The sequence below is a fragment of the Dickeya dadantii NCPPB 898 genome (assembly GCF_000406145.1).
Lineage (GTDB): Bacteria > Pseudomonadota > Gammaproteobacteria > Enterobacterales > Enterobacteriaceae > Dickeya > Dickeya dadantii.
In genome coordinates this window covers 70,857-128,527 of record NZ_CM001976.1, presented here as the reverse complement: position 1 = coordinate 128,527, position 57,671 = coordinate 70,857, and the positions used below count along the sequence as shown (strand labels likewise).

49 protein-coding genes (1 of these 49 only partly in view) are annotated in these 57,671 nt (G+C 58.0%); 16 read left to right on the top strand and 33 right to left on the bottom strand.

The genetic code is table 11. From position 1 onward, the window contains the following. The first annotated feature begins 1 nt into the window (after position 1). Complete coding sequence (kdgK, locus tag DDA898_RS00980) at positions 2-934, top strand: 2-dehydro-3-deoxygluconokinase (RefSeq protein ID WP_038899973.1); 933 nt, start codon at positions 2-4, stop codon at positions 932-934. Between the two features lie 126 nt (positions 935-1,060). Here kdgK and DDA898_RS00975 read toward each other — a convergent pair whose 3' ends face one another. The 10 genes from DDA898_RS00975 to DDA898_RS00930 form a co-directional block, all read right to left on the bottom strand. Further along, positions 1,061-2,554 carry a M16 family metallopeptidase gene (locus tag DDA898_RS00975; protein ID WP_038899972.1) on the bottom strand — a complete coding sequence of 498 codons (1,494 nt, stop codon included), beginning with the start codon at positions 2,552-2,554 and terminating at the stop codon, positions 1,061-1,063. A 276-nt stretch (positions 2,555-2,830) separates the two neighbouring features. After that, complete coding sequence (locus DDA898_RS00970) at positions 2,831-4,117, bottom strand: dicarboxylate/amino acid:cation symporter (protein WP_038909912.1); 1,287 nt, start codon at positions 4,115-4,117, stop codon at positions 2,831-2,833. 400 nt (positions 4,118-4,517) lie between these two features. Continuing rightward, positions 4,518-5,516, bottom strand: coding sequence for a glycosyl hydrolase family 8 (locus DDA898_RS00965; RefSeq protein ID WP_038899971.1), 999 nt, complete (start codon positions 5,514-5,516; stop codon positions 4,518-4,520). Positions 5,517-5,528: 12 nt separating this feature from the next. Continuing rightward, positions 5,529-5,996 (bottom strand): cellulose biosynthesis protein BcsD, encoded by a 468-nt coding sequence (gene bcsD / locus DDA898_RS00960; RefSeq protein ID WP_013315819.1) that lies wholly within the window; start codon positions 5,994-5,996, stop codon positions 5,529-5,531. Between the two features lie 2 nt (positions 5,997-5,998). Then, on the bottom strand, positions 5,999-9,817 hold the full coding sequence (locus tag DDA898_RS00955; RefSeq protein WP_038909910.1) for a cellulose biosynthesis protein BcsC: 3,819 nt from the start codon (positions 9,815-9,817) through the stop codon (positions 5,999-6,001). A gap of 11 nt (positions 9,818-9,828) precedes the next feature. After that, positions 9,829-12,342: a cellulose biosynthesis cyclic di-GMP-binding regulatory protein BcsB gene (gene bcsB, locus DDA898_RS00950; protein ID WP_038909909.1), complete on the bottom strand. Its 2,514-nt coding sequence runs from the start codon at positions 12,340-12,342 to the stop codon at positions 9,829-9,831. Continuing rightward, on the bottom strand, positions 12,339-14,429 hold the full coding sequence (gene bcsA / locus DDA898_RS00945; RefSeq protein ID WP_013315816.1) for a UDP-forming cellulose synthase catalytic subunit: 2,091 nt from the start codon (positions 14,427-14,429) through the stop codon (positions 12,339-12,341). The genes bcsB and bcsA overlap by 4 nt, the downstream gene beginning before the upstream one ends. A gap of 108 nt (positions 14,430-14,537) precedes the next feature. Next, positions 14,538-15,353 carry a cellulose biosynthesis protein BcsQ gene (gene bcsQ, locus DDA898_RS00940; RefSeq protein WP_013315815.1) on the bottom strand — a complete coding sequence of 272 codons (816 nt, stop codon included), beginning with the start codon at positions 15,351-15,353 and terminating at the stop codon, positions 14,538-14,540. Beyond that, positions 15,344-15,952, bottom strand: a complete 609-nt coding sequence (bcsO, locus tag DDA898_RS00935) for a cellulose biosynthesis protein BcsO (protein ID WP_038909908.1) — start codon at positions 15,950-15,952, stop codon at positions 15,344-15,346. The genes bcsQ and bcsO overlap by 10 nt, the downstream gene beginning before the upstream one ends. 463 nt (positions 15,953-16,415) lie before the next feature. Then, positions 16,416-17,324: an EamA family transporter gene (locus DDA898_RS00930; RefSeq protein WP_038909907.1), complete on the bottom strand. Its 909-nt coding sequence runs from the start codon at positions 17,322-17,324 to the stop codon at positions 16,416-16,418. A 162-nt stretch (positions 17,325-17,486) separates the two neighbouring features. Between DDA898_RS00930 and DDA898_RS00925 the strand changes: the two genes are divergently transcribed. The 6 genes from DDA898_RS00925 (at position 17,487) to DDA898_RS00900 (ending at position 21,540) form a co-directional block, all read left to right on the top strand. Beyond that, a complete protein-coding gene (locus tag DDA898_RS00925; protein WP_013315811.1) occupies positions 17,487-18,188 on the top strand; it encodes a helix-turn-helix transcriptional regulator in 702 nt (233 codons plus the stop codon). A gap of 121 nt (positions 18,189-18,309) precedes the next feature. Next, a complete protein-coding gene (locus DDA898_RS00920) occupies positions 18,310-18,681 on the top strand; it encodes a VOC family protein (protein ID WP_033111500.1) in 372 nt (123 codons plus the stop codon). Positions 18,682-18,800: 119 nt separating this feature from the next. Further along, positions 18,801-20,234, top strand: coding sequence for an aminotransferase-like domain-containing protein (locus DDA898_RS00915; protein ID WP_038909906.1), 1,434 nt, complete (start codon positions 18,801-18,803; stop codon positions 20,232-20,234). 97 nt (positions 20,235-20,331) lie between these two features. Beyond that, entirely contained in the window at positions 20,332-20,604 is a 273-nt protein-coding gene (locus DDA898_RS00910) for a helix-turn-helix domain-containing protein (protein WP_022635379.1), read from the top strand. Positions 20,605-20,720: 116 nt separating this feature from the next. Further along, entirely contained in the window at positions 20,721-20,948 is a 228-nt protein-coding gene (locus DDA898_RS00905; RefSeq protein WP_038909904.1) for a hypothetical protein, read from the top strand. Positions 20,949-21,006: 58 nt separating this feature from the next. Next, positions 21,007-21,540: a DUF3828 domain-containing protein gene (locus DDA898_RS00900; protein ID WP_050570149.1), complete on the top strand. Its 534-nt coding sequence runs from the start codon at positions 21,007-21,009 to the stop codon at positions 21,538-21,540. Positions 21,541-21,645: 105 nt separating this feature from the next. On the opposite strand, the gene dppF is transcribed toward DDA898_RS00900, so the two are convergent. The 6 genes from dppF to DDA898_RS23325 form a co-directional block, all read right to left on the bottom strand. After that, the gene (dppF, locus tag DDA898_RS00895) at positions 21,646-22,641 is read right to left on the bottom strand and encodes a dipeptide ABC transporter ATP-binding subunit DppF (RefSeq protein ID WP_371206762.1); all 996 of its coding nucleotides are present in this window, start codon (positions 22,639-22,641) and stop codon (positions 21,646-21,648) included. 8 nt (positions 22,642-22,649) lie between these two features. After that, positions 22,650-23,630, bottom strand: a complete 981-nt coding sequence (gene dppD, locus DDA898_RS00890; protein ID WP_038909902.1) for a dipeptide ABC transporter ATP-binding protein — start codon at positions 23,628-23,630, stop codon at positions 22,650-22,652. A 28-nt stretch (positions 23,631-23,658) separates the two neighbouring features. Then, positions 23,659-24,561, bottom strand: a complete 903-nt coding sequence (gene dppC, locus DDA898_RS00885; RefSeq protein WP_013315803.1) for a dipeptide ABC transporter permease DppC — start codon at positions 24,559-24,561, stop codon at positions 23,659-23,661. Between the two features lie 12 nt (positions 24,562-24,573). Next, positions 24,574-25,593 carry a dipeptide ABC transporter permease DppB gene (dppB, locus tag DDA898_RS00880; protein ID WP_013315802.1) on the bottom strand — a complete coding sequence of 340 codons (1,020 nt, stop codon included), beginning with the start codon at positions 25,591-25,593 and terminating at the stop codon, positions 24,574-24,576. 196 nt (positions 25,594-25,789) lie between these two features. After that, positions 25,790-27,397 (bottom strand): dipeptide ABC transporter periplasmic-binding protein DppA, encoded by a 1,608-nt coding sequence (gene dppA / locus DDA898_RS00875; RefSeq protein WP_013315801.1) that lies wholly within the window; start codon positions 27,395-27,397, stop codon positions 25,790-25,792. 982 nt (positions 27,398-28,379) lie between these two features. Further along, a complete protein-coding gene (locus DDA898_RS23325; protein WP_158305112.1) occupies positions 28,380-28,553 on the bottom strand; it encodes a hypothetical protein in 174 nt (57 codons plus the stop codon). A gap of 91 nt (positions 28,554-28,644) precedes the next feature. On the opposite strand from DDA898_RS23325, the gene DDA898_RS00870 reads away from it, so the two are divergent. Beyond that, positions 28,645-29,988 carry a 2-hydroxycarboxylate transporter family protein gene (locus tag DDA898_RS00870; RefSeq protein WP_038909901.1) on the top strand — a complete coding sequence of 448 codons (1,344 nt, stop codon included), beginning with the start codon at positions 28,645-28,647 and terminating at the stop codon, positions 29,986-29,988. A 550-nt stretch (positions 29,989-30,538) separates the two neighbouring features. Here DDA898_RS00870 and dcuR read toward each other — a convergent pair. The 5 genes from dcuR to ibpA all read right to left on the bottom strand — a co-directional run bounded on the left by dcuR (position 30,539) and on the right by ibpA (position 36,168). Beyond that, the gene (gene dcuR, locus DDA898_RS00865; protein WP_013315799.1) at positions 30,539-31,261 is read right to left on the bottom strand and encodes a two-component system response regulator DcuR; all 723 of its coding nucleotides are present in this window, start codon (positions 31,259-31,261) and stop codon (positions 30,539-30,541) included. A 12-nt stretch (positions 31,262-31,273) separates the two neighbouring features. Further along, the gene (locus tag DDA898_RS00860; protein ID WP_013315798.1) at positions 31,274-32,887 is read right to left on the bottom strand and encodes a sensor histidine kinase; all 1,614 of its coding nucleotides are present in this window, start codon (positions 32,885-32,887) and stop codon (positions 31,274-31,276) included. A 180-nt stretch (positions 32,888-33,067) separates the two neighbouring features. Next, on the bottom strand, positions 33,068-34,480 hold the full coding sequence (locus DDA898_RS00855) for an anion permease (protein WP_033111496.1): 1,413 nt from the start codon (positions 34,478-34,480) through the stop codon (positions 33,068-33,070). 674 nt (positions 34,481-35,154) lie between these two features. Next, positions 35,155-35,604 carry a small heat shock chaperone IbpB gene (gene ibpB, locus DDA898_RS00850; RefSeq protein WP_038909900.1) on the bottom strand — a complete coding sequence of 150 codons (450 nt, stop codon included), beginning with the start codon at positions 35,602-35,604 and terminating at the stop codon, positions 35,155-35,157. Positions 35,605-35,754: 150 nt separating this feature from the next. Further along, positions 35,755-36,168 (bottom strand): small heat shock chaperone IbpA, encoded by a 414-nt coding sequence (gene ibpA / locus DDA898_RS00845; RefSeq protein ID WP_013315795.1) that lies wholly within the window; start codon positions 36,166-36,168, stop codon positions 35,755-35,757. A 299-nt stretch (positions 36,169-36,467) separates the two neighbouring features. On the opposite strand from ibpA, the gene DDA898_RS00840 reads away from it, so the two are divergent. Next, entirely contained in the window at positions 36,468-36,839 is a 372-nt protein-coding gene (locus tag DDA898_RS00840; RefSeq protein WP_013315794.1) for a YceK/YidQ family lipoprotein, read from the top strand. On the opposite strand, the gene DDA898_RS00835 is transcribed toward DDA898_RS00840, so the two are convergent. The 7 genes from DDA898_RS00835 to DDA898_RS00805 form a co-directional block, all read right to left on the bottom strand. Then, positions 36,833-37,837: a LacI family DNA-binding transcriptional regulator gene (locus tag DDA898_RS00835; protein ID WP_038909899.1), complete on the bottom strand. Its 1,005-nt coding sequence runs from the start codon at positions 37,835-37,837 to the stop codon at positions 36,833-36,835. The genes DDA898_RS00840 and DDA898_RS00835 overlap by 7 nt on opposite strands. A gap of 100 nt (positions 37,838-37,937) precedes the next feature. Continuing rightward, the gene (locus DDA898_RS00830; RefSeq protein ID WP_038909898.1) at positions 37,938-39,290 is read right to left on the bottom strand and encodes an MFS transporter; all 1,353 of its coding nucleotides are present in this window, start codon (positions 39,288-39,290) and stop codon (positions 37,938-37,940) included. Positions 39,291-39,403: 113 nt separating this feature from the next. Continuing rightward, positions 39,404-40,450 carry a sialidase family protein gene (locus tag DDA898_RS00825; RefSeq protein WP_038909897.1) on the bottom strand — a complete coding sequence of 349 codons (1,047 nt, stop codon included), beginning with the start codon at positions 40,448-40,450 and terminating at the stop codon, positions 39,404-39,406. A 16-nt stretch (positions 40,451-40,466) separates the two neighbouring features. Then, the gene (locus DDA898_RS00820; RefSeq protein WP_038909896.1) at positions 40,467-41,426 is read right to left on the bottom strand and encodes a dihydrodipicolinate synthase family protein; all 960 of its coding nucleotides are present in this window, start codon (positions 41,424-41,426) and stop codon (positions 40,467-40,469) included. A 3-nt stretch (positions 41,427-41,429) separates the two neighbouring features. Further along, positions 41,430-43,100 (bottom strand): signal transduction protein, encoded by a 1,671-nt coding sequence (locus DDA898_RS00815; RefSeq protein WP_038909895.1) that lies wholly within the window; start codon positions 43,098-43,100, stop codon positions 41,430-41,432. Positions 43,101-43,150: 50 nt separating this feature from the next. Beyond that, positions 43,151-44,737, bottom strand: coding sequence for an FGGY-family carbohydrate kinase (locus tag DDA898_RS00810; RefSeq protein ID WP_038909894.1), 1,587 nt, complete (start codon positions 44,735-44,737; stop codon positions 43,151-43,153). A 282-nt stretch (positions 44,738-45,019) separates the two neighbouring features. Beyond that, on the bottom strand, positions 45,020-46,306 hold the full coding sequence (locus DDA898_RS00805) for a YidR family protein (protein WP_038912370.1): 1,287 nt from the start codon (positions 46,304-46,306) through the stop codon (positions 45,020-45,022). Positions 46,307-46,663: 357 nt separating this feature from the next. Between DDA898_RS00805 and bhsA the strand changes: the two genes are divergently transcribed. Continuing rightward, complete coding sequence (gene bhsA, locus DDA898_RS00800; protein WP_013315786.1) at positions 46,664-46,921, top strand: multiple stress resistance protein BhsA; 258 nt, start codon at positions 46,664-46,666, stop codon at positions 46,919-46,921. Between the two features lie 77 nt (positions 46,922-46,998). Here bhsA and DDA898_RS00795 read toward each other — a convergent pair whose 3' ends face one another. Beyond that, positions 46,999-47,694, bottom strand: a complete 696-nt coding sequence (locus DDA898_RS00795; protein WP_033111493.1) for a FadR/GntR family transcriptional regulator — start codon at positions 47,692-47,694, stop codon at positions 46,999-47,001. Between the two features lie 529 nt (positions 47,695-48,223). On the opposite strand from DDA898_RS00795, the gene uxuA reads away from it, so the two are divergent. Then, positions 48,224-49,408, top strand: a complete 1,185-nt coding sequence (uxuA, locus tag DDA898_RS00790; RefSeq protein ID WP_013315783.1) for a mannonate dehydratase — start codon at positions 48,224-48,226, stop codon at positions 49,406-49,408. Between the two features lie 305 nt (positions 49,409-49,713). On the opposite strand, the gene yidA is transcribed toward uxuA, so the two are convergent. Both yidA and uspA read right to left on the bottom strand, forming a co-directional pair. Further along, on the bottom strand, positions 49,714-50,529 hold the full coding sequence (gene yidA, locus DDA898_RS00785; RefSeq protein WP_038909893.1) for a sugar-phosphatase: 816 nt from the start codon (positions 50,527-50,529) through the stop codon (positions 49,714-49,716). Between the two features lie 303 nt (positions 50,530-50,832). Then, positions 50,833-51,267 carry a universal stress protein UspA gene (uspA, locus tag DDA898_RS00780; protein WP_013315780.1) on the bottom strand — a complete coding sequence of 145 codons (435 nt, stop codon included), beginning with the start codon at positions 51,265-51,267 and terminating at the stop codon, positions 50,833-50,835. A 597-nt stretch (positions 51,268-51,864) separates the two neighbouring features. Between uspA and uspB the strand changes: the two genes are divergently transcribed. Continuing rightward, positions 51,865-52,200 carry a universal stress protein UspB gene (gene uspB / locus DDA898_RS00775; RefSeq protein ID WP_024104057.1) on the top strand — a complete coding sequence of 112 codons (336 nt, stop codon included), beginning with the start codon at positions 51,865-51,867 and terminating at the stop codon, positions 52,198-52,200. A 131-nt stretch (positions 52,201-52,331) separates the two neighbouring features. On the opposite strand, the gene pitA is transcribed toward uspB, so the two are convergent. Next, a complete protein-coding gene (gene pitA, locus DDA898_RS00770) occupies positions 52,332-53,840 on the bottom strand; it encodes an inorganic phosphate transporter PitA (RefSeq protein WP_013315777.1) in 1,509 nt (502 codons plus the stop codon). A 303-nt stretch (positions 53,841-54,143) separates the two neighbouring features. Between pitA and DDA898_RS00765 the strand changes: the two genes are divergently transcribed. From DDA898_RS00765 to DDA898_RS00750, 4 genes are all read left to right on the top strand, one after another. After that, entirely contained in the window at positions 54,144-55,328 is a 1,185-nt protein-coding gene (locus DDA898_RS00765) for a BaiN/RdsA family NAD(P)/FAD-dependent oxidoreductase (protein WP_038912369.1), read from the top strand. 97 nt (positions 55,329-55,425) lie between these two features. Next, positions 55,426-56,040, top strand: a complete 615-nt coding sequence (locus tag DDA898_RS23485) for an AAA family ATPase (protein WP_038909892.1) — start codon at positions 55,426-55,428, stop codon at positions 56,038-56,040. Then, entirely contained in the window at positions 55,949-56,857 is a 909-nt protein-coding gene (locus tag DDA898_RS23480; protein WP_201765876.1) for an AAA family ATPase, read from the top strand. Before DDA898_RS23485 ends, DDA898_RS23480 begins: the two co-directional genes overlap by 92 nt. Then, positions 56,841-57,473 carry an HNH endonuclease family protein gene (locus DDA898_RS00750; RefSeq protein WP_038909891.1) on the top strand — a complete coding sequence of 211 codons (633 nt, stop codon included), beginning with the start codon at positions 56,841-56,843 and terminating at the stop codon, positions 57,471-57,473. The genes DDA898_RS23480 and DDA898_RS00750 overlap by 17 nt, the downstream gene beginning before the upstream one ends. Positions 57,474-57,597: 124 nt before the next feature. Here the strand turns inward: DDA898_RS00750 and DDA898_RS00745 are convergent, their stop codons facing one another. Next, positions 57,598-57,671, bottom strand: the final stretch of a protein-coding gene (locus tag DDA898_RS00745; protein ID WP_038909890.1) for a YdgH/BhsA/McbA family protein. 193 nt of this gene lie beyond the right edge of the window; only the last 74 of its 267 coding nucleotides appear in the window; its start codon lies beyond the right edge, outside the window — the gene reads right to left on this strand; it ends in the stop codon at positions 57,598-57,600.

Below are 57,671 nucleotides of genomic sequence, written 5' to 3'. Positions count from 1 at the left end.
CATGACGACGAAGAATATTGCGATTATTGGCGAGTGCATGATTGAACTGTCACAGAAAGGCGCGGATCTCAACCGCGGTTTTGGTGGCGATACCCTCAACACCGCCGTCTACATTTCCCGTCAGGTAAAACCGGACGCGCTCGACGTACATTACGTCACCGCGCTGGGTACCGATTCCTTCAGTAGCGAAATGATGGCTTCCTGGCAAAAGGAAGGGGTCAAAACCGACCTGATCCAGCGTCTGGACAACAAACTACCGGGCCTGTATTTCATCGAAACCGACGCCACCGGCGAGCGCACCTTTTACTACTGGCGTAACGATGCCGCGGCCCGTTACTGGCTGGAAAGCCCGGATGCCGACACCATCAGCCAGCAACTGGCGCAGTTCGATTACATCTACCTGAGCGGCATCAGCCTGGCGATCCTGAATCAAGCCAGTCGCGCACGTCTGCTGACGGTGCTGCGCGCCTGCCGCGCCAACGGCGGCAAGGTGATTTTCGACAATAACTACCGCCCGCGACTGTGGCAAAGCAAGGAAGAAACCCGTCAATCGTACAGCGATATGCTGGCTTGCACCGATATCGCGTTCCTGACGCTGGACGACGAAGATATGCTGTGGGGCGAGCTGCCGGTGGACGAGGTGTTGAAACGCACTCATGGCGCCGGGGTGACGGAAGTGGTGATCAAACGCGGCGCGGACGCTTGTCTGGTTTCTATCCAGGGCGAAGCGCTACTGGAAGTTCCGGCGATCAAGCTGCCCAAAGAGAAAGTCGTCGACACTACGGCGGCGGGCGACTCGTTCAGCGCCGGTTACCTGTCCGTGCGCCTGAACGGCGGCAGCGCGCAGGATGCCGCCAAACGCGGTCATCTCACCGCCAGCACCGTGATCCAGTATCGCGGCGCGATTATTCCGCTGGAAGCGATGCCTGCCTGAGCGGGGTTAAACCGCTGACGCAATAAAAAACGCCGGTTCAGTCTGTCATGCTGAACCGGTCGTTTTTTTTTCGATATGACCAGCGTCGCTGTCTCAACGCGCCTCCACAGGCACGGCGCTCGGGCGTTAACGCACCGCCGAGGTTTCGTCCTGCGATGCTTTGGCGGTATCCGGCGCGGCGGCAGCGGCGCCATTATCGGGCTGCATGATACTCATGTAGGTTTCCCGCAGCGCCTTCATATTGGCTTCCGGCTCGCCCTGCGGCTGTAACATCACCAGCGTCGCTTCCTGAGACAACTGCTGATGCAGTTCCTGATTCAGCATCTCCAGCGTGACGGACGACAGGTAGTTCTGGCGCAGTTTCTGATACTGCTCCGGCGCAATGTCCACTACCCCGTTTTTCTGCGACCGCAGGCGCTGATCCATCAGAATGTCGGTGCTGGCGCGGGCATAGGTGGCGAACAGTTTGCTCAGTTCTTCCGTCTTGCGCGCCATCAGCGCGTCAAACTCCGCCTGAGACAGCCCCTTGTCCCGCAACGCCAGCAGTTCTTTGCTCAGGAAGGTTACGCCGGCCTGCGCCGATTCGCTGGTGACGTTGTCCAGATGGATGGCGCACTGGGCTCGGCCATACACCACATTGCAGTCAAAGCGCACATTGGTGTCTTTCAGCGGGCTTTTGGTCAGCACCTGCTGCATATGCCAGAACAGCGCTTCGCGCGCCAAATCGCTATGCCAGTAACGGGCCAGCGCCTGAGAATCGCGGATGGGCTGCCACGGCATGTCCCACACCAACGACAGAATGTCCTGCTTCACGCTGCTGTCCATCAGGCTGATCGGCGTCGACGGCATCGCGGACAGCGTCGGCAGCGGAGAAGGCGTCACCCGTTTGCCCTGCAACGGCGAGAACACTCTGTCGATCTGTTCGGCGATGGCGCGACTGTCGACGTTGCCCACCACATACAGCGTCATGGCATCCGGGGTGTACCAGGTTTTGTAGTATTTGCTTAGTTGCTCGGCATTCACCGACGCCTTGAGCGGTTGCCCCGGCGCGTACGACAACAGCGACGACCCTTTCAGACGGTAACGCCAGCTCGGGTCTTGCGGATTGGTGGGCGCGGTCGCCACCGGGTCAATCATCTTCATCGCCGACGCGATGCGTTTATCATTAATCTGCAACTGGCCCGCGGTGTCCGCCAGCCAGCTCAGCGCATCTTTCAGCAGGTCAGGCCGGTTATTAGGCAGACTCAGATTGTAAGAGGTAAAGTCATACGAGGTGGTCGCCGGAGGCAACGGCCGGGTTTCGCTCTCAGACTGCTGCCACAGCGACGGCAACTGCCCGGCGGAAAAGGTGTCGCGCGGCAATAACGCCAGGCGTGGAATAAAATGGGAAAACCCCGTCTGTTGCGCATTTTCCGTCAGTGAACCGGTATTAATCATCAGCCGTAGTTCAATTCGGTCGCTGGGACGCTGGGGTGTTGCAAGAAGCTGCCAGCTAAAGCCGTTATCCAGCTTGCCCTGTTGCCAGGCGGGATCGGGTTGTAGTGCTTCAGCCTGCACGTTGCCGACGGCGGTCGCCAGCAACACTCCACCAACAAAAAGGCCAAATTTGGTGCCCTGCATGTGAACCCCTACTTTAATCACTAACCAATACAGTATGTTTTTGTGAATTCGGGCGACATCATCTTGCCACCTCACGTGTTATTCGCCTCACAAAAAAAGAGAAACGAAGTGTACCATCACGTTAGACAGCGTGCTTTCGTCTATGTCACTCAACAACGTGAAATAAAGAGTAAAAAAGTTAAAGGCGTCTAAATCTAGCACAGAATGGATAAGAATTACCCACAGTCCGCGAAGCGAACTGTGGGTAACCGGCAGGAGATAATCAGTGTTGAGCTATCAGGACGGGCGGGATTCCGCCGCCGGGCCGTCATTACGGCCGGACAACACGTCGTTCATCTGTTTGGAATCAAGCTGCTTACACCACTTGGCTACGACTACGGTCGCCACGCCGTTACCCACCAGGTTAGTCAGCGCGCGGGCTTCGGACATGAAGCGGTCGATACCCAGAATCAGCGCCAGACCGGCAAGCGGCAAGTGCCCTACGGCGGAAATGGTGGCCGCCAGCACGATAAAGCCGCTACCGGTCACGCCCGCCGCCCCTTTGGACGACAGCAGCAGCACCACCAGCAGGGTGATCTGATGCCAGATGTCCATGTGGCTGTTGGTCGCCTGAGCGATAAACACCGCCGCCATGGTCAGGTAAATCGAGGTGCCGTCCAGGTTGAAAGAGTAGCCGGTCGGAATCACCAGACCCACCACCGATTTTTTGCAACCCAGTTTTTCCATCTTCTCCAGCATACGCGGCAGCGCGGACTCGGAAGAGGAGGTCCCCAGTACGATCAACAGTTCTTCACGAATGTAACGAATGAACTTGAAGATGCTGAAACCGGTGGCTCTGGCGATAGAACCCAGCACCAGCACCACAAACAGGATACAGGTGATGTAGAAGCAGATAATCAACTGCCCCAGTTGCACCAGCGTGCCCACGCCATACTTGCCGATGGTGAAGGCCATGGCGCCGAATGCCCCCAGCGGCGCCAGACGCATGATCATGTTGATGATGCCGAAAATCACTTTGGAGAAGCTTTCGATCACGTCGAAAATCAGCACGCCCTTGTCGCCCAGACGGTGCAGCGCGAAACCGAACATCACCGCAAACAGCAGCACCTGCAGGATGTTGCCGCTGGCGAAAGCGCCAATCACACTAGACGGGATCACATCCATCAGGAACGGCACCACGCCTTGCTTACCGGCTTCAGTCGCGTAGTTCGCCACCGCAGCCACGTTCAGCGCCGCCGGATCCACGTTCATGCCCGCGCCAGGCTGCAGCACGTTCACCACCACCAGACCGATGATCAGCGCCAGCGTACTGACGACCTCAAAATAGAGCAGCGCGACGGCACCGGTACGCCCGACGGCTTTCATACTCTCCATCCCGGCGATCCCGGTGACGACGGTACAAAAGATCACAGGCGCGATCACCATTTTGATTAATTTCACGAATCCATCGCCCAGAGGCTGCATCTGCTGCCCCAGCGCCGGGTAGAAGTGCCCCAGCAATATCCCTATGGTAATAGCTGCAAGTACCTGAAAGTAGAGACTTTTGAATATTAATTTTTTCATAGTGTGACGTCCTTTGATGGGAAAACACACGGGGGACAAAGAACGAAAAGTTGCCGCCTGTGCTTGCGCCGGAAAATAACACCCTGATAACAGGCTGAATACTTTTATAACTTTAGTTTGTGAACATCCGGTTAAAAACAAGAGCTGAATCGCTTCAACAGATTCTTCCCAAAAACATTGCATTAATTTATCGGTAACATCACGCATGACTAGCGCGGCGTCAACCTCGCGGCAAACCGCGCCATTACTCTATTCTGCGCTGATTCATAAGAATTTTTTGTGAATGGGATCACGAGTAACAAGCAGGTTAACAAAGCGTGAAAAACACGCCATTCAGAGGGATAAAAGTGGGGAAAATGGCAAGGACATCGTCCTCGCCATGTGTACCGCAAGAATAAGGTTATTTACCGCGCGCCAACATCACCAGCAGGCGCAGGCTCGACGAGTAGTAATCTTCCGATGCGCCGGGCAGATCGCTGAGCCCGTCGAGGTTGCCCATCGTCAGGTCGCGCACCGCCAGCAAACCGCCCTGCATATTGTAAGTCGCGGTGTTAGCGCTCAGCACATCAACCCAGGCCGGCGTCGTCAGGCGGGGATAATTACGCCAGTACAGCTGGAACGGCACCAGCGCCGTGGTTTTGGCGTCATACCAGTACAGATACAGCGGGATACGAATGGCGTCGTAACTGAAACGCGACGGCCAGGCCGTCGCCGGCGCCATCGTTCCATCCGCGTTCAGCGCCGCCCAGTCCGTCGGTAATCCAACCTGACCGAAACGCATTTCTCCGACCAATGACAGGCTGTCGTCAATCAGTTGTCGCCACACCTGAAGATGGCTGCGGTTAGCAAAGTCGCGCCAGGCCGGGAACAGGAAATATGACGGGTTAAGGATCACATAGCTGTTCTTGTTGAAGCCATAGGCGCCGGGCAACATCACGGTGCGGCCCGCAAACTGAATGATATTGCTGGCGATGATCGCTTTCTGGATGCTGTCCGACGCCTGCAGGTAACGGTTGTCCTGCCACTTATTTCCCGCTTTTAACAACGCCCAGGCAATCAGCACATCGCCATCCGAGGCGTTGTTCTTATCCACCACCGGATTGGCCGCCGACGGATCGTAACGCCAGTAGAACAAGCCGCTGGTGGTGTTCTGTAGGTGGCTTTGCGTCCAGTTCCACAGGCTATCGAACGCGATGCGGTCACCGTAATGCACCGCCATCAGCATGGCGAATCCCTGACCTTCGGTGTGGCTGACATTCTTATTGCCGGTATCCTGAATGCGCCCGTCCGTGGTCATGAAACGGCTTTTATAGATTTCCCAGCCGTTCGCCGCCGTAGCCGACGCACTGAACCACACCATCAGCATCAACGCCCAACAACGCCACATTGGCTTTCCCATTATGCCTCCGGCTCAGTGTTGGTAACGGAACAGCAGGGTCGATTCGCTGTCGGTTTCTTCGCAGGACAGCGGTACAGACTCGACGCCGCCCTGCTCACGCAGCCAGCGGCTGTAGAGCCCCTGCAACACCGCCGCCATCGCCATGCGCCATCTGACGCTGCCCGACGAGTTCACCGAGGCGGGCAACGCCAGATGATAAATCTCCAGCCGATTTTCATACGGGCGCAGGTCCACGCATCCCCAATGGAACAGCGACAGCACCCGATTAATCTCCCGTTCCAGATCCACCACCGTCACCGCCGCCGGCAGCGGGTAGCGTTCGGCCAGTTGCCCGCCTATGTGACGCAAAAACGCCAGCCCTTCCCGCTCACCGGCGTTATCCATCATCCCGTTGACGATCACGCCGAACAGATCCGCCCAGCCGGACGGCAATTGCTGCTGCCGATAATAATTCAGTGCATGCTGTTGCAGGTCACTCATGCTTATTTACCTCCAAGCCCGTAGCGGAAATAGAGCCGGGCCGTGGTTTCGTTATAGTTGCCAAAGGTGTCATAGCCCATCTGTCCGCCAACGGTCACGTCTTTGGTAACGCGATAATCCGCGCCGACATGCACGTTATAGCCAATGCCGCTCTTACTGTCGCCTGCGTAACGGGACTCCGTTGATTCACCCCGTGCCACGGCGTTTTCCAACAACGTTTGCAGGTTCGGATCATTGGGGAAATAGACACTGCCGTCGCGCGAATAGGATTGGTACCCCACCGTCACGCCGGCCTTGACATTCAGGTCGTCGTATTTCTGGCTCCACTCCACCGGCAACGATACTGATACGTAATTCTGCGGGCTGAAATACCCCCCTTGTCCGTAGCTGTAATAGCTTAGATCCTGGGAGAAATTCATCCAGCCCAAGTTGACACCGACCTTCAGCTCACGGTTGTTATCGCGGACTGGGCGAATATACACACCCGTATTCGCCATCGCGCCGGTATTGTTCTTCACATTTTCGCCAAGATAACTGTACAGGCCGCCACCGCCATAGAAACCGATATCGCCGTTGTCATAGCTCAACAACACGTTACCGCCGTTCTTGGTGACCTGCCCCCAGCGTTTGCCAGTCAGCGGGTCGCGGCTGCCTACGTAAGACAGCAGGCTGTCTGCCACCACACGGCGCTCGCCGGTCACTACCAGCGTCAGGAAATCCGTCAATTTTGGCGACCACTGAACACCACCCACCAGCGTATTCAGATCCTGACCCAACGGTGTGCTGCCAAGGTCAACTTTATAATTCTTGCCAAGCAGCGCCAGATTCAGTTCCGCACCGGACATCCGCTGCTGCTTAACCGACCCGGCTGCATTGGCGCCGGACAACCCCAGCGCAGCCTGCGCTTCCGGATTAGCGGACTGGAATAACGACTGGACGCCAAAAGTCTTCAGGCCATTGCCATCCACCGACCCGGCATTCATGGTAACGGGCGTGATTCCGAAATTGATACGCGAGCTGCCAAACGAGCCGCTTGACCAGATCAGTGGTGCTTTCGCCTCGGTAAACCGACTTAAACCCGACTCGCCATCGCGGGCGCGAATCTGCACTCCGGTCTGCACCCAGCCGCCGGTATCCCGTTCCAGGTCTGCCATCATGCCGTTGATTTGGGTCAGCGTGGCAGCCTGTTGTTGCGTGGTGGCGCCGGCCACCGCGGTGTCGCCAGTGGCGACACCGTTACGCTGCTGCCACGGCATCACGCTGCCATAGGAGGAAGAACTGCTGGCGACGCGGGTGGCCGCCGGCGTCGAACGATCGATGAACGGGTTGTCCGTCATCGCCAGTCCGCCGATCGCGGGCGCGGCGCCAGGTGCCGCGCCCTCCAGCCCCACCGCTTTCGAGCGGGCGGTTTTCAGATAGGCCATCGCCTGGTCGCGGTTGCCTTCGGCATCCGCAATCCGGGCCAGCAGCAGCAATCGCTCCGGTGTCTGTTCGCCCTGTAAGCCCGTAGACAGCGCGTGCGCTTTGTTAGCGTCGTGACGCTCCAGCGCCACATTAATGGCGCCGACGCGCGCTTCCTGCGTCGGGGTATCGTGCGACAACAGGTAGTCGTAAACGTCCGCCGCCTCTTTGTTCATTTTGCCGGACTGGTATAACCGGGCCATGGCGAACATCAGATCGGTATTTTTCGGATCGCGCTGCAACGCACGGGCCAGCTTGTCGTAAGCCTGCGCGTACTGCTGGTTCTCACGCAGGCGATCGGCCTCGCGCACCACGAAACCGGTACGTAGCCCATCCAGTTGCGTCGCGCTGCTGCGCGCCACCAGTTCCGGGCGGCTTAGCCACGACTGCGCTTCGTCGCTCAGCCCGGCCTGATTCAGCACCCCGACCTGATCGGCGTAATCGCCGGCGTTGCCCTGCACGCCGCGCTGCATGTTGTTGCGCACCACCGCTACCGCGGCGGCGGTATCGCCCGCCGCCGCCAGCGACTTGGCCAGTTTGCCCGCGTCAGCCGGGTTGTCCGGCGGTGTGACCGACAGCGCCCGCAAGGTATTGGCCGCCGCGGCGTTCTCGCCCCGCGACAAATACACTTGAGCGGTCGCCATCTGCAAATTGAAATTGACCCGCCGCGCCAGACTCCGGGTATCTTCGTTCTGATTGCGCGGCGGAATGCGCGACAGCAGCGTGCTGGCCTGCTGCCAGGCGTTATTTTCACTGGCGAACAGCGCGGCGGCGTACAGGTCATCCGCACCGGCGCCGGCGCGGAACAGCGGCTGCATCAACGACGTGGCGGCAGCCGTATTACCCTGCTGCTGATAAATCCGCGCCAGATCGAGCTTCAGCCAGCCATCGTTCGGGAAGCGCTGAATACCCTGCTGCAACAGACCGATGGCGCGAACGGTATCGCCCGCCGCCAGCGCCTGTTTGGCTTCGTTGCGCACCGGTGCGCTGGTAGCGACCGGGCGCGGCGCCATGCTGCGACGCACGTTCTCCGGCAAGGCCGCAAACAGGGTATTGGCCTCGTCGGCGCGGTTTTGCTCGCGCAGCACGTAATACAGCCCTTCTTTGGCGTTGCGATTATCGGCATCGGTTTGCAGGACATCGCGATACAACCGCTCCGCCTGCGGAAAATTATTGCTGCGGCGCAGCACATCGGCCCGGAACAGTTTCGCCGTCAGCCCCTTGTCGCCGCCGGCCTGCGCCAGCGGCTCGCTCAGGGTCAGCGCCTGCGCCGTATCGCCGCTCTTCATCGCCTGCTGGGCATTCGCCAGTTGGGCGTAGAAACGGGCATCGTCCGCCTGCTGCTGGCGCTGCGCGCTGTTCTCGCCGCCTTGACGGGCCGCCCGCTCCAGATAGGACGCCGCCGCGGCAAAATCGCCGCGCCTCTGGGCAGCATAGCCCATCCCCGCCAGCGCATCCGCATCTTCCGGGTTAGCCTGCAACACCTGGCTGAACGCGGTTTGCGCGTTGGACAGATCGCCGCTGTTGAGTGCGGTAAACCCTTTGTCTTTTTCGCTGCCGCCCACATTTTTGCGGTAATAATCCATCACCGCCGTGTCCTGCGGGTGACGCTGCTGGTAGAGCTGATAGAACGGTGCATCGTCCGCTTTCGGCCCCAGCCACAGCAACGCCTGCCGCATCGCCTGATCGGCATCGGCGCTGCCGGACGCCAGCCCGCTCAGGATCTGCACCCCTTCGCGGCGGGTCGGCTCCTGATAGGTCAGCGCCTTGCCGAGCGCCACGGCGGCATTGGTGTCCTGCGGATGCGCCGCTGCGAACTCGCGCAGGTGGTCAATCGCCTGCGGCAACAGCGTGCGGTCGCCCGCCATGGTCAAATAATATTCCGCCGCGATGCTGGCGGGCGGCTGGCTGCCGCTGAACAGATTGCGCCAGGTTTGCAGCGCGGCGCTGATATTGCCGCTGCGCGCCTGCTGACGCGCCAGCGCCAGTTGCGCCTGTGGAATGGTCGCCGCCTGGCGGGCGTTATCCAGCGCCTGCAACAGCGGGTCCTGCGGCGATGCCTTGCTCAGGCGTTCGCGCCATTTAGCCGCTTCGGCGCCGTCACCGCTGTTTTGGGCATACAGCGCCATCAGGTAAAGCGCACGCGGGTTGTCGGCATCCACCCGCAGGATTTTCTGCAACGCGTCGCGGGCAAGATCGTCGTGAGAGCGCTGATGCCAGTAATCCGCCTGCTCAAACAGCGCCTGTAGCGCCGGATTGGCCTGCGCCGCCAGCGCGGAGGCCGACAGCACGCCGCCGACCACCACCCCGGTAAGAGACAGTGACCGACGGATGCGGGCTGTTAATGTCGTCATCTTCATAGGTGGCTCGCTTATTTTTTATCTGAACCCGCGTCACGTCGGGTCGACAGCCTTTTCTCCGCCAGCCGCCGGAGGATCGATGCCAGGCTCAGCCCCACGGCCGCCGCCAGCAGCAACGCCGCCAGCGCCAGCAACACCGAGTGCTGATTGGCGTACCAGACAATCATCATGTACCAGGGCATTTCGCCGCTGGGGAACTGCGGCCCGACCCGGAAGCTGCGCACGCCGTTTTCATCGGTGATGATGGCGGTATCGCCCCGCACCGCGGCGTTGATGTTCGGCGAGTTCAGATCGTCATACAACCGCAGTAACTGTTCGTCGCCGCTGCCGGTGGCGACCACCACCACACGCTCGGGGTTCCACGGCGACCGGTAGCTGAGAAAACCGCGCCAGGCTTCGTTGGACGAGAAATAGCGGTCCGCATCCAGCGGCGTGCGGTCCCAGTCACCGGTCAACAGGGTTCGCGCGCGCTCCCACGCGCCCGGTTCTTTAACGCCGAAGGTGCGGTCGTTAACCGTGTAGGGCGAACCAGACAACAGGTGCTGATTGAACGCGGCCTGCGGCAGCGTGGTGACCGCCAACACGTCGCTGTTTTCGAGCTTCTGGCGATCCGCCGCGTTGGTCGGCAGGCCGAACATCACACGGTTGTGATTGAGGCTCACGCCGGTGGCGTCGCTGGCGCGGCCGGCCAGATCCAGCAACAGGCCGATTTCGGCGTTGGTGGGTTTTTCCGGCAGCAGCATCACCGTCTGGGCGTAATCCGCCTGACGGGTGAACGGGAACGCCACGCCGACAAAATAGGAGAGATTCGGCAACAACGTGAAATGGCGCGTCCGGCTCAGATCGATCGACGCGCTGTCGGCAATCTGGCTCTTGATGTTGTTGTTGAGCAGCACGCTGCACGGCGCATCATCTTTAGCGCGAATATTGAAATAGAGCTGGAACTGGTTGTAGCCGTAAATCAGATACGGATCGACCTTCAGCGTATAGTTTTCCTGACGGGTATCGCCGCCCATTTCACGCCACAGTTGCTGCAACACGCCGACTTTGTTCACCGTCAGGTTGCGCAGGAAAGTGCCGTTGAGCATCACGTTCAGGTAAGAACGGCTTTCGTCAATCCAGCTTTCCGACGGGAAACGGTAGTCGACTTTCACCGGAATGGTGTCGCCGTCCCACAGGAACAAATCCGGCGCGGCGCGGAAATTGATGCGCAACGCCTCATGCCAGAGTCCGCTGACCGTCATGCTTTGATCGTTGCGCAACAGTTCGCTCAGCCGTACCGGCCGGTCGGTGCTGATCCAGCGCGGCGCGTCATAGGCGCGGCGGAACGGTATGGTCTGCGGCGCCACCGACAGGGTCGAGGCATCGCCCGTCAATGGTTGGCTGACCAGACGGTACGCCGCCTGCCGCAACTGCTCGTCGTCCTTGCCCACCACCAGCATCAGCTTATAAACCGGGTTCACCGGGTTATCGATCAATTGCAGCGTAGGACCGGCGACCTCCGGCAGCGTCAGCGTGCCCACTTTGTCTCCCGGGCGGCCAAACACCATGCCGCTCTTTTCCGGCAACGCATCGCGTATCACCGGGAACGTCACGCCGTAGCCGTCCATGCGCATCCCCAGCCAGGAAGCCACCAGCGATGCCGCGCCGACCTGCTCGGGGGTGACGTCGGCCGGGAATACCATCGGTACGGTGGCGGGCGTCATCTGCAGCGGGTCGATAAACGGACGCGGGAAATTCTCCAGTCGGGTGCCGATATCAAGTTGCTGACCTTCCAGATTCAGGGTGGTGGTCGGCAGAATGGTCAGGTTGTAACGGGTCGCGCTGTCGCGTTCGCACAGCAGGCGATCGGCGTCATTGATACGAAAGCTCAGGTTGTTGCTGGACACCACCATCGCGGCGGGAATATCCAGTTGAAAAAGGGTGCTGTCGCCGGTGGCGGCGTTCAGCGGCACGGTGCCCAGCGGCTGGCCGTTCAGCATCAGTTGCATCGACGTATTGAGCGCCGCCAGTTCGGGCGACACCCGTAGCGCCAGATCCAGACGCGCGTTGGTCACTACCTGATCGCCTGGCAGGGTAAAAATCACCCCAGCCTGCGCCTGGCCGCCCGCCAGCGTAATCCCATGCGTTTGCCCCATCTGCGCCACGGAGACGCTGCTGGACAGCGGCTGGTAGCCCGCCGCCGTCTGATCGCCGACGGGCGCCGGCAACAGCATGGAAGGCGTCGTCAGCGACGGTGGCGGCGGAGCATCCGCAGACGGCATCTCGGGGGAAATCAGCGGCGACGTTATCGGCGGCATCGTCGGTAACGCCGTCGCAGGAGCTGGAGCCAAAGCCGGAGCGGAATCGGTGACGGGCGCAGGCTCGGTCGCCGCAGGCTGCGGATTGCCGCCGCCGGGGCTAAGCATGGCGGGCAGCGGCTCATCCGCCGCATCGCCGGCGGCCAGCGCCCCGTTGCCGCCCAGTGTCAGCACGCTGCCCACGCACAGGGACAACAGCGCTTTCATAAAACGTGGCGTCATCATGCGGCGACGTCCTCTTTCTTCAGGTCCGCTTTCCTGCCGCGGCCTCGCAAACTCATCCAGAAGAACGCGCAAACGGTGCGCACCACCGCCCACAGCGAACGCAAGGGGCGGTCCTGCGGCCACGGCGGATTCATCCAGGCATCCGCGCGCGACAGCACCACCCGCACCAGCGCCCGACGCTGGGCCAGCGGAATATCGACGAATTGCAGGCGAATAATGTCGTCATCCGCCGCCACCAACTGCACCGGCAGGCAGATTTCGCTGGATTGCAGCAACAGCTCAACGGCTTCAATCTCATCGCTTTTATGACGCTGATCCGGCGCTTTGAGCTGCACCCCACCCATCGACAGGTTGATGGTGGTGGCGCGGGACGCGATGCCGCTGGCGTAATGGATGATGGCAGGCACATCCACATCGACGCGGATGGTTTTGCGCACTTGTTTGGTTTCCCGCGCCACGGCAATCGCCGCCAGCAGGGTCAGCAAACTGAGCAATGCCCACACCACGTTCAGCACTATCACATAGGGGTCAACGTTGAAATAATCATGCGCCACGATGCGGGTAATGCCGGCCAGAACGCCCGCTCCCAGCAAAATTGCGGCAACGATGTGCGGCCGCACGATGCGGAAATCAAAAAAGCCTTCGTCCAGCAGGCCGCCTTTATCGGTCACGTTGAACTTGCCGCGCGTCGGCGAAAACAGGGTGACCAGCGTCGGGATCACCAGATGGAACGCCATCACCGTTTCGTAAATCTCGCCCCAGAAGCTGTAGCGGAAACGCCCGTTCATGCGCGAGTTGAGGTACATCGACACCACCAGATGCGGCAGCGCATAGGCAAAGATCATCGCCGCCGAGGCATGAATGATATTGAGGTTGAACAGCAGGTAGGCCAGCGGCGCGGTCAGGAACACCACGCGCGGCAGGCCGAACTGGAAATGCAGCATGGCGTTGAGGTAGCACAACCGCTGCTGCCAGGTCAGCCCGCGCCCCAGCAGCGGGTTATCAACCCGGAAAATCTGCGTCATGCCGCGCGCCCAGCGGGTACGCTGAATCACATGCAGCACCAGCCGTTCGGTCGCCAGGCCCGCCGCCAGCGGAATCGACAGGAAGGCGGATTTCCAGCCTTTGCGCTGCATCTTGATGGCGGTGTGCGCGTCTTCCGTCACCGTTTCTACCGCAAAACCGCCGATCTCATCCAGCGCCGCACGGCGAATCACCGCGCAGGAGCCGCAGAAAAAGGCGGCGTTCCACAGGTCATTGCCCTGTTGCACCGGCCCGTAAAACAGCGCGCCTTCGTTCGGCATGTCGCGCGCCGCGCGCAGGTTGCGCTCAAACGGGTCCGGCGAGTAGAAGTAGTGCGGGGTCTGCAGCAACGCCAGCTTCGGATCCGACAGGAACGGGCCAACCGTAGCCTGCAGGAAGATGCGCTTGGCGACGTGGTCGCAGTCAAACACGCAGATCAGATCGCCCTGCGTCAGCTTGAGCGCGTGGTTGAGGTTACCGGCCTTGGCGTGCGCGTTGTTATCGCGGGTGATATAGCCGACGCCGGCCTGTGAGGCAAACACGGCAAACTCGCTGCGCCTGCCGTCATCCAGCAGGTAGATTTTCATTTTGTCGCGCGGGTAGTCGATGCACTGCGCGGCCAGCACCGTATCGCGCACCACATCCAGGCTTTCGTTATAGGTGGGGATATACACATCCACCGTCGGCCATAGCCCGGTGTCTTCCGGCATCGGCTCAATAACACGCTCCAGCGGCCAGGCGGTCTGGAGAAAGCCCAATATCAAAATCACCCAGACATATAACTCGGCGATAAACAACCCAATGCCAAGAATAGCTTCAATTTCAGAATTGAAATGCAGGGTTTCCGTTGCTCGCCAGTATATATAACGCGTCGAGGTCAATACCGACAAAACAATCAGTATGATCGTTACTTGTCGACGCTTGCTCAGCCCCAGCAAAAACATCAGCGCCAGGCTGATCAGACCGAATATATATTGTTTTTCACTGTCCATCGGGGTGATGACAATCACCGCCGCAACCGGTAGCAATAACAACAACAACGTTAAAAACAGGATTTTTTTCATCGATTATCCTGATATTTAATGGATAGAAAATGTCCGCGCGAGCATGCCTTGCGCTGAAAAAACCAGCCAGAAAATGTCAATTTCGTACGGGTTGAGACTGACCGGCGCTTAGCTGGCCGGAACAGCCTGATAAGCTGGAAACTCGGCGTGAACTTCTCCGTTGCCAATTCTGATATCCAGCAGCGCCGCGACGCGTTTTCCGATCAGTTCAATATCAAACGCAGCGGCGGAAACCGGGCTGAAATCAAAAATGGAGCGTTGGGAGGCGTTGGCTTCAGCGACACTCTCGTCACGGTGTACGCTGCCAATCAGTTTGTCCGGCATACGCTGCTGAACAAACGACGAAACCTGGCTGCTGATTGCACGGCGGTTATCCGTCTGATTCAGCAACAGGTAAGAACCTTTGCGGCGATTGAGTGCCTGACCGGTCAGCTTGTTGCCTTCAATGTGCGGCATCAGAGATAGGGAAGCGGTATCCGCCATCATCACCACCAGATGCAAATCGGCCAGGTCGGTCATGGCTTTCAGCGCCGGACTCGGTCCGGGCGGAAAATCCGCCACGATCACCAATCCCGGGTAGTTCATCACCGTGCTAAGGCCACGCTTAAGAAACAGCGGATCGCTGGCCAGATTATGCTCAAACGCCAATCGTTGATCTTCGGTGACGTTGCCGTAGGGCAGCACGAAAATGTTATCGTCGGTAGTCAGGATGGACTGGCTCCAGTCGGCCGTTTCGCCGGATTTGGCGACATAACCGCGCTCATCGCCGAGCGGTACGCCAAAATGCAGGCGCAGGGCGTTCTGCATATCAAAATCAATCGCCAGCACCTTGCTGCCGCCACGAGCCAGCGCATATGCCAGATTAGCCGCCATGGTGGTTTTGCCGACGCCACCTTTCGGAGAACAAACACAAACTAACGGCATAATGCAATTTTCTCCAGCAAGGGTTTCAACAACATGGTTTTGGATACCGAATGGATTTCATCATGGCGATGGCGACTGAATAACAGGTGGAACCGGCCGGCTTCTGATGACGCAGCGCTCGCCTCGCTCACCGCCGGGGCAGACGCCAGCGGATGCGGGCGCACCGTTGCAGGCGGCACCGTCTCTATCGTCAGGGCTGCCGGTTGCGGCTGAGATACCGGCGTCGGCGGCGCTATCGGTTGCGGTGCGGGCGCCGACACCGACTCAGCAGGCGGCAGCGATGCGGCAATCGCGTTAAACAGGGAATGCTGATTGCTCCCGGAAGGGTCAGCGTTCACGTTCAGGCTAGATGATGGTGTTACGCGGCGGGGCGACGCGGGCGCGGACAAGACGTGCTGGCTCACCGGCACAGGCTGTGCGATGCTCACCGGTTGCGCGCCAGATAGCGTGTCGTCACCAGTCTGATTGCGCAACAGCTGTTTCATAATGGGCCAGACTACGGTTTCAGATTGCAATACCTGGCCGGACATGTCCATGAAATTAATATCTTTTATCTGGGCTTTGTCCTTAAAGCGCTGCATATCATCATAACTTTTCATCTAACTGACATTTCCCTGGGAAAGGGTGACGGCGAATATAGCGCTGGGAAACAGCGCAAAAAACAATCTTTTAGGATTAGTCTTATACCGATATTTGTGATGAAGGTAAATTACCTCGGAAAAATAAACGAATAGTCCGTAAGTAAAATTCCCTCTCGCTAACTGCTTGAAAAAACATAATCCACCCGACTGAAATTTCACTCCGTAGATAGTTAACCTGCGGGTAATCACAGAGGAAATTAATGGATTGACATCGGATGATAAATAGACCAACGAGAAGATAGCGTAGTGCTCACCTGAAATCCATGATTAAATATTCACCAATTTGTTAAAATAAATTAAATAATCACGGTAAACCTATTCTTCCATGTTATCCGCCTCTGCTTTTGCCAGGTCTCTGCGCCGGCCAACATTTATGCCTCATAACGAGATAAGGCCGGTTCCCCGGCCTTTACCACCAGAATCAGGGCTGACGCGCCGACCGCAACGGCCATAACCGTGCGCCAAACACATTGACCAGCAACCCCAGCATGACTAACAGCGCTCCCAGCAACTGCCCGGTCGACAGATGTTCGCCCAGCAACAGCGCCGCGCTCAGGATACCGACCACCGGCACCAACAGCGACAACGGCGCCACCCGCCAGGTTTCATAACGCGCCAGCAGGTTGCCCCAGATGGCGTAACCGATCAGGGTGGAAATAAACGACAGATACATTAATGCCAGTACGGTAGGTAAACGAATGGACGTCAGGCTGGCGACTATCGTGTCTGCGCCTTCAAACAACCAGGAACACAGCAGGAACGGACCAACCGGGATCAAGGCGCTCCAGACCACCAGCGACATGGCGTTCACCGGGTGGTGACGCATGATCTGCTTGTTGCAGATATTACCGCAGGCCCAGGATGCCGCCGCCGCCAGCGTCAGCAACAGCGTGGTCAGCGTCATGCCCGGCAGCGACGCGTTCGCCGCATTGCTCTCGGCCAGCACCACCATGCCCAGCGCCGCCACCAGAATCCCCAGCCATTGATTCCACTGTAGCCGTTCGCCCAGCCACCATGCGCCCAGCATCAGGGTAAAAAACGCCTGCGACTGGATCACCAGCGACGCCATGCCCACCGGCATTCCCATTTTGATGGCGCAGAACAGAAAGGCAAATTGCCCGAAACTGATGGTCATGCCATAGGCCGCCAGCCAGCGCAGCGGCAACGCCGGGCGCGGCACCAGCAAGACGGCAGGCAGCGCCACCAGCAAAAAACGCAGCCCGGCCAGCAGAAAGGGCGGCATATCATGCAGGCCGATTTTCATCACCACAAAATTAACGCCCCACACCACCACCACGCATAACGCCAGCAACTGGTCTTTTATTGTCATTTTTTCCTGCTTTTAAGAATCACACCTGCTGATTACGCTACTGGCAAATCGGTACGGCCGACAGACACAGTTGCGCGCAATGACGGGTAATACAGAGCGTCGGTGTAAAATCACGATATCCGATTACCATCGCCACATCCGGTTTAAGAGGGAAACTCACGCATGTCTCGCGCCCAACGCCTGCTCGCCCTGATTCAACTGCTGAGAAGCCATCGCTTCGCCGTGCCCGGCCCGCAGCTGGCGGACAAACTGGGCATCAGCCTGCGCACGCTGTACCGCGATATCGCCACGCTGCAATCCCAGGGCGCGCCGATTATCGGCGAAGCCGGCCTTGGCTACGTGCTGCAACCGGGTTTCACCCTGCCGCCGCTGATGTTCACCGACGAGGAGATTGAAGCGTTGGTGCTGGGGTCGCGCTGGGTAGCCAGACAGGCAGACCCCCGTCTGCAGGAAGGCGCCAGAAACGCACTGATGAAAATCGCCGCCGTACTGCCTGAGGCGCTGCGCGACACGCTGGACGGCACCACGCTGCTGGTGGCGCCGACGAACCAGACGGCGCGCGATAGCGTTGACCTGCAACCGCTGCGTCAGGCGATCCGCGACGGACGCAAAGTCACGCTGCATTATCAGGACGGGCAAGGCAACACCTCAACCCGCTTGATCTGGCCATTTGTGCTGGGCTATTTCGAACAGGTCCGGGTTCTTGGCGCCTGGTGCGAAACACGTCAGGCGTTCCGCCACTTCCGTACCGACCGCATCCTCGCCTTTACGGTCGAAGCCGACACTTACCCGGTATCAAGGCGCCGTCTGTTCAAACAATGGCGGGAGCAGCAAGGCATCCAATTGCCCAAAGAAGGCTACTGACAAAAACTGTCAGCGGGGCGAGATAAGGTACGAATACGGCACACCGCCGGACTTTCGAACCCCGGCGTTGCCCTGCAATCATGCAGGGCAACGCCGGTTTACCCCTTTATCGGAGTGCATCATGACAGACGCCCATTACGTGCTTTTCTACGTTGATAACCCGGCCCGCAGCGCCCGTTTTTACAGCCAGTTGCTGGAGCTGGCCCCGGTAGAACAATCTCCCACCTTTGCGATGTTTGCGCTGAAAGCCGACCTGGTGCTGGGGTTGTGGTCAAAACACACCGTGGAACCCGCCGTTGCGCAGCCGGGCTTTTCCGGCGAACTGGCTTTCCGCCTGCCGGATCAGGCGGCGGTCGATGCCTGCTACGCCCGATGGACCGCACAGGACGTGACCGTCATCCAGATACCGACCACCGTGGACTTTGGCTATACCTTTACGGTGCAGGATCCGGACGGCCATCGTCTGCGCGTGTTTGCCTATCCCAACGCCTGATGATAGCCGGCCAGCCCGTTGGCCTGCGGGCTGGCTGGTTTAGCGATACGGCAGGATTGTCTGTCGCCCACGCTTCAACGTAACCTGTCGGCATCACTGCTGAATTCAGGGACTTCCCGATGCCAGACACGCCCCGCTACCGCCAGATTGCCGATCACTTTATTCGGGCTATCCAGAGCGGCACGCTGCCCGCTCATCACCGTCTTCCATCGGTGCGGGCGCTGGCGCAGCAACACGGCACCAGCGCCACCACGGCGATGAAAGTGCTGCGGACGCTGGAAGATGAGCATTTCGCCCTTGTCCGGCCCAAATCCGGCTTTTTTGTCGCCGACACGCGCCGCGGCAACGCTATGGCTCCTGTCCCGCAGCCGGTCGCGCTGCCGGTGCTTGATGAACAAACCGAACTACACCTGTCGCTGGTCGGTACCGAATGCCGGGTGCGGCTCGATCTGGCCAACGGCGATAACGCGCTCTATCCGCTGAAAAAGATGGGGCGGTTGATCCGTCAGGCCAGCTACACCAACCCGATGATGCTGGGCAACGACGTCAAGGGCAGCGGTTATCTGCCGCTGAAGGAAGAAATTGCGCGCCGGGCGCTGAATTACGGCTGCCACCTGCATCCCGACGATATTCTGATCACCAACGGCTGTATCGAAGCGCTGTCGCTGTCGTTGCGGGCGGTAACCCGCAGCGGCGACGCGGTGGCGGTGCAATCGCCCTGTTATTTCGTGCTGTTGCAGATGTTGCGCAATCTGGGACTGCGGGTGGTGGAAGTCGGCCAGGACGCCAGCGGGCATGTGGACGCGGAGCAACTGGCGTCGCTGTTCAGCCAGCGTCAGGTGAGCGCGTTCATCTCACTGACCAACATCAACAATCCGCTTGGCACCAGCCTGCCGGACACCTACAAGCGCCGTATCGCCGAGGCGGCGGATCGGTATGGCATCGCGCTGATTGAAGACGATACCTTTGCCGATACCGCTTACGGCGAACAGCGGCCGTTTCCGTTACGCGCGTTCAGCCCCAATGTGCTGCTCTGCAACGGCTTTTCCAAGACGGTCGGCCCCGGCATCCGCATCGGCTGGGTCAGCGGCGCCCACTGGCAGCGCAAACTCGCCGCCCTCAAGTTCACCTCCACCATGGGCACGTCGCTGACGCCGCAGGTAGCGCTGGCCGAGCTATTGCGCAACGGCGGTTACGACGCCCATCTGCGCAAGCTGCGCCGCGAGCTGGCGCGCCAGGTTGCCCGGCTGCGTCAGGCGGTGCTGCATTACTTCCCGGCGGGCACTCAGGTTTCGCAACCGGAAGGCGGCTACGCCATCTGGGTTACGCTGCCGCCGGGCTGTTGCTCGTCGCGCGAGCTGTTTTCCCGCGCCCGTCAGGAAGGCATCGGCATCGCGCCGGGGCATATTTTTGCCACCGATCGGCGCTACGACCACTGCCTGCGGCTAAACGCCGGTTTCGGCTGGAACGAAGAGGTGCACGACGCTATTCGGCTGCTGGCGCGCTGGGTCCGGGAGAACAGAACCGAGCGGCCATCGGGATTGATGACGTAGCCGACAACATTAGTTGCTACCATATTAGCAACTAATGTCATTTTTAGGCCATATTTGCTAATATAGTAGCAAATATGGTGTATTCAGGAGCCTTGATATGCTATCGCTACACACGGCTTACGATATTCAACAAAACCTCAAACAGCACCTGAAAGCGATGCGCAAACATCGCAAACTCTCTGTCGATGCGCTGGCCCGACAGTCCGGTGTTCCCAACAGCACTATCCGCAAATTTGAAGCTACAGGTAACATCTCACTCAGACAGTTTCTGATGTTGTACGAAGTTCTGGGCAACCTGAACGATCTCAACACGCTCACCAATCAAGCGCATACGCCGACCAGCATCGAAGAGGTTCTCAAAAATGCTTAGTGTGCCTCTGGATGTCATACGCCGCTTAAGTGATGGCCGGGACGAACGGGTTGGACAACTGGCGACTTTCCCCGTTTTATGATGTGGTCTACAGTCCATCGCCACAGGGTGAGCATATGACGGCGTTTAATGGTCACGGTTCCCGAATTACCTTAAGCACAATGGAGCAACTGGCGGGGCAGGCTGGGTTATCAAAGGCCAAAGCCGTACTCGACATGGCGGATGAGCTCTACGACGTCGCCAAAGGATTTCATCGGGAAGCCAGCCATTTCAACCTACCAGCTCCATTGATCACCACCATTCAGCGGGAGATCGATAGCAAGTGGCGGCAATTGAGAGAATAAAGCGCCCTATCCCGTCGAACGTCTAACACAATTACTGAACTGTTATAAGGATATAAAAATGAACAAGTTACTCCCTCTGGTACTGCTGTTATCCGCCGCATCCTATGCAGCCGACGCCCCGGCGCCAAAGCATGCCGATACGGATACACTCAAAGCCGAGCTGACGGCTCCCAGCGCCGCGCCTGCCGCTGAAGAGGAAGAAGAGGAATACGTGGATACCGATGGCGCGGCAAAACAGGCGGTTGCGTTTTATCAGTGGTATCTCAGGCAAATTATTCAGAACAAGTACCCCATTCAGGATAATGACCCGACACTGGAAAAATATGTCGCCCGCAACACCGTCAAGACGCTGCGCACCTCAAAGGTTTCCATGGATGTGGATTTCTTTCTCCGGGTACAGGATTTTGACGATGAAGACTGGCGGCAGAATATCAGTATCGAAAGTACCGATGCCGACCCTGTCTGCGCCAACCTGTATATGGTGTTGGGCAAAAAGAGCCCGAAACGCCTCGTCAGTTGCTATGTGCAGGAAAACGGCGTCTGGAAACTGCGCTCGGTGACGGACCTGGACGAGATGTTTACCAAAAAATAATTTATGCCGGGTAAGGCCGCTCGGCCGATCCTGCGTATAAAAAAACGGCCCCGGTTTTAATCGGGGCCGTTTTTGTTTCACTACCGATGTTACTTACCACAGACGTCAGCTTACCTGACTGTCCTCCTGCTCCACCGCGAAGCAGGCGACCAGTTGCTCGCCGTGCGGTTTCAGCTGCGGCTGCAGCTGGGTACAGGTGCCGAAGCGGTGCTGGCAGCGGGCGTTGAAAGCGCAGCCCGGCGGCGGACTGAGCGGACTTGGCAGCTCGCCGGTCAGCTTGATGCGTTCACGGCGAGCGTCCGGGTTCAGACGCGGCGTAGCGGACAACAGCGCCTGGGTGTACGGGTGGCGCGGGTTGCTGAAAATCGCGTCTTTGCTGCCTTTCTCCACGCAGCGGCCCAGATACATCACCATCACTTCATCGGCGATGTGCTCCACCACCGACAGGTCGTGCGAGATGAACACGTAAGACAGCCCCAGATCCTGCTGCAAATCCATCATCAGGTTCAGCACCTGCGCGCGCACCGATACGTCCAGCGCGGACACCGGTTCGTCGGCGATCACCACGTCCGGGTCGAGCATCAGCCCGCGGGCGATGGCGATACGCTGGCGCTGGCCGCCGGAAAACATGTGCGGATAGCGGTCGTAGTGCTCGGTTTTCAGGCCCACTTTCGCCATCATCGCCAGCGCTTTCTCGCGGCGTTCCGCCTTGCTGAGATCGGTGTTGATCACCAGCGGCTCTTCCAGGATCTGGCCGACCTTTTTGCGCGGATTAAGCGACGCATACGGGTTCTGGAACACGATCTGAATTTTCTGCCGGCGCAGCTTCTGCGCCGCCGGGTCCGGCTTGAGCAGGTCCTGCCCCTGATAATACAGCTCACCGTGCGACGGGGTTTCAATCATGGTCAGCAAGCGGCCCAGCGTAGACTTGCCGCAGCCGGACTCACCCACCACCGCCAGCGTTTTGCCGCGCTCCAGCGTGAAAGACACGCCGTCCAGCGCCTTTACCAGCCGCTCCGGCGCGAACAACCCCTTTTTCACCGGGTAGTGTTTTTTCAAATCAATCGCCTGCAGCAGGTACGGCTGCCCGGCGGCATTCATGGTCTGGCTCATACGGTTGGCCTCCCCGCATCATCCAGCGGTGTATGACATTTCACCTGACGACCGGGGATGTCCCGCATCTCAGGCTCTTCCTGACGGCAGCGATCGCTGGCGTACGGGCAGCGCGGATTGAGCAGGCAGCCGTTCGGCCGGTCGTATTTGCCCGGCACCACACCCGGCAGCGACGCCAGGCGGGACTTGTCCACCGCGAATTCCGGCAGCGCGCGCAGCAGCGCCTGGGTATAGGGGTGACGCGGAGCGCGGAAAATATCCGACGCCTTACCGGACTCCACCACCTGCCCGGCGTACATCACGATGATGTGGTGCGCCGCTTCCGCCACCAGCGCCAGATCGTGGGTAATCAGGATCAGCGCCATGTTCTCTTTCTGCTGCAACTCCAGCAGCAGTTCGATAATCTGCGCCTGAATGGTCACGTCCAGCGCCGTCGTCGGTTCATCGGCTATCAGCAGCTTCGGCCGACAGGCGATCGCCATCGCGATCATCACACGCTGGCTCATCCCGCCCGACAGTTGGTGCGGATACACGTCCAGCCGGGATTCCGGGTCGGGAATGCCCACCTGATTCAGCAGGTCGATCGCCCGCTGACGGCGGGTTTTGCGGTTGCCGCCCTGATGTACCTTGATGGCTTCCATAATCTGGAAACCCACGGTGTAGCAGGGGTTGAGGCTGGTCATCGGGTCCTGGAAGATCATCGCCACTTCCGCCCCCACCAGCTGACGCCGCTCCTTGCCGGACAGCGTCTGCAGGTCGCGCTGGTTGAACTCCAGCCGGTCGGCCATCACCTTGCCGGGGAAATCAATCAACCCCATGATCGCCAGCGAACTGACGGACTTGCCGGAGCCGGACTCGCCGACGATGCCGACCACCTGCCCTTGCTCCACCTGATAGCTGATACGGTCTACCGCGCGAAACGGCAGCCCCTCGTCGCCAAAGTGAACGGACAGTTTCTCTACGTTGAGTAACGCCATCTCTCTACCTCTATAACTGCTTGCTCTGTTACTGCTTGAGTTTGGGGTCGAGAGCATCACGCAGGCCGTCCCCCATCAGGTTAAATGCCAATACCGTCAGCAGAATCGCCAGACCGGGGAACGTCACCACCCACCAGGCGCTCTGCGCAAACTGCAGCACGTCGGAGAGCATGGTGCCCCATTCCGGTGTGGGCGGCTGTGCGCCCATGCCGAGGAACCCAAGCGCGGCCATGTCGAGAATGGCGTTGGAAAAGCCCATCGATGCCTGCACGATCAACGGCGCCAGGCAGTTAGGGAGAATGTTGACGAACATCTGGCGCAGCGGACCGGCGCCCGCCACGCGCGAGGCGGTGACGTAGTCGCGGTTGACTTCCACCAGCACCGCGGCGCGGGTCAGGCGCACGTAGTGCGGCAGCGACACGAAGGTCAGCGCCAGTGACGCATTGACGATAGACGGCCCGAAAATCGCCACCAGCACCAACGCCAGCAGCAGGCTCGGCAGCGCCAGCATGATATCCACCAGACGCATGATGGCGGCATCGACCGCGCCGCCGAAGTAACCGGCGACCAGACCGAAGACGACGCCGAGGATCAGCGACATCACCACCACCAGACAGCCCACCAGCAGCGACAGGCGCGCGCCGTACATCAGGCGCGACAGAACGTCGCGGCCCACGTCGTCGGTGCCGAAGATGTACTGCCAGCTGCCGCCTTCCTGCCATACCGGCGGTTTAAGCAGCGCGTCGCGGAACTGCTCGGCCGGCGAATGCGGCGCCAGCACGCTGGCGCCAATCGCCACCACCAGCATCAGAATGATGTAGACCAGGCCGACCACGGCCCCTTTATTACGTTTGAAATAGTGCCAGAACTCCTGCAGCGGGGTCATCGGCTTCGGCGCAGTCGTCGCTGCGGATTCGGTAACGTGAGTCATCTCCGCTTCCCCTTATTTCTTGTGCCGGATACGCGGGTTCACCACGCCGTAGAGTACATCCACCAGCAGGTTCACCAGAATAATCATGGTGGCGACCAGCAGTACCCCGCTCTGCACCACCGGATAGTCACGGCGCTGCAGCGCATCGATCAACCAACGGCCCAGCCCCGGCCAGGAGAAGATGGTTTCGGTGAGGATCGCCCCGGCCAGCATAGTGCCCACCTGCAAGCCAATCACCGTCACCACCGGCAGCATGGCGTTACGCAACGCATGCACCACAATCACCCGCAGGCGGCCCAGCCCCTTGGCGCGGGCGGTGCGGATATAATCCTCGCCCAGTACTTCCAGCATCGCCGAGCGCGTCATACGCACGATCACCGCCAGCGGAATGGTGCCGAGCACCACAGCCGGCAGCAACATGTGCATCACGGCGTCTTTGAAGTCGCCCTCCGCGCCCCAGATCAAGGTATCGATCAGCATAAAGCCGGTCAGCGGTAGGGAGTCGTCCAGAAACACCGTGTCGCCCACCCGGCCGGATACCGGCGTCAGGTTAAGCTGCACCGACACCAGCATGATCAGCATCATGCCCCACCAGAAAATCGGCATGGAGTAGCCGGTCAGCGCAATACTGACCGCGGTGTGATCAAACACGGAACCACGCTTGACCGCCGCCAGCACCCCGACCGGAATACCGACGATCACCGCGAAAATCATCGCGCAGACGCCCAGTTCCAGCGTGGCTTTAAAACGCGGCACGAATTCGTCCCAGACCGGTATGCGGCTCTTCAGGGACATGCCCAGATCGCCGTGCAACACACCGTTGATGTAGTGGAGGTATTGCTCCCAGAGAGGCTTGTCCAGCCCCAGTTCCGCCATCAGCTGCGCGTGGCGCTCCGGAGAAATACCGCGCTCTCCTGCCATGATCATCACCGGGTCGCCGGGGATCAGGTGCACGAAAGCGAAAGTCAGTAGGGTAATACCGATAAACGTTGGGATAACCAGCCCCAAACGACGGAGTATGAACTGCAACATATCCCGAACTCTCTGTGCTTTCTCTTATAGAGATATAAAGGGCCCGATGGCGCTCACCATCGAGCCTGACATTGCTCACTGCGTTAAAACGGACGTTGAAGCGCCCCCTGCCGTTCCCCTACAGAGAAACACTCTCCTTTAGAAACAACAGGGGCGACAGCGCTGCCATCGCCCATAAATGTGACGTGATAGGTAATTAATCTACTGATACGTGGTTGAAGCTGTGCACGCCGCGCGGCTCGATGACGTAGCCTTTCACGTTTTTACGGATCGGTTCATACACGGTGGAGTGCGCCACAATCAGCGCCGGAGCCTGATCGTGCATCACAACCTGAGCCTGCTTGTACAGTTCGATACGTTTAGCCTGATCGGACACCGCACGAGCCGGCTGGATCAGGTCTTCAAACGGCTTGTAGCACCACTTGGAGTAGTTGGAGCCTTTTTTCGCCGCGTCGCAGCTGAACAGGGTAGCCAGGAAGTTATCCGGATCCCCGTTGTCGCCGGTCCAGCCCATCAGCACGGTCTGGTGTTCGCCGGCTTTGGCGCGTTTGAGGTACTCGCCCCACTCGTAGGTGACGATCTTGGCTTTCACGCCCACTTTCGCCCAGTCAGCCTGAATCATCTCCGCCATACGGCGGGCATTCGGGTTGTACGGACGCTGTACCGGCATCGCCCACAGGTCGATTTCGAAACCGTTTTCCAGACCGGCTTCTTTCAGCAGCGCCTTGGCTTTGGCCGGGTCGTAAGCGTAGTCTTTAACGTCGTCGTTATAGCCCCACATGGTCGGCGGAATCAGGTTTTTCGCGGCCTGACCGGCGCCCTGATACACCGCTTCGATGATCGCCTGCTTGTTCACCGCGTAAGTCAGCGCCTGACGCACTTTCACGTTATCCAGCGGTTTCTTCTCGACGTTGAACGACAGGTAGCCCACGTTCAGGCCCGGCTTCTGCAGCAGTTCAATGTTCTTGTCCTGCTTCATGCTGGCCAGATCGGCCGGGTTCGGGTACGGCATCACCTGACATTCGTCTTTTTGCAGCTTGGCGTAACGCACGGACGCATCCGGCGTAATGGAGAACACCAGACGGTCGATGCCCGGCTTGGTGCCCCAGAAGCTGTCAAAACGTTTGTAGAGGATGCGGGAATCTTTCTGGTACTGCTGCAACTGGAACGGACCGGTACCGATCGGATCCAGGTCGATTTTCTCCGGCGAACCGGCTTTCAGCATTTTGTCGCCATACTCGGCGGACATGATGGAAGCAAAGTCCATCGCCAGGTCGGCCAGGAACGGCGCTTCGGCGCGGGTCAGCTGGAAGCGGACGGTATAGTCATCCACTTTCTCGATTTTGCTGATCAGATCCGGCATCCCCATACCTTCAAAGTATTCGTAGCTGCCGCCGGAAACTTTGTGGAACGGGTGGTTGGCGTCCATCTGACGCTGGAAGGAGAACAGCACGTCGTCAGCGTTGAAGGTACGGCTCGGTTTGAACTCTTTATTGTCCTGCCACTTCACGTCTTTACGCAGATGGAACGTATACGTTTTGCCGTCGGCGCTGATATCCCATTTTTCGGCCAGACCCGGTTCAATTTCCGTGGTGCCGTTTTTGAACTCGACCAGACGGTTGTAAATAGGAATGGAGCTGGCGTCAAAGGTGGTGCCGGACGTGAACAGCTGCGGGTTAAAACCTTCCGGAGAACCTTCTGAGCAATACACCAGGGTTTTTGCCTGTACGCCGGCGGCAACGGACAGCGCCAGCAAACCAAGGCTGAATTTCAGCACCCTTGATTTCATCAGGGATTTAGCCATTACATGAACTCCATTGTGGATGTTGTGTGTCAGTCAGACCTGTTGTTGTCATCGCGATTGTTGTCTGACTGTTGTCATTACAACGTTGCTATCGCGATGGGGATTATCGCGACGATTTTTATCGCGGTGGTCTGTACTTTTCTCTGTCTCAGCCCGAGGAACGCGTCCGGAGACTGATGTAATAGTAAACAGGGAGAGACAACAGTGCGGGACAAGCAGGAAAACCCCCGCCAGCCCTGTCGGATCAACCATAATGATTCCAGGTACTCTGCCGCCCTCCTCCTTGTGACGCCCACAATGTGTCAACAGATCACAATCGCGTCAATATAACCTGTTAGGATTTACAAACAGAAACCACAGAATCATCAGGGTATAAAGTTAGCTTAAATAGCCATTTTATTGGTGATAAAGTCCGCAAAATAATAAGAAAACAACAGGTAGCACCACAAAAACAGCATCAGACAATAATTATCACCATGTAAGAACTCATAGGAAAATCCTCTCGAATGGTGAATTACTGCACAATAAAGCGTGTTAAAAAGGTTAAAATCAGGTGAAAATACTGACAAAACCCCGACATGGATGATGTATTCCTATCATCCACGATGTTCCTTCTGTAACTATTTGCGCACTATAAAAAAACTTTATACCACCGCGGCAAAAGCCCCGAACGTAAAGCGCGTCGGTCGGACGACCGTCACACTACGTCCGCTGGTTTCTTCCCTGCTCGTCACAGTATGGCAGAAAATGGCGCGTCTGCCGGATAGCCAGCCCCCTGCCGACAGATCCCATCGCGCTGGAGTTTTATTTATATAACTTTTTAAATTTTATTTTTTATTTAACCCTGCCGTGTTATTTTTATATTGCTAAAACTAACCCGCCTATATAAATAATCCCGCCAAAACATTCACAAATTAATTTTAATTACAAAACTACGAATTAAGTTATTTAAAGGCGAATTGCTGTGAGGTTCACAAATCCCTCATATTTGCAGTGAACGGCTATTATTTTTAACATTTACCCATGCTAGATTACCTAAAGAACATCCTGCAATAAAAATAACATCGCCTTTTGCTTTTGATGGTGTGCCGCATGGCTGTTGTACTTTGCGCCCATACATGATTTGTGCCCATATATGGTTGTATTTTGCGCTCATAACCGTGCCTTGCGCCCATAACACAATTTTCCACGTCTTGCAGAGCAAGTTGCTTATCTCTGTCCTATGCCGCTACAACAGGGTGAATATAATGAAAAACATTGAAACTGAAATCATGAGCGATAACACGCTCGCCACCACCGCCCCATCAGGCTTACTGGAAAGTTTAAATAAAATGCGCATTGGATCAGTGCCGTTTATTCTTTTTCTGGTCATTTCCGCCGTTGTCTTTATTGCCGCCTATGCCAGTTATTTGCCTAAAAACATGATCGGCGGATTCGCTGTTATTATGACCATGGGATTCCTGTTGGCTTATATCGGCCAGCGTATTCCGGTGCTGAAAGAAATCGGCGGTCCGGCGATTCTTTGCCTGATGGTGCCGTCCATTCTGGTGTATTTCCATCTGTTCAACGCCAACACGCTGGATACCGTCAAGCTGTTGATGAAAGACGCCAACTTCCTCTATTTCGTCATCGCCAGTCTGGTAGTGGGCAGTATTCTCGGCATGAACCGCGTCATCCTGATTCAGGGCATGATCCGCATGTTCATTCCGCTGGTGATAGGCACCGCCACCGCGGTGGTGACCGGCCTGCTGGTGGGTAAACTGTTCGGCTACAGCTTCTATCACACCTTCTTCTTCATCATCGTGCCGATCATCGGCGGCGGTATCGGCGAAGGCATTCTGCCGCTGTCGCTGGCCTATTCCGCCATCCTCGGCCAGGCGCCGGACGTGTACGTCGCCCAATTAGTGCCTGCCGCCGTCGTCGGCAACATTTTCGCCATCATCTGCGCCGGCGTGCTGGCCCGCATCGGCGTATGGCGCAGCGACCTGAACGGTAACGGCAATCTGGTGCGCAACGAAGCCGATAACGCGCTGTTTGCGGTGAAAGACGCGCCGAAAACGGTGGATTTCCACCTGATGGGCGGCGGTCTGCTGCTGATCTGCACCTTCTTCATCGTCGGCGGGCTGTTTGAAAAAGTGCTGCATATCCCCGGTCCGGTGCTGATGATTCTGATCGCGGTGCTGTGCAAATACGGCCGTGTTATCCCATCCAGCATGGAAACCGGTGCCAACAGCTTCTACAAGTTCGTATCCAGTTCGCTGGTGTGGCCGCTGATGATCGGTCTGGGCATGCTGTACGTGCCGCTGGAAAGCGTGGTGGCGGTATTCTCCGTCGGTTACGTGGTGGTGTGCGGCTCCGTAGTGCTCTCAATGGCGCTGATCAGCTTCTTCATCGCGCCGTACCTGAAGATGTATCCGGTTGAAGCCTCTATCGTGACCAGTTGCCACAGCGGTCTGGGCGGCACCGGCGACGTGGCGATTCTGTCCGCCTCCAATCGCATGTCGTTGATGCCGTTCGCGCAAATCGCCACCCGTATCGGCGGCGCTTCCACCGTGATCGCCGCTACCCTGCTGCTCGGCTGGCTGGTGTAATCGCCCCACTGATTTTTATACGACAAGGCCACGGATAGCGTGGCCTTTTTCGTTTTATGCACCCGATAAAAAAGCCACGGTATCCGTGGCTTCAGACTGCTGACAAACGCATTAAGTACAGGATGAGGCATCTTTCCGGCGTCAAAAACTGCGCTGAGGTGGGCGACTTCGCCGGGTGAGCCGCATATACGCGGCGAAAGCCCGTGTCGTGTTGGACAAAAACGCCGGGAGCGTTTTTGAACAGCGTTTACGCTGGCCCGTAGGGCGAGCCCCAGGGATGGGGCGAGTAATCACGTCACGGGCGGCCCGAACCGCGAAGTCGAACGCCGAAGGTAGCGCGTAGCGCCGCAGTTTAGCCACCAGCCAGTGGTCAAGGAGAGGTGGCGTTTGAACCTCTCCTTGTCGGGCGTGCGATGAAGCAGCAAAGAATTACACCGTTTATCCCGCACGAAATTATTCACTGACCGGACAAACTTCACCATTCACAAGGCAATATAGCTGTTTGTCAACAGCCTCAAGCCACGGTATCCGTGGCTTCGTTGTTTTGATGTTATTCGCAGTACTGACGCAGCGCGTCCTGCTTTTCCGGCAGTAGCCGGTAGAGATAAACCGGGCGGCCGGTGGAGCCGTAGAGAATGTTGGTATCGAGAATACCGGTGTCAGCCAGATAGATCAGGTATTTACGGCAAGACACGCGGGAAATGCCAATGGCATTGGCCAGCATCTCGGTGGAGAATTCCGCGCCCTGATTGCCCTCGACCCATTCGCAGACGGTGCGCAGCGTCAGGCTGGTCAGCCCTTTCGGCAGTTTCTTGCGCTCTACCGTCGGTGTGCCGCTGGTACGGCGAATCAGGTTATCAATGTCCGACTGCGCCACGAACTCACGGTGCTTGAGCAGGTTGGCTTCTTCCCGATAGGCGGTCAGCGCCTGCTCGAAGCGGGCAAACTGGAACGGCTTGATCAGATAATCCACCACGCCGTAATGCAGCGCTTTTTTGATGGTATACACATCACTGGCCGACGAAATGATAATTACGTCCGTGTGTTCGCTGAATTCACGGATCGTAGGCAGCAAATCCAGACCGTTATCCTGCTGCATGTAGATATCCAGCAGCACCAGATCGATCTCGCAGTCCGGCTGCATCAGCAGATTTCGCGCCTGCTGCAGCGTCGGCACCGTCGCGTAGCAGCTAAACCCGGAAATCTGATTCAGATAACACTTATTCAACTCCGCCACCATGGCGTCGTCATCGACGATCAGTACATTTATCATGGTCAAACTGCCTTAATCATGGTCAAACTGCCTTGCTTGATACGGGATATTCACAAAAAACTGGGTGTAAACGTCCGGTTCGGATTCAAAATCGATGGTACCGCCGATTTTTTCCAGACTCTGCCGGGTGAGATACAGGCCAATGCCGCGCCCGGAGCCTTTGGTGGAAAATCCTTCCTGGTAAATGCGCTGCTGAATATCCGGCGCAATGCCTGGCCCGTCGTCGCTCACCGTGCAGTGTAACTGCCCATCCTGATGATGGAAGGTCACGCTGATTTCGCGGTTTTCCAGACCGGACAAGGCATCCATCGCGTTTTCGATCAGGTTGCCCAGCACGGTGATCAGCTCATTGGTGGCCTGGGCGTCGTCGGTATCCGGCAACAGACTGTCTTCGCTGATGGACAACGTCACGCCCAAATCCCGTGCCCGATTGATTTTACCCAACAGGAACCCGGCAATCACCGGAGATTTTACTTTTCGGATAATCGAGCCGATTTCCGCCTGATAATTATTGGCGGTTTTTAAAATATATTCTTCCAGCTGCGGGTAATATTTCAAATGCAGCATGCCGAGAATCACATGCAGCTTGTTCATGAATTCGTGTGACTGGGCGCGCAGGGCGTCGGCGTAATACGACATCCCGGTCAGGCGCTGCAACAACTGGCTGACTTCCGTTTTATCGCGGAAGGTGGCGATGGTGCCGATGATATCGCCCTTCACCACTACCGGCACGGTGTTGATCAACAACAGGTTGCCGTTGAAATTGATTTCCTCATCCTGCCGCGGCGCACCGGTTTCCAACACCTTTTCCAGATTCATCAGCGCCGGCCAGCGGCTGATGGTGCTGCCGATCGCCAGCGTTTCGCCGGACCCATGCTGACTGAACAACCGCTTGGCTTCGTCGTTGATGATGGTGACGCGCAGATCGGTATCCACCGCGATCACCCCCTCCTTGATTTGTTTGAGCATCGCGTTGCGTTGTTCGAACAGATTGGAGATTTCGAACGGTTCGAACCCCAGCATGATGCGCTTGAGGGTTTTCACCAGAAAATAGGTGCCGAGCAGGCCGACCAGCGCGCCGAACAGGATGGTCCAGGGGATGATCCAGCGGTTTTCGTTAATCACCGACTGCACGCTGGACAGCGAAATCCCCACCGCCACCACCCCGAGTTGCTGGTTATTCTTGTCAAACACCGGCGTGAACACCCGCAGCGCCGGGTCCAGCACCCCGCGGTTCACCGCGGTATTCTCCAGCCCCAGCAGCGCCGGGTAGAGGTCATCGCCGATAAAGTGACGGCCAATCTGCCCCGGTTCCGGATGGGAATGACGGATGCCGTCCATATCGGTAACGATCACAAACAGCAGGTGGTTACGGCTTTTCACATCCTCGGAAAAACGCTGTACCAGCATCGGGTCGCCGATACCTTTCAGGTCGTCCACCACAATCGGCGAATTTGCGACGGTGCGAGCGATGGCGAAGGCTTTGTCCTTGAGGTGAGTTTCGGTCAGTTCGGTGATACGGAAAAACAGCAGCGCGTAAACCACCAGCAGTACCGAGCCAATCACCGCCGACACCATCAAAATGATCGAGGTGCCTAATTTCAGCGGTGTCTTTTTCTTACTCATCTCTCGCTCCGGAATTCGCATCATCGATCCCGCTATCTTAACCTGTTCGCGCCATTTCTGCGCCATTTCCACGCGCAGAGAACAAAACCGCCGCCCATATCCGGCGGCGGCGAATCAAACAGATAGGCAAAAAGACGATCACCATATCCCCAAAACGTATTACCACATCCCCAAAATTTATTACCACATCCCCAAAACCTTCCACCACAGGCTGCCGATGCCAAGCCAAATGGGAATGACCACCAGCCCAACCAGGAAGCCGATCTTCCACCAGGTTCCCAGCGACAGGTAGCCGCAGCCGAACATGATCGGCGCCGGGCCGCCGGAGTAGTGCGTGGTCGCCATAAACAGGTTACTGAAAGCGGCAAACGCCAGCACCGTCAGCACCGGCGGCGCGCCCGCCGCAATGGCGATCGACACGAAAATGGCGTACATGGCGCTGATGTGCGCCACCGCGCTGGCCATAAAATAGTGGCTGTAGTAATACACCAGCAGCAGCAGGCCCACCATCGGCAGCCAGTGCATCCCGGCGACGGCGTGACCGGCGATGCCGCCCAGCCAGGCGATCAGCCCCATCTTGTTCAACTGGGTCGCCAGCATCATCAACACCGCGAACCACACCACGGTGTGCCAGGCCTCTTTCTCGCCGGTTACGTCTTCCCAGCTCAATGCGCGGGTCAGCAACAGCACGCTCAGGCCGCCCAGCGCGGTCAGGGTAGCGTCGATATTCAGCGTCGACCCCAGCACCCAGAACACTACCAGCCCCAGGAACACGCACAGCACAATCCATTCGTTGCGGCTCATCGGCCCCATTTCGTGCAGGCGAACCTTGGCCAGCTCGCGCATTTCCGGGGTTTTCTTCAGTTCCGGCGGGTAGAAACGGTAGAGCACCAGCGGGATCACGATCAACGACAGCAGCCCCGGCACCAGCGTCGCCGCCGCCCATTCGGTCCAGGTCAGGTGAACGCCGAATTGGGTCGCCAGCTTGCTGATCAGCGGGTTACCGGCCATAGACGTCATAAACATCGCCGACGTAATGGCGTTGCACTGGAAAATGGTTTGCACCAGAAATGAACCGATGCGGCGTTGAGTGCCCTGCTCCGGCGTTGAACCGTAAGCCTCGGCGATCGAGCGGAACAGCGGGGTGATAATGCCGCCGCAGCGTGCGGAGGTTGACGGCATCGCCGGGGAAAACAGCAGGTCGGTGAACACCAGACCATACGCCAACCCCAGGCTGCTGTTGCCGAGTTTGCTGATGAACAAAAACCCGATGCGGCGGCCGAAACCGGTTTTGATAAAGCTGCGCGAGATGAAAAAGGCGCAGGCAATCATCCAGATGGTGGGGTCGCCAAACCCGACCAACACATCCTTGACCGGCAGCAAGCCGAGCGCCGCGACGGCGGTGATACTAAAAATGGCAATGGCGCCAAGGGGGTAAGGAGAGAGAATCAGACCGATGACCGTAGCAATAAATATTGCCAGCAGGTGCCATGCGGCAGGACTAACGCCCTCAGGAACGGGAACAAACCAAAATATAACGGCTATGCCGAGGATAATAAGAAGCTTCACTAACCTGCTGTTATTTGCAGACATACCAACACCACTCAAGATTAAAACGAAATCAGCCGCTTTTACCGGACGTCCCGCGTTACGAGTGGAGGAGTTGTTTTATTTCTTCATCACCCTTATTTCCGCCGTCCGGCAATGCAGACAGCGAGTTTTCCGGCGCGCCATCGCCATCTTTCATGGCGGGATACAGCCTGACAAACACAACGGGTACAGCATCAGTAAAAAAAAGACGAGAAAACGAAAAGAACAGGGTGCTTTTCTCGTCCCATCAAAATCAAGTGAAGTGATCAACGGGAAAAATAGTATTATAAAAGTGGAATCCACTACTGTTATTTTAATTACTAAATAGGTTTAATAATTTACTTTTGAAAATAAAAACGCCATTTCAAAAATAAATAAACCAGAAAATAAAGCCACAAAATAACAATTATGGAACATGAGATTAACGATAATGTTAATGACAATCCATTAATGAACACCGGTTCAACACTCATTATTTATCGATTTATTTCATTCTATTCAGACAGGAAATAAAATACTTCTGAAGTATTTTCCGATATTTTCCCTTTAAATATGGAAAAATAGTCATTAAGAATTAATGTAAATAATCACCAGCGCCGGATGATGGGCTGGGAAACGCGGGAAAAAATGTTAAAAAAATGCCCGCGAGCATCTCGCGGGCGGTCGATTATGGCCGGCTAAGCCTGTTCATCCGGCGTCTTCTCCTGAAGTTCGGGCGCACGGCGGCCGATGGCGATACGCTGCGGTTGCAGCGCCTGCGGCACGTCGCGAATCAGGTCAATGTGCAGCAGCCCGTGCTGGAACTGCGCGTCGGACACATGCAGGTGTTCAGCCAGCGTAAAGCTCAGCGAGAACGGCTTGAACACCAGCCCTTGATGCAGATACTGCGCCTTTTTCTCCGGCAACGTCGGCGCGCCCTTCACGGTCAGGCGCTGGCCTTCCACTTCAATATCCAGCTCCGACTGGCGGAACCCAGCCAGCGCCAGCGTAATACGGTAATGGTTATCATCGACTTTTTCGATGTTGTACGGCGGGAACTCCACCGCTTCCTGGCTGCCCATCGCGCTGGCGAGTTTGTCGAAGCCAATCCACTGACGCAGCAGGGGGGATAAATCGTAGTTGCGCATACTGATAACTCCTTCTGTGAAGCGAGATAACGGTTTCCGGCGGTAGCCGGGTCGTCCCCATTCGGCGGACGAATAGATGCCATCACTCAGAGGGATCTCTGAGGTAGGTGTACTCATCGCCGCGGCGTCGCGCGCCGGCGGCCGTCATGATTATTTGATTTCGATACGGCGCGGTTTCAGCGTTTCCGGAATCACGCGTTGCAGGTCGATGAACAGCAAACCGTTTTCCAGATTGGCGCCGTTAATCTGAATGTGTTCCGCCAGCTGGAATTTGCGTTCAAAATTGCGCTCGGCAATGCCCTGATAGAGGTAATTGCGCGGGGTGGCGTCGCCGCTGTGCGATCCTTTGACAATCAGCATGTTGTCGTGCGCGGTGATCTCCAGTTCGCTTTCGGCGAAACCGGCCACGGCAATCGCAATGCGATACTGGTTTTCGTCAACCAACTCAACGTTATACGGGGGATATCCGCCATTGCCCTGGCTTTGGCCGGCTTCCAGCAGATTAAACAGACGATCAAAACCAATAGCGGAGCGATACAACGGGGAAAAATCGGGGTTACGCATAAACTGCCTCCTAATCATGCAGCGAGGTCAAAGATAACCGCCTTCCATTTGGACAGGCGTCTGGCGTGGGAGAAATACCCTGTCGGCGTATTTCCGCTTGCCTGATATCAAATATGGTGACCCACTTCCGCTTTTCAACACCGTGAAGGAAAATTCTCTTATTCTTTCCCCGGTTCAGGTGTAATCACATACACTGGACAGCAAGCACATTTTGCTAAAACATGTGAAGGTCGTAACCATATGCAGGGCGATGTACGCGCAGTCAACCACGTAACCGGGCAAACGCTTCTCAGGGTAACATGATGACCATACTGAAAAATGCCTCATTGTCGTTTGTGTTGTCAGGCGGGATACTGGTGACATGCGGTGGCTGCTCTAGTGTGATGACTCACTCTGGCGGCGAGCAGGGGTACTATTCCGGCACCAAATCCAGCATGACCACGCTAAAAAACGAGGACACCAGTTGGGCGATGATGCCGATGGTAGCGCTGGATGTTCCCTTCTCCGCCATGCTGGATACGCTGCTGTTACCCTATGACTATTATCGAACCCACAGCGACCACCACAATACTTCGGCCCGCGACCGGCTGGAAGAATACGAACGCCGCAAACCGGCAGGCGATCCGCCGCCGACGATGATACCCGTCTCAGCCAATAACGCCGGTCAGTGACGTTCAGCCTGGCGGCGGTGGATCAAGGTCATGGGGATCACCGCCTTGTGCGGCTGCGCCTCGCCGTTCAGCGCCTGCTGCATCGCCGCAAACGCCTGTTCAGTCCAGGCGTCTTCGTTCTGGCGCATCGACCACAAGGTATTCGGCAAAAATCCCAGCATGGCGTGTTCATCGAAGGTGCCGATATTGATGTGCGCCGGAATATAGCCATAGCGCTCACGCACCACGCTTAACATCCCTTCCAGCACCGGCAGTGACGACGCGATGAACGCCGGCGGCGGCGCGTCGTGCTGGCGCAAAAACTGCTCCATCATCAACATGCCGTCCTCGCGACGGTTATGACTGGCCTCCAGCACCGCCGGGGTCAGCCCGGCCTGCTGCACCGACTGGTGATAGCCGCGCAAACGGTCGCGGATCGCCGGCTGCTGCACGTCGCCGGCCATGAAAAACAACGGCGCAGCGGGCTGGACGGCCAGCATCGCTTCGGTCAGCGCCGCCCCGCCCTGCAGGTTGTCACTCATTACCAGCGGCAGTTGATCGATGCCGAAGTCGCGGTCCAGCAGCACCAGCGGCTTTTTCACCACCTTCGCGTGGTGCTGAGCCGCCTGTAGCGACGACGGCACCACGAACAGCCCGTCGACATTGCGCTGCAACAGCGCCTCCACCAGCCGGTTTTCGTACTGCGGGTCGCTGTAAGAACAGCTGATCATCAACTGATAGCCCACCTCGCGGCAGCGGGTTTCGAGCTTTTCGGCCAGCGTCGAGAAAAACAGGTTGGATAAGCGGGGCACGATCAGCCCCAATGTTTCGGTTTTGTTCAGCTTCAGGCTGCGGGCGACGTGATTGACGGTGTAACCGTACTCGGTTACGTACTGGTGGATGCGTTGCTGGGTTTTGGCGCTGATTCGATACTGTTCCGCTTTTCCATTCAGCACCAGACGCACCGTGGTCACGGACAGCTTCAAGGCACTGGCAATCTGTTCAACTGTTTTCGCCATGAAACAGAATATCCCTGTGAGAACTGAAAGACAGCCAGTGTAACGGAATAACTAACTCGACGCAGCTAAAGCGCGGCCGACCCTGGCCGCGATCAATAAATCACACGTCTTTGGTCATATCACGGTGCGAGGTTTCCGGCGCTTTCCAGGCGGCGAACGCCGCCACCAGCGCCGCTACCGTGACGTAGGTCGCCACCAGCGTCCAGGACTCGTTATCCATCGCGGTGAGCCCCTTGGCGATAAACGGGGTGAAACCGCCCGCCACAATCGCCCCCAGTTGTGCGCCGATGGACGCGCCGCTGTAACGTACTTTCGGGCCGAACAGTTCGGTAAAGAACGCCGGTTGCACCGCGTTGATGGAGTTGTGGGCAATATTAATCAGCAGAATGTATCCCAGCACCATCAGACCAAAGGAGCCGCTTTCCAGCAGATAGAAGAACGGGAACGCCATCGCCGCGGCGCACAGCGCCCCGAAGATATAGATCGGACGGCGGCCGACCCGGTCGGACAGCGCGCCGAACAGCGCATGCATCGGGAACGCCATCACGCAGGTCGCCATGATCACGTTAAGCATGGTCTGTTTGGGCACGCCCAGCTGTACGGTGGCGTAGGACACCGCAAACACCGTCGCCAAAAAGAACGGCACGCTTTCCGCGAAGCGCAGCACCATGATCAGGCAAACGCTGCGCCACTGTTTACGCAGCACTTCCACCACCGGGCTTTGACGGCGCACCGGCTCCTGCTCACGCGTTTGCTGTTGCTGTTGTTGCTGCTGGACTTGCTGGAACACCGGCGTTTCATCCACCTTACGGCGCATATACAGCCCCACCAGCACCAGCGCCACGCTCAGCATGAACGGCACGCGCCAGCCCCAGGACATCAGTTGATCTTCCGGCAGCGTCGACACCATGGCGAATATCGCCGTCGCCAGCAGCTGTCCGGAAAAACCGCCGGTCTGAGGAATGGAGCCGAGCAGGCCGCGACGGTTGGCGGGCGCGGTTTCCACCACCATCAGCATGGCGCCGCCCCACTCGCCGCCCACCAGAAAGCCCTGTACGAAACGCAGCACCACCAGCAGCACCGGCGCCCAGACGCCAATCTGGTGATAGGTGGGCAGGCAGCCGATCAGAAACGTCGCCATCCCCATACCGCCGAGGGTAATCAGCAGCGTCAGCTTACGCCCCAGGGTGTCGCCCATGTGGCCGAAGAAGATGCCGCCCAGCGGGCGGGCAATGAACCCCACGCCAAAGGTAGCGAACGACGCCAGCATCGCCGCCATCGGGCTGACGGTGGGAAAGAACAGTTTGCCAAACACCAGCGCGCTCGCCAGTCCGTAGAGCAGGAAATCGTAAAACTCGATGGTGTTGCCAATCCAACTGGAGATCACCACGCGGCGGATATTGGATTTATTGTGCATCGCCTGGTGTTGGGATAATTCCACGGAAATCGACATGATGTTCCTCGCTTTATGATTTTATCGCCCTTCAGGCAAAGCCATCCGGACGCCGCCGTACCCGGAGGTCGGCGGGGGGTGTAGGGTACAGGTTTTTTTGAGTGCTACAACGACTACCCGCTGAATATCAGCGCGCAGTAAACGATATTTTTTCGATTCCAGGTGTAGGTCACATGTAACGTGTCGCCATCGGCAATAATGGCGGGATAAGAGAACTCGCCGGGTTCCTGCTCAAGATCGATACTGTTTTCCCAGTGCTCGCCGTTGTCGGTGGAACAGGCCACCGTCAGCGGATAGCGGTGGCGCCAGTTACCGGTCACCGGGTTGTAGACCAGCACCAGACGGCCCGCGCCCAGATGCGCCAGATCGACGCCGCTGTTGTTGTTCGGCAAATCAATGGCGTAAGCCTCGCGCCAGCGGCGGCCGTAATCGTCCGAATCGCTGCGGTACAGCGCGCCGCGGGTGCTGCGCATCAGCACATGCACCTGCCCCGGCGACGACTCCCATGCCGATGGCTGGATCACGCCGTCCCACTGAAACACCCGCGTCAGGTCATTTTCCCACAGCGCCGCCTGCTCCAGCCCCTGCCACAACGCCTCGCCGTCACGCTCACCGGGCGTCCGGTGGGTCAGCGGAATCGGCACCGTCTGCCAGCTCCGCCCCCGATCGCCGCTAAGGTCGACAAACGCGTCCCAATGACGATCGTCTTCAACCGATGCAGGCGCCAGCCACTCGCCGTTGGACATCACCAGCAGTTTGTTCTTCACCGGCCCGCGCGGCGCACTGTCGCCGGGCACCAGCGGGCGTGGGGCGGACCAGCTCGCGCCGTCATCCGTCGATACCGTCACCCGCGTCTGCCAGTGGTGCACATCGGCGCCCACTTTATAGAACAGCCACAGCGTGCCCGCCTGCCAATGCAACACCGGGTTCCAGTGCGCCAGCCCGTCTTCCCACGCCACCCGTACCGGCGGCAGCCAGCGCCCCTGCTCGGCGCAGGCCAGCCAGATAGCGGTATCGCCGCTGCCTTCCTTTTCACCGGCAAACCAGGCCACCCGTAGCCGCCCCTCCGGCAATACCGCCGCGGTCGAGGCGTGGCAGTTGCCGAAGTAGTCATGCCCTTCGGGCAGGACGAATTGCTGTGTTGTCATTGTCAGCTTCATCAGGGTGTCCTTCAGGTTACCGGAGCGATGCCGGGAGCTGCGTCTCCAGCGTCTGGCCCAGCCGGAGCATGCTCTCAATCGCCTGCGGGAAGAAACTCTCGCCGTAAGCCGCGCTGTTGCGCACCCGGCACACGTGGGTCGAGAACGTACCACATTGCTGCTGATAGAACTTGGCGCAGGCCGGATAATCGAGAAACTCCGCCAGCGCCGCCGTACCTAGATAGTCCGCCAGTTGCTGCGCCGCCGCCGGATGCTCGCGCCAGTGTTCGAACAGCCACACGTACAGCTGCGGATGGAAATTGGCCATCACCCCGCTGTAGGCCTGACAGCCGGCTTGCAACGACGCCAGCAGCGTCTGGCTGTTGGCATTCGCCAGATGCAGGCGCGAGTTCTGCGCCAGTTGCAACCGCCGGCGAATGGTCGGCAGATCGCAACAGGTGTCTTTAATGAAGGTGTAACGCCTGCTGCGCGCGCACCAGGCAACCGTCTCGTCAGACAGCAGCCGTTTGTAAGGGTAAGGACATTCGTAGATGCCCAGATCCACCTGCGCGGGCAGTTGCGCCGTCAATGCCTGCAAGCGAGCCAGCGCCTGTTCGTCCGGCTCGCCCGCCAGCGCCAACCGGTTGCTGATCAGGATCACGCCGTCCACGCCGGTTTCCGCCACGCCGTTCAGTTGGTCCACCTGCTGGCTGAACGCGCTGGCGGTATGGCCTGACGCCACCACCGGCACCCGGCCGTCCACCTGCGCTACGATAAAGCGCACCAGCTCGCGGGTTTCCGCATCGCTTAAGAAAAACATCTCGCTGGACTGGCAGGCGGCGAACAGCCCGTGCACGCCGGCGTCCAGATACCACTCCACCAGCCGCGCCAGCGAGGCATAGTCGATTTCGCCGCGCGCGTCGAACGGGGTGAGCATCACCGGCCAGATGCCGGCGTACTTGTTTTCATCGTTAAAAGATGGGTTGTCGTAAGTCATGATTTACTCCGCCAGCAACCGGTGAGCGTCGCCCGCCGTCCATACCTGAATGTGTTGCGTCAACGCCTGCGCGACAAAGGCTTTCAGCACCTCGGCGAGCTTATCCTCGTCCACATACGCCACCGTCAGGTGGTTGCTCTGGTGGCCCGCCATCAGGTCGTCGCGGGTGACGCCGTCCAGCACCGCGTTGAGCAGCGGCCACTCGTAGTTGGTAGCACGGCGGCGGCGTTCAAATTCATCTGCAGGCAGTTCCACCGCCGTGCCGGTGCCGATATGCATCATCACCTGCGTGCCTTCGTAATGCGCCCGCGCCCAGACAAAACGCCCCGCTTTGCCCTGCCCGGCGATGGTGGAACCGCCGTACGGGAAGAACATCGGTGGCTGACGATAGCCGGTGGCGCCGGCGATGCCGCCTTTGAGATGAGCGAACGGCACCGCGCCGGAAATTTCCAGATCCCAATAGAAGACGCCCTGATGCTCGCTGCCCCAGCGAATATCGTGCAGCGTGGTTTCCGCCGGCAGCCCCAGCCCGTGCAGCAGGTGCCACAACATCACCTGCGGAATGGCGCTGCCCATGTCCACCTCGTTGATGCAGGGGATGGCGACGTCGGGACGAATCGGCTCGCCCTGCTCATCCGGCAGCGGGAAGCGTTCCGCGTTACCGATGGCCCCTTCGGCGAAATCAGACGCGGCGCAGCTGTCCTTCAGCCCCTGCTGGTACTGCACCCCAACCGCCGCCAGCCCGAAACGCTGGGTAAAGCGCGCCATGGCGATCATCATCGCGCACTGTTCCAGCACCTGATCGCGCGTCAGCTGGCGGCTGCCGTCATCACCGAACTCAAACCGCATGCCGCGCTGCTCATACCATGCCAGACAGCTTTCCCGCAGAGCGTGCGGCACCTTCGCCATCTCCACCAGCAACGCCGACTGCGACAACGATTCGATCGGCATACCGATAGTCACCATTGCCTGCTGCGGGAACACGCCGTTAATCATCCCCATGCAGAAGGTGTCGAACAGCCCGATAATCGCCTTATGCCGCAGAATGTATTCCCCGACCTGACGGCCGACCTGACCGGCCGGGGTCGCCAGCACCGGGTGAGACGCCGCCACCAGGCGCAAATAGCCGGTCTTGTGACTCACCGCGCCGTCGCGCAGCCAGGTCGCCAGCCCCTGACGGAACGCGTCATCGTCGAACGTCGCCGACCACAACCGGGAATAGTCGCGCCCAAGGCTGGTCAGGCAGCCCGCCATGCACAGCATGCCCACCAGCCCCGGCCAGGTGCCGTCGAAGTTAGCCAGCAGCAGCACCGGGCCGCGGTGATGCACCAGCGACGGCGCGATATGGTGGGAATACTGCCAGGCGGTCAGCAACACGATGACCGGCGCGTCGGGGTCGAGCGCGGCGAACACGTCGCTGCCTTCCCGCTGGCTGCTGATGAAGCCGTGCCCGCGGGCGCTGTCCACCGCATGGGCGCGCGTCATGCGGTATCCCAGTTGCTCCAGCGCGCTCTGCAGGCGGCTTTCAAACTGCTGCTGGGTCGGCCAGCAGGTCAGGTTGGCGGATTCCCGCAGATCCGCGTTGGTAACCAGCAAAACCTCACGTTCGCCGACGGAAAGCCGGCGGGGTGAAGCGGGAAGATTCAGTGTCAACGAAACACGTTGTTCCAACATAGTATGCTCCTGGTGTCCTCTCCGGACTGCGCCGGAAGAAAATTCGGCTATCAGTGACGGCTCATCTGTTGCTGGACGGCCTGCTGGTAGTCATACATCTGTAGATAAATCTGGTATTTGGCGTCGTGAAACGGTTGATTGCGGCGGTCGGTGCGGATAAGCGGGCCGGGCTGCACCAGCGCCTGCGCCGCTTGCGGCAGCGAGGGATACGCGCCACAGGCCACCGCCCCCAGCAACGCGGCGCCGAGCGTGACCGCGTCTTCTTCGCTCGCCAGTTGAATATCGCAACCGGTGATGGCGGCGTATTCCCGCAGCCACAGCGGATTTTTGGTGGCGCCGCCGCACATCGTCAGCCGGGTAATCTGATGACCGTCTTGATTCAACGCCTCAATAATGTGCCGGGTGCCGTAGGCGATCGCCTGCAATGTCGCCAGATACAGCCGCGCCAGCGCATCCGGCCCTTGTTCCAGCGTCAGCCCCATCACGACACCGCGCGCATCCGGGTTGGCGCGCGGCGAGCGGTTGCCGTGGTGATCCGCCAGCACGTGCAGATGGCGGGTCGGCAACGGCTCGCGCTGCTCCAGCGACGCTACCCACTCGTTCAGCAATGCATACGGGCTACGGCGCTGTTGCTCCGCCTGCGCGGTCAACACTGGCCACTGCGCATGCTGGCGCAACGTCCATTCCACCAGCGCGCCCGCCGCGCTCTGCCCGCCTTCGTTGAGCCACCACTGCGGCAGCATCGCCCCCCAGTACGGCCCCCACACGCCGGGTACTTCAACCGGCTGGCGGCTGACCAGCATATGGCAGTTAGACGTTCCGCTGATGACGGCGAGGCTGCCCTGCGGTTCGCTGCCCACCAGCGCCAGCCCACCGGCGTGGGCGTCAATAATGCCACCGGCGACCACCACGTTTTCCGGCAGCCCCCAGTCGCGCGCCACGTCAGCCGCCAGCGTTCCGGCCGCCTCGCCCAGTTGCAGGATGCGCGGCGGGATTTTCTGCTGCAGATCGGCCAGCCCGACCGCCTGCAACAGGCTGTCGCTAAAGCGGTTTTCGTGCGCCAGATAGTTCCACTTGCAGGTCAGGGTGCAGACGCTGGCGGCGTCCGCGCCGGTGGCGCGCCACACCAGATAGTCCGCCAGATCGAAAAAGCGCCATACCTGCTGATAACGTGCCGGGAAATGACGCTTCAGCCACAGGATCTTGGGCAATTCCATCTCAATACTGACCTCGCCGCCCACATAGCGCAGCGCCTCGTCGCCGGTGGCGTTGATGTCGGCGGTTTCGGCGGCGGCGCGGTGATCCATCCACATGATGATGTCCCGCTGCGGGTCGTGCTGCTCGGCCACCGATACCGGATGCCCTTGCGGCCCGACCGCCACCAGCGAGCAGGTGGCGTCAAAGCCGATGGCGCGCACCAGCGAAGGGGCAACCGCCGCTACGCTCAGCGCCTCACGCACACAGGCGCCGACCGCCTGCCAGATATCCGTCGATGATTGCTCCACCATGTGGGTGCGGGGATGAAACTGTTCGATAGGCCGCACCGCAAACGCCAGGCGTTGGCCCTCGCCGTCAAACACCCCGGCCCTGACGCTGGCCGACCCGACATCCACACCGATGAAGCAACCGTTTTTCATGCTGAAATCTCTTTGCTAAGTCGAGTTAGCAATGTATTGGAAGCGCAGAGCAGGTGACAATGTTTTTTGCTGTGAACTGTGAGGCGGATCGGTGAATAAAAAGTAATCGTTTGAAAGGAAACAGTTTTATTGGGCAATCAAAACAGTGGATCGCAATCAAAACCGTAGATCGCAATCAAAACAGTGGCTCGATGAAAACCGCAGAGGGGAATGGCGGAAGAGAGGTAAGCAACGGGCGGCGAACCCGTCTGCACGCGCCGCCCGTCAGGAAAAACGCCGTCGTTAACGCATGGCCGTCACCACGAAAATCTGGTTGCAGCCATCAATATCCCGCAGGTAGGCGATGCGATCGCCATTCGGTGAAAACACCACCGCGTCCCCCACCGGCGGCGTTTCGCTACGCGCGGTCTGGCGAATTAGCCGGCCGGTTGCCACCTCGCACAGCATCACGCTGTTGTCGCAAATGAACGCCAGATGCCTGCCGTCCGGATGCCAGCTGAACGCCGACTGCACCGGCCAGTCGCCCTGCGTCACCTGACGCGGCGCGCCGCCGTTCGGCGATACCGTCCACAGTTGCACCACGCCGCGGTCGTCTTGCATCAGAAACGCAATTTGGCTGCCGTCCGGCGAACTGCGTAACCAGTGGCGCGGCTGATTGACCACACCGGGATGCGGCCTGTCGGTGGTGAAGGTGAGCCGCCGTTGGCGCACGCCGGCAGGCAGCGCGGGCAATGCGGCGTCGGTGCCGCCCAGCGGCCGGTCGCCGGGGCGGGCGTAGTCGTCCAGCTGTTCCGGCAAATCGACGAGAAACACCTCCGGCACTTTCTCGCCGCGCGCCGACAGCGTATCGCCGATAAACGCCAGCGCCCAGCGCTGGCGGCGGCCATCCGGGCGCAGATAGCCCGCGGTTCCCACCCAGCCTTCCTCATAGGCGCGGTTGATGTCATCGCTGCCGGGGCGCGGCTGCGGCGTGGTGTCGCTCACCAGCACGCAGAAATGGCTGCCGTCGTGCTCGCGCGGATGGCGGTGCGGAGCAACCACCGGATGCAGCGGCACCGCCACCCCGACGTTGCGCAGATCCAGCGCCGGGTCGCGCTCGTGCAGCACATGGTCGTTGTAGGTAAAGCTCAACCGACTGCCGTCCGGGCTGAACACATGCACATGCGAACCGCCGCGCAGCGCGCCGGCCAGATACGGTGCCGTCAGCACGCAGGCATCCAGCGTCGTCGCCTGCCGGCGGTCATCATCGTGCATCATCACGCCGCGGCGGTGATGGAAATCGTACTGCCAGTGTTCATCGGGATTTTCCGGGCCGTGGATAAACACATAACGCTGCGGCGCCACCGGGCTGCCGGTCGCCACGCCGACATGCGCGCCCTGCCCGGCACGGTAAAGCACCTCGCGCTGGCGGGTTTCCACGTTGACGCGTTCGATGGTCAATCCTGTGAATGAAGATCCATGCGGCCGAACGTCATAAATCAACCATTTGCCATCGCACGACCAGATATTTATATTGGTTAACTGGTGTGAAAAAGCATTAAGTGTTATCTGACTGTCTTCATTCTTCACAAATTTTTCGCCTTCTTGACGTAACTTGGCATATCCTAAAAAATCGCTCAAAAAACAACAAATTCAATAAAAATCATTGAGTTGTTTTCCATTCCTGACTGTATTTCCCATCAAAAAAATAGAAAGATATCTTCAACAACCTCCGTTTTCCACGAAGGCCAACAGGGCGTAACCTTTCCGTTATCGAAAGGACATACCCAAAATAATTCGATTTGCAGAAAGGCGGCAACCGAGTAAATCACCAGGCGCTTACATCAGTAAGTGGCTGGGGTGAGCAAGGGCAGCCAACGCATCTGCAACCTGAAGTATGACGGGTATACGCGCCTTTCAACCCAGTTACCGAAGAAGGAAAGAGACATGAAAAACGTTAAAACCATCGCTATCGCCGCTACCCTTGCCACCCTCTCTTTTGGCGCTTTCGCCGCCCAGAGCGTCAGCTATGAACAGGCTCAGCAGTTGGACAAAATCGGTTCCGTTTCCGCCACCGCCAACGACCTGAGCTCGCTGCAAGCCAAACTGGCCCATCAGGCTGAAGCCGCGGGCGCTTCCGCTTACACCATCACCTATGCCGGCGGCGACAACACGCTGCGGGGCAACGCGGTGATCTATAAATAATCGCCCGCGCTCATCATTACCCTCAACCCCGGTGCCTGTGTCCCCCCGGGGTTTTTTTATGCCTGGCGAAACGTCGTCTACTTATCGCCGCTGAACAGATGGTCGTACACATGCTGGAGATGGCGCTCCATGCTGGCGCGCGCCCGGGCCGGGTCGCGCGCGACGATGGCCTCAGCGATATCGGCGTGGTCCTGATTCATGGTGCGGGGAAAATCGGAGTCGGCGTAAAGCGTTTCCAGCCGCACAAACCGGCTGCTCTGACGCTTGTTCCACAGGTAATCCATCATGTCCTGCAACACTTCATTGCCGGACATCTCGCTGATCAGCAGGTGGAACCGCTTGTCTTCATGCAGAAACTGCGCGTCATTGACGTGCAGGCGAGACAGGTCGCGGGTGATATCCTGCAACGCGGCGCGCTGCTCGTCGGTGGCATGCACCGCCGCCAGTTCCGCCATCATCGCCTCGTATACCTGGCGGGCCTGAATAAACGCCCGTAAGCTGAATTCCTCTTCCGGCGGCGCGGCGGGCGGCGCGTCCGGCAGCGGATCGTTGACGTACACGCCATTGCCGGTGCGAATCTCCACCCAGCCGGTGATTTCCAGCGCAATCAGCGCCTCGCGGATGGATGAGCGGCTCACCCCCAGCTGTTTCGCCAGTTCACGCTCTGAGGGCAGCAGTTGCCCGGCCGCAAACTGACCGTTCCTGATGCAGTTAATCAGCAGGTTGGAGATTTGCCGGTACAGCCGCTCAACTTTCAGTGTGGGTAACACCATATCCCCTCCGGATCCCCCGTCAGTCGTGTCCTATAAACAACAGCCCGCAGCTTATCATAGCCGCCAAAACGCCAGAAAATTAAATGCCGACGCCTCACATCCGGGTGCGGCGCTAACCGCCAGTCTGGCGCTTACGTGATCTGAATCACAGAAATATCACCACAGGTGGTGAATAGTGAACCGGTCCGGTGGTCAGGCCACCAGACCGATAATTATCCGACTCGATTATTTTCCGATCTATACCCAAAATAATTCGAGTTGCAGGACAAAACGCGTGGCGTTTTGAACAACGCAACGCGTTGGCCCTTCAGGGCAAGACTCATAATGAGTCTTGTAACGCGGCGACGCAGCGAATCCCCAGAAGCTTACATAAGTAAGTGACTGGGGTGAGCGACAACTCTGCCGGGAGCAGAGTTGAACGCAGCGTGCTGCGGCCCTGAAAGGGCGAGGCCCAGGGATGGGCCGAGTAATAAAGCCAACGCATCTGCAACTTGAAGTATGACGGGTATATAGCTTAAGGAGCTGCTTTATGGAACACACCTGGCGCTGGTACGGCCCCAACGATCCGGTGTCGCTGGATGATGCCCGCCAGGCGGGCGCGACCGGTATCGTCACCGCCCTGCATCACATCCCGAATGGCGAAGTGTGGAGCATCGAAGAGATTAAGAAGCGCCAGGCGCAACTGGCTGAAAAAGGCTTGATCTGGTCGGTGGTGGAAAGCGTGCCGATACACGAAGCCATCAAAACCCAGACCGGCGACTACCGCAAGTACATCGCCAACTACCAGCAGTCGCTGCGTAATCTGGGCGCCTGCGGCATCGATACCGTGTGCTACAACTTTATGCCGGTGCTGGACTGGACCCGTACCGACCTGGAATACCCGCTGCCGGACGGCTCCCGGGCGCTGCGTTTTGACCATACCGCTTTCGCAGCGTTTGAGCTGCACCTGCTAAAACGTGACGGTGCCGCTGCCGACTACACCGACGACGAGCAACGTCAGGCCGCCGCCTATTTCGCCGCCATGAGCGACGCGGACAAAGACAAACTGACCCGCAATATCATCGCCGGCCTGCCGGGCGCCGAAGAAGGCTACACTCTGGACCAGTTCCGCGCCCAGCTGGCGCAGTACGACGGCATCGACAAGGCGAAACTGCGTGAGCATATGGCGGAATTCCTGCGGGCGATCGTGCCGGTGGCGGAAGAGGCCGGCATTGTGCTGGCGGTGCATCCGGACGATCCGCCGCGCCCGATTCTCGGCCTGCCGCGAATCGTTTCCACTATTGAGGATATGCAGTGGCTGAAAGACGCCGTCGACAGCATCCATAACGGTTTCACCATGTGCACCGGGTCTTACGGCGTGCGGGCGGACAACGATCTGGTGAAGATGATCGAAACCTTCGCCGACCGTATCCATTTCACCCACTTGCGCGCGACCTGCCGCGAGGACAACCCGAAAAGCTTCCACGAAGCGGCGCACCTGCATGGCGATGTGGACATGGTGAAGGTAGTGAAAGCGATTCTGGCGGAAGAATACCGCCGCCGTCAGCAGGGCAATACCCGCGCTATTCCGATGCGCCCGGATCACGGCCATCAGATGCTGGATGACCTGAAGAAGAAAACCAACCCCGGTTATTCCGCCATCGGACGGCTGAAAGGGCTGGCGGAAGTGCGCGGCGTCGAACTGGCGATCAAACAGACGTTCTTTAACGACTGACCCGCACACTCCCCTATACCCTAAATAATTCAAGTTGCAGGACAAAACGCGTGGCGTTTTGAACAACGCAAAGCGTTGGCCCTTCAGGGCAAGACTCATAATGAGTCTTGTAACGCGGCGACGCAGCGAATCCCCAGGAGCTTACTCAAGTAAGTGACTGGGGTGAGCGACAACTCTGCCGGGAGCAGAGTTGAACGCTGCTGGCAGCGGCCTCGAAGGGGCGAGGCCCATGGATGGGTCGAGTAAGAAAGCCAACGCATCTGCAGCTTGAAGTATGACGGGTATATATGTCTGGCCCGCACGGGTCAGACGTTCAACACAAACTTCTCGATAGCGTAAGCCACGCCGTCTTCACTGTTGGAGCGAGTAACGAACTGGCTTGCCGCCTTGACGGCGTCGATGGCATTGCCCATCGCCACACCCAGCCCGGCAAACTCGATCATCGCCAGATCGTTTTCCTGATCGCCCAACGCCATCACTTCATCCCGCTCAAGACCAAGATGTTGCGCCAGCATTTTCACCCCTTCGCCTTTGTTAACGCGCTTGTCCAAAATCTCCAGATAGAACGCGGCGCTTTTCATGATGGTGTAACGCGCTAAATCCTCGCGCGGAATGCGGGCGATAGCGGCATCCAGCACCTCTGGCTCGTCGATCATCATCACTTTTGGGAAACGCAGGCCAGGGTCCATTTCCTCCACCGCCCGGTATTTCAGCGGCATGCTGGTCAGGTGGGATTCATGCACCGTATAGGCGCTGATATCTTTGTTGGCGGTGTAAACGTAATTGAAATCAAGCGCGTGGAAGTGCACGCCCAGCTCGCGCGACAGCGCCTCGAAGTGGAGATAGTCGTCGAAGCTCAGCGTCGTCTGCGCCACGCATTCGCCCGTCGCCGTGCGCTGCACCAGCGCGCCGTTATTGGTGATGCAGTAATGTCCTTCCTGCTGCAACCCCAGTTGTTTCAGATAGCGCTCGACGCCGATGAACGGACGCCCGGTAGCCAATGCCACATAGACACCTTTTTCACGGGCGGCGACAATCGCCTGTTTCACCGCTGGCGAGATTTGATTTTCCGGCGTTAACAGCGTGCCGTCCATATCAATCGCAATCAGTTTTATCGCCATGAATTTCCCCAATAATCAACCTAACTACCCCGCATGCTAACGCGATTTCGCCGGACGAAGCCAGAAAAACAGCGCCTTTTGCCAACGGGATAGCAGGCGCTATCCCGCAATGATTCGCGTCGCCGGCACGGCGCCAAAAATTGAGGCATAGCCAATGGCTATGCCTCAGATTGCTGACAACTTTATTAAACGGGGTGATGGGTTTTTCTGGCGTCAGACATTGCGCAAAAGGCATAGCCGATGGCTATGCCTTATTCGTATCCACCTACTCACCCGACCCGTATCAGAGCCGCTTCAGCCGGCTTACTCCTCTTCTTCACGCAGCGGCACAATCAGCATGTCGATGTGGACGGTATTGATCAGCTGGCGCGCGGACGACATCAGTTTGCTCCAGAAATCCTGATGATGACCGCACAGCACCAGGTCGACATCATACTTACGGATGGCGTCAACCAGCACCTGGCCCAAATCGCCGCTGCCGCTCAGGGTTTCCGAGATCGGATAGCCGGCGTTGTCCGCCAGTTCCTTCAGGGCGTTCTGGGTTTCTTCGGAAATACGTTGCTGCATGTCGCCCAGGTTGACATCGATCAGCCCGGTGTAGAGATCGGAGTAATTCACGTCAACATGGATCAAAGAGACTTTGGCATCATACGGCCGCGCCATGGAGACCGCTTTTTCCACTAACACCTTACTTTCCGGTGACAGGTCAACCGCGATAAGGATGTGTTTGTAAGCCATGATCAAGCTCCTTCCGTAATGACTAACTGATGGGTCAGCAGATATTTCTCCTGCCAGTCTGATAACCGATGACGGTGATGAGCATAACACCCCACCAATTCGGGGTTATGTTCCACAGATCACAACGCCACATATTTTGTAACGGTTCTGAGAACGCTGGTAACCACTTGCCCTGAAGTGGCCGCCCGTTTGCGCCGATACTATCTACATGCCGATACTATCTACAACGGTGAAACTATCTACAATGGTGAAACCTCTCGCCCGTACATGAAGTGTAGTTGAAAAGGACAGAGCCTACGGCGAAGAAAGCCGGTGCCAGATCAAAAGAAGTGGTGATGTTTTTTGCTGGCAGGAACCTTGCGTCAGATATGGAAAAAAAACGTAAGGCTCTTCTACAATGAAATTGAGGGGGACCCTGCAGGTCTTTCTCCGGGCAAGGATACAGCGGTGAAGAAGAACACCCGGGCAACTCGCCATGGCTTGGCAGCCCCATAACATCGCGTGAATAACGTGTGGCATAAATACCCACAGATGTGATGTCGGCAGGACCCGACACGTCAAAGCATCTGATGGGTCATAATCCGGGAGGGAAGCATGATGATTAGTACATTTGCGCTTTTCTGGGCTTTATGTGTCGTCTGTGTCATCAATATGGCGCGATATTATTCTTCGTTACGAGTGCTGCTGCTGATACTGAGAGACTGCGATCCGCTACTGTACCAGTATGTGGACGGAGGCGGCTTTTTTACCTCCCACGGGCAGCCCAGTAAACAGCTGCGGTTGGTTCGCTACATCTACGCACAACGTTATCTCGACCATCACGACCCCGAGTTCATCCGCCGCTGTGCGCGGGTGCGCGGTCAGTTTCTGCTGACCTCCGCCTTGTGCGGGCTGGTTGTGGTCAGCCTCATTGCCTTGATCATCTGGCACTGAGGCGCCGCGGCAGTCATGACGGCGTAGGCGGGTCGTGTCTCTATCACCCCACAACCGTATACGCTAAAAGCAGAAAGGCGACCTTACGGCCGCCTTTTTTATGCTCACTACGGTTTTATCACCGTGCCGATTCAGATCAGCTTCAACGACAGCCAGTACAGCACGCCGGACAGCAGCATCGACACCGGCAGGGTAAACACCCAGGCCAGCAGAATGCTTTTCACGGTTTTCCCCTGCACGCCGCCGCCGTCCACAATCATGGTTCCGGCCACGGCGGACGAGAGTACGTGGGTCGTAGAAACCGGCATGCCGGTATAGCTGGCGATACCAATAGACATCGCCGCCGTCACCTGCGCCGAAACGCCCTGCGCATAGGTCATGCCTTTTCTGCCAATCTTCTCGCCGATGGTCACCGCCACGCGCTTCCAGCCCACCATAGTGCCGAGCGACAGTGCCAGCGCCACCGCAACGATAATCCACAGCGGCGCGTATTCCACCGTGTACAGCAGGTCGCTGCGCAGGTTGTTGAGCAGGCGTTTGTCGTCAGACGACGTTTCCGGCAGCTTGACGACGCGATCCAGCGTATCGGCCATGCACATCAGCAAGCGACGAGCGCGGGCGCGGTCATCCGCAGCCAGTTCATCGTAGCTTTTGATGTTATTCAGCAGCCCCTGCACACGGTCGATGGCGATCATCGCGCGAGACGTATCACAGTGAAAATCCGGTTTGTTTCCGGTGGATGGAATGACGTTTTCCGGCGCCGGGATCACCGGGTGCGACAGGTCGATCACCTGCGTCAGCGCCGCGCTGTGAGACTGGTAGTAAGCCTGCAGGTTCAACACCGCGTCGCGGGTGCGGCTGATATCGTAACCGGACGCATTCATGTTCAGCATAAATCCGGCCGGCGCCACGCCAATCAGCACCAGCATGATCAGACCGATGCCTTTCTGGCCGTCGTTCGCGCCGTGGGAGAAGCTCACGCCTACCGCAGACAGGATCAGCGCGGTACGGGTCCAGAACGGCGGTTTGCGTTTACCGTCTTGTTTTTCGCGCTCGGCCGGCGTCAGATGAACGCGCTGACGCTTCTTATTATTGCTCCAGTAACGGCGCAGCAGATACACCATCAACCCGGCGATGATCATGCCGACCACCGGCGAAACCAGCAGCGACAGGAAGATACTGACCATTTTGGGAATATTGAGCGCATCCACCACCGAGGTATGGGTCACCAGCGCATTGGTCAGACCGATGCCGATGATGGAACCGATCAGCGTATGCGAGCTGGAAGCCGGCAGCCCGAAATACCAGGTGCCCAAATTCCAGATAATCGCCGCCAGCAGCATCGAAAACACCATCGCCAGCCCGTGGGTGGAGCTAACGTTCAGCAGCAAATCGGTCGGCAACAGGTGAACAATGGCGTATGCAACGCTCAGGCCGCCCAGCAATACCCCAAGAAAGTTGAAAACCCCGGCCATAACAACCGCCAGTTGGGCACGCATCGCACGGGTATAGATAACGGTGGCTACCGCGTTGGCGGTATCGTGAAAGCCGTTAATGGCTTCATAGAACAGAACAAACAGCAGGGCGAGAACCAGCATCAGACCGGTGTGGAAATCAAGCCCGGCAAATAAATGTAGCATAAGTGTTAGGCCATGTAGTGGTCATGAACGCGGCGCATTATCGGTGACAAGCGGAAACGGGAAAAGCAAAATATGACATTATTTTGACTTAATTTACGCCACTTCTGCCGGTGACAATGATTTAGTTAATAAAAATCAAAGCATTATTGTTTTTACCCATCCACACACTTTGTTACCGGCAAACGGCGGCGGCGCGGCATGGCGTCAGAAACAAGGCGCGCCGGGCGATGACCGGCGTCGGGACATCGCCTATAATCGGCCGCCCTGTGGGGCGATGGCATGGCGGAACAACGGGAGTGTAATGTGGAACAGTTTGACGTAATCATCATTGGCGCGGGCGCGGCCGGGCTGTTCTGTGCGGCGCAGGCAGGCCAGAAAGGGCTGCGGGCGCTGCTGGTGGACAACGGCAAAAAACCGGGCCGCAAGATTCTGATGTCCGGCGGCGGGCGCTGCAACTTCACGAATCTGTACGCCGAACCCGCGGCCTATCTGTCGAACAACCCGCACTTCTGTAAATCCGCCCTCGCCCGCTACACCCAGTGGGATTTCATCGATCTGGTCAACCGTCATGGCATCGCGTACCACGAAAAAACCCTCGGCCAGCTGTTCTGCGACGATTCCGCGCAGCAGATCGTCGATATGCTGATGAAAGAGTGTGAAACCGGCAAGGTGACGCTGCGCCTGCGCAGCGAGGTGCTGTCGGTGGAAAAAAGCGAGCAGTTTCAGGTGACGCTCAACACCGGGGTGATGCAGGCGCCGGCGGTGGTGATCGCCACCGGCGGGCTGTCGATGCCGGGGCTGGGCGCCACCCCGTTCGGCTATCAACTGGCGGCGCAGTTTGGCCTCAAGGTGTTACCGACCCGCGCCGCGCTGGTGCCGTTTACCCTGCACAAACCGCTGCTGGAACAGTTGCAGACGCTCTCCGGCGTGTCGGTACCGGCGGTGGTTACGGCCGAAAACGGCACCACCTTCCGCGAAAATATTCTGTTTACCCACCGCGGCCTGTCCGGCCCGGCGGTCCTACAGCTGTCCAGCTACTGGCAACCGGGGGAATTCGTCACCATCAACCTGTTGCCCAACCTTGATCTGACCGAATGCCTTAACAATGAACGTCTGGCACACCCGAATCAAAGCCTGAAAAACACGCTGGCGCAATGGCTGCCGAAACGGCTGGTGGAAAGCCTGCAGGCGCTGGGGCAATTACCGGACGTCACGCTGAAACAGCTCAACAAGCCGCAACAGGCCGAGGTGGAAACCACGCTGCAACAGTGGCGGGTCCAGCCTAACGGCACTGAAGGCTACCGCACGGCGGAAGTGACGCTCGGCGGCGTTGACACCCGCGAGTTGTCGTCAAAAACGATGGAAGCCAACAACGTGCCGGGCCTGTACTTCATTGGCGAAGTGGTGGACGTCACCGGCTGGCTCGGCGGTTACAACTTCCAGTGGGCCTGGAGCTCCGCCTGGGCGTGCGCACAGGCGCTGGGGTAAGACGTGATCCCCGCAATGAATCCCGGAAATGGATGTATCATTGCCAGAAGATTTGTACACTGCGCAGGCGACTCAACGTTTACCTAAGGAACGGATGATGAAAATAAAGCAATTCAGGTTGCACAACGTCGGGCGCTTTACTTCTCTTGATGCCCTCATCGCGCCAACGGCTGATTATCCTTCCAACGTAACGGTGCTGGTCGGCAATAATGGCGCCGGGAAAACCTCCATTTTGCAAGCGCTGGCAACCTCGCTCAGCTGGCTGGTAGCACGGGTGCGCAGTGAAAAAGGCAGCGGTAGCGGCATCAACGAAGGCACCATTACCAATGGCCATACTTCCGCCGCGATTGAGGTCATGGCACAAGATACTCCTCCGCTCTCAGGCCATGCTGCCGACAACGACGCTGAATACCATTGGACGCTGGCAAAAACCCGCAGCGGTAAAAAAGGGCAGCACACCAGCCAGTTGAATGCGGTTTCCGCGCTGGCGGATCATTATCGCTCCGCATTAACGCAAAACGAGCAAAGCAGCTTACCGCTAATCGCCTTTTATCCAGTCGAACGCAGCGTGCTGGATATTCCGCTGAAAATAAAAAATAAACATCATTTTCAACAGGTAGATGGGTATGACAACGCGCTCAATCAGGGGGTGGATTTCCGGCGTTTTTTCGAATGGTTTCGTGAGCAGGAAGATATTGAAAACGAAAACTGAGTCATCCTTGGCAGACATCCTTTCTAATATGATCGAAAACGATCCCGATCAGTTTATTACTCAAATTCTCAGCCCAAACAACAAAAATAAAAATATCAATGTTGAAGAACAATTAACAAAAATAAAGAATGGGTTGGCAACATTAAAATCGAATAAAGACCCACAGCTTGATGCCGTTCGACAGGCTATTTATCGCTTTATGCCGGGTTTTTCCAATCTGCGAGTACGCCGCAAACCCCGCCTGCATATGTCCATCAATAAAGAGGGAAAGCCGCTTAACGTGCTGCAACTGTCGCAGGGCGAAAAATCGCTGATGGCGCTGGTGGGTGATATCGCGCGTCGTCTGGCGATTATGAATCCGACGCTGGACAACCCGTTGCACGGGCAAGGCATTGTGCTGATCGATGAAGTGGATATGCACCTGCATCCGTCGTGGCAGCGCAGCATTATCGAACGGCTGACCACCACCTTCCCCCACTGCCAGTTTATTCTGACCACCCACTCGCCGCTGGTGATCAGCGATTACAAAGATGTGTTGGTGTATTCACTGGATAACGGCGAACTGACCGTGGTGCCATCCCAATACGGTCAGGATGCCAATAGCGTGTTGCTGGAGGTGATGGATACCCATATCCGTAACGCGCGAATCGCGGAAAAATTTAGTGACCTGCTGGACATGATCCAGCGCCAGCAATTAACGCCAGCCAAAGCGTTATTGGATGAACTGACCGCGGAGTTGCCCGCCACCAATCTGGAATTGACCAAAGCCCGCCTATTACTGCGCAAACAGGAGTTACGCGGTGAGAAAAATCACTAAAGGTACGGAACCTGCCAGCCTGACAGTCTGGAAACGCGCCAATCCCACAGGCCGGTACGACGATTTGACAGAAACCGAGCGGCAGGACATCCGTGATGCCTGCGCCAAAGAGCAGTTTTACCTGTGCGCCTACTGCTGCAAACCGATTAGCGGTGATAACAGCGACACCATGAATGAGCACGTGCAGGCAAGAAAATTAGCGCCTCACCGTAGCCTCGATTTCACCAATATCGCCGCCAGTTGTACTACGCCAAATCAGTGCGACGCCGCCCACGGTTCACAACCGTTTTCCCTTACTCCACTAATGGCGGAATGCGAAACCGAATTGCAATTTATGATTAGCGGACGCGTCAGCGGCACGACAGCACGCGCGCAGGATGCTATTCGGGTACTTAACCTTGGCGACAATGAAACCCATAACAAAAAGCTAATTGAGATACGCAAACAGTTTATCGATAGCCTGTTATGGACTAACGGTATCGATCCTGACGAAGGGTTGGAAGACGACGATCTGTTAACAGCCGTCATTAACGATTTCAGTTCCCCGCAAAACGGCAGGCTGACGCCTTACGCACCAGTGCTGGTCAACATCCTGAGAGGATGGCTGTCGGCATAAAAAATCCACGACCATTTCTCCTCATTGCTCTTCTCTAAAAACAACAAAGCCGCCCGAAGGCGGCCATTGCTGCACGTGATACTGGTGTTAGCGAATATCGGCGTTATTTTTTATATCGATGGGATTAGTTGTACAGTTCAGCCACGCCGTGCATCTGGTTTTCGCCGGAGGTGGCGGAGATGATGCGGAACGATTTGG

What these genes read in the sequence shown, in the direction of transcription:
- DDA898_RS00900 (WP_050570149.1), top strand. Translation starts at nt 21,007, where the DNA reads ATGAACAAGTTACTCCCTCTGGTACTGCTGTTATCCGCCGCATCCTAT.
- DDA898_RS00930 (WP_038909907.1), bottom strand. Translation starts at nt 17,324, where the DNA reads ATGACAATAAAAGACCAGTTGCTGGCGTTATGCGTGGTGGTGGTGTGG.
- DDA898_RS00965 (WP_038899971.1), bottom strand. Translation starts at nt 5,516, where the DNA reads ATGGGAAAGCCAATGTGGCGTTGTTGGGCGTTGATGCTGATGGTGTGG.
- uspA (WP_013315780.1), bottom strand. Translation starts at nt 51,267, where the DNA reads ATGGCTTACAAACACATCCTTATCGCGGTTGACCTGTCACCGGAAAGT.
- DDA898_RS23480 (WP_201765876.1), top strand. Translation starts at nt 55,949, where the DNA reads ATGGGTATGACAACGCGCTCAATCAGGGGGTGGATTTCCGGCGTTTTT.
- ibpA (WP_013315795.1), bottom strand. Translation starts at nt 36,168, where the DNA reads ATGCGTAACCCCGATTTTTCCCCGTTGTATCGCTCCGCTATTGGTTTT.
- DDA898_RS00970 (WP_038909912.1), bottom strand. Translation starts at nt 4,117, where the DNA reads ATGAAAAAATTAATATTCAAAAGTCTCTACTTTCAGGTACTTGCAGCT.
- DDA898_RS00815 (WP_038909895.1), bottom strand. Translation starts at nt 43,100, where the DNA reads ATGTTGGAACAACGTGTTTCGTTGACACTGAATCTTCCCGCTTCACCC.
- ibpB (WP_038909900.1), bottom strand. Translation starts at nt 35,604, where the DNA reads ATGCGCAACTACGATTTATCCCCCCTGCTGCGTCAGTGGATTGGCTTC.
- DDA898_RS00830 (WP_038909898.1), bottom strand. Translation starts at nt 39,290, where the DNA reads ATGTCGATTTCCGTGGAATTATCCCAACACCAGGCGATGCACAATAAA.
- bcsQ (WP_013315815.1), bottom strand. Translation starts at nt 15,353, where the DNA reads ATGCCGTTAGTTTGTGTTTGTTCTCCGAAAGGTGGCGTCGGCAAAACC.
- DDA898_RS00825 (WP_038909897.1), bottom strand. Translation starts at nt 40,450, where the DNA reads ATGAAGCTGACAATGACAACACAGCAATTCGTCCTGCCCGAAGGGCAT.
- bcsB (WP_038909909.1), bottom strand. Translation starts at nt 12,342, where the DNA reads ATGATGACGCCACGTTTTATGAAAGCGCTGTTGTCCCTGTGCGTGGGC.
- DDA898_RS00810 (WP_038909894.1), bottom strand. Translation starts at nt 44,737, where the DNA reads ATGAAAAACGGTTGCTTCATCGGTGTGGATGTCGGGTCGGCCAGCGTC.
- dppB (WP_013315802.1), bottom strand. Translation starts at nt 25,593, where the DNA reads ATGTTGCAGTTCATACTCCGTCGTTTGGGGCTGGTTATCCCAACGTTT.
- bhsA (WP_013315786.1), top strand. Translation starts at nt 46,664, where the DNA reads ATGAAAAACGTTAAAACCATCGCTATCGCCGCTACCCTTGCCACCCTC.
- dppA (WP_013315801.1), bottom strand. Translation starts at nt 27,397, where the DNA reads ATGGCTAAATCCCTGATGAAATCAAGGGTGCTGAAATTCAGCCTTGGT.
- DDA898_RS00820 (WP_038909896.1), bottom strand. Translation starts at nt 41,426, where the DNA reads ATGACTTACGACAACCCATCTTTTAACGATGAAAACAAGTACGCCGGC.
- dppC (WP_013315803.1), bottom strand. Translation starts at nt 24,561, where the DNA reads ATGACTCACGTTACCGAATCCGCAGCGACGACTGCGCCGAAGCCGATG.
- DDA898_RS00910 (WP_022635379.1), top strand. Translation starts at nt 20,332, where the DNA reads ATGCTATCGCTACACACGGCTTACGATATTCAACAAAACCTCAAACAG.
- DDA898_RS00905 (WP_038909904.1), top strand. Translation starts at nt 20,721, where the DNA reads ATGACGGCGTTTAATGGTCACGGTTCCCGAATTACCTTAAGCACAATG.
- DDA898_RS00955 (WP_038909910.1), bottom strand. Translation starts at nt 9,817, where the DNA reads ATGAAGATGACGACATTAACAGCCCGCATCCGTCGGTCACTGTCTCTT.
- pitA (WP_013315777.1), bottom strand. Translation starts at nt 53,840, where the DNA reads ATGCTACATTTATTTGCCGGGCTTGATTTCCACACCGGTCTGATGCTG.
- dppF (WP_371206762.1), bottom strand. Translation starts at nt 22,641, where the DNA reads ATGAATGCCGCCGGGCAGCCGTACCTGCTGCAGGCGATTGATTTGAAA.
- dcuR (WP_013315799.1), bottom strand. Translation starts at nt 31,261, where the DNA reads ATGATAAATGTACTGATCGTCGATGACGACGCCATGGTGGCGGAGTTG.
- dppD (WP_038909902.1), bottom strand. Translation starts at nt 23,630, where the DNA reads ATGGCGTTACTCAACGTAGAGAAACTGTCCGTTCACTTTGGCGACGAG.
- DDA898_RS23325 (WP_158305112.1), bottom strand. Translation starts at nt 28,553, where the DNA reads ATGAGCGCAAAATACAACCATATATGGGCACAAATCATGTATGGGCGC.
- DDA898_RS00915 (WP_038909906.1), top strand. Translation starts at nt 18,801, where the DNA reads ATGCCAGACACGCCCCGCTACCGCCAGATTGCCGATCACTTTATTCGG.
- yidA (WP_038909893.1), bottom strand. Translation starts at nt 50,529, where the DNA reads ATGGCGATAAAACTGATTGCGATTGATATGGACGGCACGCTGTTAACG.
- DDA898_RS00840 (WP_013315794.1), top strand. Translation starts at nt 36,468, where the DNA reads ATGATGACCATACTGAAAAATGCCTCATTGTCGTTTGTGTTGTCAGGC.
- uspB (WP_024104057.1), top strand. Translation starts at nt 51,865, where the DNA reads ATGATTAGTACATTTGCGCTTTTCTGGGCTTTATGTGTCGTCTGTGTC.
- bcsD (WP_013315819.1), bottom strand. Translation starts at nt 5,996, where the DNA reads ATGAGTGACCTGCAACAGCATGCACTGAATTATTATCGGCAGCAGCAA.
- bcsO (WP_038909908.1), bottom strand. Translation starts at nt 15,952, where the DNA reads ATGAAAAGTTATGATGATATGCAGCGCTTTAAGGACAAAGCCCAGATA.
- DDA898_RS00795 (WP_033111493.1), bottom strand. Translation starts at nt 47,694, where the DNA reads ATGGTGTTACCCACACTGAAAGTTGAGCGGCTGTACCGGCAAATCTCC.
- DDA898_RS00975 (WP_038899972.1), bottom strand. Translation starts at nt 2,554, where the DNA reads ATGCAGGGCACCAAATTTGGCCTTTTTGTTGGTGGAGTGTTGCTGGCG.
- uxuA (WP_013315783.1), top strand. Translation starts at nt 48,224, where the DNA reads ATGGAACACACCTGGCGCTGGTACGGCCCCAACGATCCGGTGTCGCTG.
- bcsA (WP_013315816.1), bottom strand. Translation starts at nt 14,429, where the DNA reads ATGAAAAAAATCCTGTTTTTAACGTTGTTGTTGTTATTGCTACCGGTT.
- DDA898_RS00860 (WP_013315798.1), bottom strand. Translation starts at nt 32,887, where the DNA reads ATGAGTAAGAAAAAGACACCGCTGAAATTAGGCACCTCGATCATTTTG.
- kdgK (WP_038899973.1), top strand. Translation starts at nt 2, where the DNA reads ATGACGACGAAGAATATTGCGATTATTGGCGAGTGCATGATTGAACTG.
- DDA898_RS23485 (WP_038909892.1), top strand. Translation starts at nt 55,426, where the DNA reads ATGAAAATAAAGCAATTCAGGTTGCACAACGTCGGGCGCTTTACTTCT.
- DDA898_RS00855 (WP_033111496.1), bottom strand. Translation starts at nt 34,480, where the DNA reads ATGTCTGCAAATAACAGCAGGTTAGTGAAGCTTCTTATTATCCTCGGC.
- DDA898_RS00870 (WP_038909901.1), top strand. Translation starts at nt 28,645, where the DNA reads ATGAAAAACATTGAAACTGAAATCATGAGCGATAACACGCTCGCCACC.
- DDA898_RS00835 (WP_038909899.1), bottom strand. Translation starts at nt 37,837, where the DNA reads ATGGCGAAAACAGTTGAACAGATTGCCAGTGCCTTGAAGCTGTCCGTG.
- DDA898_RS00920 (WP_033111500.1), top strand. Translation starts at nt 18,310, where the DNA reads ATGACAGACGCCCATTACGTGCTTTTCTACGTTGATAACCCGGCCCGC.
- DDA898_RS00925 (WP_013315811.1), top strand. Translation starts at nt 17,487, where the DNA reads ATGTCTCGCGCCCAACGCCTGCTCGCCCTGATTCAACTGCTGAGAAGC.